Source organism: Kordiimonas sp. SCSIO 12603, assembly GCF_024398035.1.
GTDB lineage: Bacteria > Pseudomonadota > Alphaproteobacteria > Sphingomonadales > Kordiimonadaceae > Kordiimonas.
Genome location: NZ_CP073748.1, coordinates 811,888 through 869,558 on the forward strand (window position 1 = coordinate 811,888; position 57,671 = coordinate 869,558).

The 57,671-nt window shown below is 44.8% G+C and carries 51 protein-coding genes (2 of these 51 only partly in view); 28 read left to right on the forward strand and 23 right to left on the reverse strand.

Translation table 11 applies throughout. From position 1 onward, the window contains the following. The 9 genes from KFE96_RS03730 to KFE96_RS03770 form a co-directional block, all read left to right on the forward strand. Nucleotides 1–38 carry the final stretch of a head GIN domain-containing protein gene (locus tag KFE96_RS03730; RefSeq protein WP_255834665.1) on the forward strand. It extends 643 nt beyond the left edge of the window, so only the last 38 of its 681 coding nucleotides appear in the window; its start codon lies beyond the left edge, outside the window; it ends in the stop codon at nt 36–38. 24 nt (nt 39–62) lie between these two features. Then, on the forward strand, nt 63–758 hold the full coding sequence (locus KFE96_RS03735) for a head GIN domain-containing protein (RefSeq protein WP_255834666.1): 696 nt from the start codon (nt 63–65) through the stop codon (nt 756–758). Nucleotides 759–1,072: 314 nt separating this feature from the next. Then, nucleotides 1,073–1,762, forward strand: a complete 690-nt coding sequence (locus KFE96_RS03740) for a glutathione S-transferase N-terminal domain-containing protein (protein ID WP_255834667.1) — start codon at nt 1,073–1,075, stop codon at nt 1,760–1,762. A gap of 90 nt (nt 1,763–1,852) precedes the next feature. Then, nucleotides 1,853–2,788 carry an ABC transporter ATP-binding protein gene (locus tag KFE96_RS03745; protein WP_370650560.1) on the forward strand — a complete coding sequence of 312 codons (936 nt, stop codon included), beginning with the start codon at nt 1,853–1,855 and terminating at the stop codon, nt 2,786–2,788. Between the two features lie 2 nt (nt 2,789–2,790). Further along, nucleotides 2,791–3,525, forward strand: coding sequence for an ABC transporter permease subunit (locus KFE96_RS03750; RefSeq protein ID WP_255834669.1), 735 nt, complete (start codon nt 2,791–2,793; stop codon nt 3,523–3,525). A 1-nt stretch (nt 3,526) separates the two neighbouring features. Then, a complete protein-coding gene (locus tag KFE96_RS03755; protein WP_255834670.1) occupies nt 3,527–5,350 on the forward strand; it encodes a Gldg family protein in 1,824 nt (607 codons plus the stop codon). A gap of 22 nt (nt 5,351–5,372) precedes the next feature. Beyond that, on the forward strand, nt 5,373–6,392 hold the full coding sequence (locus tag KFE96_RS03760) for a DUF4340 domain-containing protein (protein WP_255834671.1): 1,020 nt from the start codon (nt 5,373–5,375) through the stop codon (nt 6,390–6,392). A gap of 121 nt (nt 6,393–6,513) precedes the next feature. Continuing rightward, a complete protein-coding gene (htpG, locus tag KFE96_RS03765) occupies nt 6,514–8,406 on the forward strand; it encodes a molecular chaperone HtpG (protein ID WP_255834672.1) in 1,893 nt (630 codons plus the stop codon). Nucleotides 8,407–8,538: 132 nt separating this feature from the next. Then, nucleotides 8,539–8,961, forward strand: coding sequence for a BLUF domain-containing protein (locus tag KFE96_RS03770; RefSeq protein WP_255834673.1), 423 nt, complete (start codon nt 8,539–8,541; stop codon nt 8,959–8,961). Nucleotides 8,962–8,964: 3 nt separating this feature from the next. Here KFE96_RS03770 and KFE96_RS03775 read toward each other — a convergent pair whose 3' ends face one another. Genes KFE96_RS03775 through KFE96_RS03785 form a run of 3 tightly spaced genes read right to left on the reverse strand, consistent with a single transcriptional unit; the run spans nt 8,965 to nt 11,999 of the window. Next, nucleotides 8,965–10,251: an HlyC/CorC family transporter gene (locus KFE96_RS03775; RefSeq protein WP_255834675.1), complete on the reverse strand. Its 1,287-nt coding sequence runs from the start codon at nt 10,249–10,251 to the stop codon at nt 8,965–8,967. Nucleotides 10,252–10,280: 29 nt separating this feature from the next. Beyond that, nucleotides 10,281–11,420 carry a 3-dehydroquinate synthase gene (gene aroB / locus KFE96_RS03780; RefSeq protein ID WP_255834677.1) on the reverse strand — a complete coding sequence of 380 codons (1,140 nt, stop codon included), beginning with the start codon at nt 11,418–11,420 and terminating at the stop codon, nt 10,281–10,283. Next, nucleotides 11,421–11,999 carry a shikimate kinase gene (locus KFE96_RS03785; RefSeq protein ID WP_255834678.1) on the reverse strand — a complete coding sequence of 193 codons (579 nt, stop codon included), beginning with the start codon at nt 11,997–11,999 and terminating at the stop codon, nt 11,421–11,423. Between the two features lie 149 nt (nt 12,000–12,148). Between KFE96_RS03785 and KFE96_RS03790 the strand changes: the two genes are divergently transcribed. The 7 genes from KFE96_RS03790 (at nt 12,149) to KFE96_RS03820 (ending at nt 20,850) form a co-directional block, all read left to right on the forward strand. Further along, nucleotides 12,149–13,357 carry a CaiB/BaiF CoA-transferase family protein gene (locus tag KFE96_RS03790; protein ID WP_255834679.1) on the forward strand — a complete coding sequence of 403 codons (1,209 nt, stop codon included), beginning with the start codon at nt 12,149–12,151 and terminating at the stop codon, nt 13,355–13,357. A 161-nt stretch (nt 13,358–13,518) separates the two neighbouring features. After that, a complete protein-coding gene (locus tag KFE96_RS03795) occupies nt 13,519–13,659 on the forward strand; it encodes a hypothetical protein (protein ID WP_247021760.1) in 141 nt (46 codons plus the stop codon). Then, the gene (locus tag KFE96_RS03800; RefSeq protein WP_255834680.1) at nt 13,640–15,658 is read left to right on the forward strand and encodes a hypothetical protein; all 2,019 of its coding nucleotides are present in this window, start codon (nt 13,640–13,642) and stop codon (nt 15,656–15,658) included. Before KFE96_RS03795 ends, KFE96_RS03800 begins: the two co-directional genes overlap by 20 nt. Before the next feature lie 5 nt (nt 15,659–15,663). Then, the gene (locus KFE96_RS03805; protein WP_255834681.1) at nt 15,664–16,563 is read left to right on the forward strand and encodes a site-specific tyrosine recombinase XerD; all 900 of its coding nucleotides are present in this window, start codon (nt 15,664–15,666) and stop codon (nt 16,561–16,563) included. A gap of 177 nt (nt 16,564–16,740) precedes the next feature. Beyond that, the gene (locus KFE96_RS03810; protein WP_370650561.1) at nt 16,741–17,697 is read left to right on the forward strand and encodes an acetyl-CoA carboxylase carboxyltransferase subunit alpha; all 957 of its coding nucleotides are present in this window, start codon (nt 16,741–16,743) and stop codon (nt 17,695–17,697) included. A gap of 354 nt (nt 17,698–18,051) precedes the next feature. Beyond that, nucleotides 18,052–19,884 (forward strand): ribonucleoside-diphosphate reductase subunit alpha, encoded by a 1,833-nt coding sequence (locus tag KFE96_RS03815; RefSeq protein ID WP_255834683.1) that lies wholly within the window; start codon nt 18,052–18,054, stop codon nt 19,882–19,884. Between the two features lie 354 nt (nt 19,885–20,238). Further along, a complete protein-coding gene (locus KFE96_RS03820) occupies nt 20,239–20,850 on the forward strand; it encodes a LuxR family transcriptional regulator (protein WP_255835589.1) in 612 nt (203 codons plus the stop codon). On the opposite strand, the gene KFE96_RS03825 is transcribed toward KFE96_RS03820, so the two are convergent. Next, the gene (locus tag KFE96_RS03825; RefSeq protein ID WP_255834684.1) at nt 20,847–22,316 is read right to left on the reverse strand and encodes a triacylglycerol lipase; all 1,470 of its coding nucleotides are present in this window, start codon (nt 22,314–22,316) and stop codon (nt 20,847–20,849) included. The two genes, KFE96_RS03820 and KFE96_RS03825, sit on opposite strands and share 4 nt — an antisense overlap. Nucleotides 22,317–22,641: 325 nt before the next feature. Between KFE96_RS03825 and KFE96_RS03830 the strand changes: the two genes are divergently transcribed. Then, nucleotides 22,642–23,628, forward strand: coding sequence for a ribonucleotide-diphosphate reductase subunit beta (locus KFE96_RS03830; RefSeq protein ID WP_255834685.1), 987 nt, complete (start codon nt 22,642–22,644; stop codon nt 23,626–23,628). A 171-nt stretch (nt 23,629–23,799) separates the two neighbouring features. On the opposite strand, the gene KFE96_RS03835 is transcribed toward KFE96_RS03830, so the two are convergent. From KFE96_RS03835 to KFE96_RS03855, 5 genes are all read right to left on the reverse strand, one after another. Beyond that, entirely contained in the window at nt 23,800–25,110 is a 1,311-nt protein-coding gene (locus tag KFE96_RS03835; protein ID WP_255834686.1) for a sensor histidine kinase KdpD, read from the reverse strand. Further along, nucleotides 25,100–25,789, reverse strand: a complete 690-nt coding sequence (locus KFE96_RS03840; RefSeq protein WP_255834687.1) for a response regulator transcription factor — start codon at nt 25,787–25,789, stop codon at nt 25,100–25,102. The genes KFE96_RS03835 and KFE96_RS03840 overlap by 11 nt, the downstream gene beginning before the upstream one ends. A 45-nt stretch (nt 25,790–25,834) precedes the next feature. Continuing rightward, a complete protein-coding gene (locus KFE96_RS03845) occupies nt 25,835–27,010 on the reverse strand; it encodes a DJ-1/PfpI family protein (RefSeq protein WP_255834688.1) in 1,176 nt (391 codons plus the stop codon). An 83-nt stretch (nt 27,011–27,093) separates the two neighbouring features. Continuing rightward, nucleotides 27,094–28,161: a permease gene (locus tag KFE96_RS03850; RefSeq protein ID WP_255834689.1), complete on the reverse strand. Its 1,068-nt coding sequence runs from the start codon at nt 28,159–28,161 to the stop codon at nt 27,094–27,096. After that, nucleotides 28,151–28,573 (reverse strand): heavy metal-responsive transcriptional regulator, encoded by a 423-nt coding sequence (locus KFE96_RS03855; RefSeq protein ID WP_255834690.1) that lies wholly within the window; start codon nt 28,571–28,573, stop codon nt 28,151–28,153. Before KFE96_RS03855 ends, KFE96_RS03850 begins: the two co-directional genes overlap by 11 nt. A 1,211-nt stretch (nt 28,574–29,784) precedes the next feature. Between KFE96_RS03855 and KFE96_RS03860 the strand changes: the two genes are divergently transcribed. After that, nucleotides 29,785–30,651, forward strand: coding sequence for a sterol desaturase family protein (locus KFE96_RS03860; protein ID WP_255834691.1), 867 nt, complete (start codon nt 29,785–29,787; stop codon nt 30,649–30,651). Here KFE96_RS03860 and KFE96_RS03865 read toward each other — a convergent pair. The 7 genes from KFE96_RS03865 to KFE96_RS03895 form a co-directional block, all read right to left on the reverse strand. Next, nucleotides 30,614–31,387, reverse strand: coding sequence for an AraC family transcriptional regulator (locus tag KFE96_RS03865; protein ID WP_255834692.1), 774 nt, complete (start codon nt 31,385–31,387; stop codon nt 30,614–30,616). The two genes, KFE96_RS03860 and KFE96_RS03865, sit on opposite strands and share 38 nt — an antisense overlap. Then, nucleotides 31,347–31,766, reverse strand: coding sequence for a MerR family transcriptional regulator (locus tag KFE96_RS03870; protein WP_247021585.1), 420 nt, complete (start codon nt 31,764–31,766; stop codon nt 31,347–31,349). The genes KFE96_RS03865 and KFE96_RS03870 overlap by 41 nt, the downstream gene beginning before the upstream one ends. Before the next feature lie 136 nt (nt 31,767–31,902). After that, a complete protein-coding gene (locus tag KFE96_RS03875; RefSeq protein ID WP_255834693.1) occupies nt 31,903–32,637 on the reverse strand; it encodes a PepSY domain-containing protein in 735 nt (244 codons plus the stop codon). A gap of 47 nt (nt 32,638–32,684) precedes the next feature. Continuing rightward, nucleotides 32,685–33,740: a DUF2231 domain-containing protein gene (locus KFE96_RS03880; protein ID WP_255834694.1), complete on the reverse strand. Its 1,056-nt coding sequence runs from the start codon at nt 33,738–33,740 to the stop codon at nt 32,685–32,687. A gap of 98 nt (nt 33,741–33,838) precedes the next feature. Beyond that, entirely contained in the window at nt 33,839–35,944 is a 2,106-nt protein-coding gene (locus KFE96_RS03885) for a TonB-dependent receptor (RefSeq protein ID WP_255834695.1), read from the reverse strand. A 612-nt stretch (nt 35,945–36,556) separates the two neighbouring features. After that, the gene (locus KFE96_RS03890; RefSeq protein WP_255834696.1) at nt 36,557–36,964 is read right to left on the reverse strand and encodes a heavy metal-responsive transcriptional regulator; all 408 of its coding nucleotides are present in this window, start codon (nt 36,962–36,964) and stop codon (nt 36,557–36,559) included. A gap of 10 nt (nt 36,965–36,974) precedes the next feature. Further along, complete coding sequence (locus tag KFE96_RS03895; RefSeq protein WP_255834697.1) at nt 36,975–39,311, reverse strand: heavy metal translocating P-type ATPase; 2,337 nt, start codon at nt 39,309–39,311, stop codon at nt 36,975–36,977. 699 nt (nt 39,312–40,010) lie between these two features. Between KFE96_RS03895 and KFE96_RS03900 the strand changes: the two genes are divergently transcribed. From KFE96_RS03900 to KFE96_RS03930, 7 genes are all read left to right on the forward strand, one after another. Then, nucleotides 40,011–41,306 (forward strand): TolC family protein, encoded by a 1,296-nt coding sequence (locus KFE96_RS03900; RefSeq protein WP_255834698.1) that lies wholly within the window; start codon nt 40,011–40,013, stop codon nt 41,304–41,306. Beyond that, nucleotides 41,296–42,774: an efflux RND transporter periplasmic adaptor subunit gene (locus tag KFE96_RS03905; protein WP_255834699.1), complete on the forward strand. Its 1,479-nt coding sequence runs from the start codon at nt 41,296–41,298 to the stop codon at nt 42,772–42,774. The genes KFE96_RS03900 and KFE96_RS03905 overlap by 11 nt, the downstream gene beginning before the upstream one ends. A gap of 15 nt (nt 42,775–42,789) precedes the next feature. Then, on the forward strand, nt 42,790–45,936 hold the full coding sequence (locus KFE96_RS03910) for an efflux RND transporter permease subunit (RefSeq protein WP_255834700.1): 3,147 nt from the start codon (nt 42,790–42,792) through the stop codon (nt 45,934–45,936). 9 nt (nt 45,937–45,945) lie between these two features. Further along, nucleotides 45,946–46,800, forward strand: a complete 855-nt coding sequence (locus tag KFE96_RS03915; RefSeq protein WP_255834701.1) for a nuclear transport factor 2 family protein — start codon at nt 45,946–45,948, stop codon at nt 46,798–46,800. Between the two features lie 27 nt (nt 46,801–46,827). Next, nucleotides 46,828–47,160: a copper-binding protein gene (locus KFE96_RS03920; RefSeq protein ID WP_255834702.1), complete on the forward strand. Its 333-nt coding sequence runs from the start codon at nt 46,828–46,830 to the stop codon at nt 47,158–47,160. A gap of 162 nt (nt 47,161–47,322) precedes the next feature. After that, entirely contained in the window at nt 47,323–47,724 is a 402-nt protein-coding gene (locus tag KFE96_RS03925; protein ID WP_255834703.1) for a formyltransferase family protein, read from the forward strand. Between the two features lie 66 nt (nt 47,725–47,790). Then, a complete protein-coding gene (locus KFE96_RS03930) occupies nt 47,791–48,057 on the forward strand; it encodes a hypothetical protein (RefSeq protein ID WP_255834704.1) in 267 nt (88 codons plus the stop codon). 50 nt (nt 48,058–48,107) lie between these two features. Here the strand turns inward: KFE96_RS03930 and KFE96_RS03935 are convergent, their stop codons facing one another. From KFE96_RS03935 to KFE96_RS03950, 4 genes are all read right to left on the reverse strand, one after another. Continuing rightward, nucleotides 48,108–48,455: a cytochrome c5 family protein gene (locus KFE96_RS03935; protein ID WP_255834705.1), complete on the reverse strand. Its 348-nt coding sequence runs from the start codon at nt 48,453–48,455 to the stop codon at nt 48,108–48,110. Nucleotides 48,456–48,465: 10 nt separating this feature from the next. Continuing rightward, complete coding sequence (locus tag KFE96_RS03940; RefSeq protein ID WP_255834706.1) at nt 48,466–48,768, reverse strand: hypothetical protein; 303 nt, start codon at nt 48,766–48,768, stop codon at nt 48,466–48,468. A gap of 136 nt (nt 48,769–48,904) precedes the next feature. Further along, nucleotides 48,905–50,110 carry a hypothetical protein gene (locus KFE96_RS03945; RefSeq protein ID WP_255834707.1) on the reverse strand — a complete coding sequence of 402 codons (1,206 nt, stop codon included), beginning with the start codon at nt 50,108–50,110 and terminating at the stop codon, nt 48,905–48,907. Nucleotides 50,111–50,228: 118 nt separating this feature from the next. Further along, nucleotides 50,229–50,630 carry a hypothetical protein gene (locus tag KFE96_RS03950; protein ID WP_255834708.1) on the reverse strand — a complete coding sequence of 134 codons (402 nt, stop codon included), beginning with the start codon at nt 50,628–50,630 and terminating at the stop codon, nt 50,229–50,231. Nucleotides 50,631–50,778: 148 nt separating this feature from the next. Here KFE96_RS03950 and KFE96_RS03955 point away from each other — a divergent pair, with 148 nt between their 5' ends. Beyond that, on the forward strand, nt 50,779–51,231 hold the full coding sequence (locus tag KFE96_RS03955) for a MerR family transcriptional regulator (protein ID WP_255834709.1): 453 nt from the start codon (nt 50,779–50,781) through the stop codon (nt 51,229–51,231). Nucleotides 51,232–51,298: 67 nt separating this feature from the next. Here the strand turns inward: KFE96_RS03955 and KFE96_RS03960 are convergent, their stop codons facing one another. Further along, nucleotides 51,299–51,766, reverse strand: coding sequence for a cytochrome c (locus KFE96_RS03960; RefSeq protein ID WP_255834710.1), 468 nt, complete (start codon nt 51,764–51,766; stop codon nt 51,299–51,301). A 515-nt stretch (nt 51,767–52,281) separates the two neighbouring features. On the opposite strand from KFE96_RS03960, the gene KFE96_RS03965 reads away from it, so the two are divergent. Further along, nucleotides 52,282–52,944: a DUF6058 family natural product biosynthesis protein gene (locus KFE96_RS03965; protein ID WP_255834711.1), complete on the forward strand. Its 663-nt coding sequence runs from the start codon at nt 52,282–52,284 to the stop codon at nt 52,942–52,944. A 66-nt stretch (nt 52,945–53,010) separates the two neighbouring features. Here the strand turns inward: KFE96_RS03965 and KFE96_RS03970 are convergent, their stop codons facing one another. Both KFE96_RS03970 and secA read right to left on the reverse strand, forming a co-directional pair. Then, nucleotides 53,011–53,871, reverse strand: coding sequence for a hypothetical protein (locus KFE96_RS03970; RefSeq protein WP_255834712.1), 861 nt, complete (start codon nt 53,869–53,871; stop codon nt 53,011–53,013). A gap of 157 nt (nt 53,872–54,028) precedes the next feature. Next, nucleotides 54,029–56,872, reverse strand: coding sequence for a preprotein translocase subunit SecA (gene secA / locus KFE96_RS03975; protein WP_255834713.1), 2,844 nt, complete (start codon nt 56,870–56,872; stop codon nt 54,029–54,031). Nucleotides 56,873–57,136: 264 nt separating this feature from the next. Between secA and argJ the strand changes: the two genes are divergently transcribed. Beyond that, nucleotides 57,137–57,671: the beginning of a bifunctional glutamate N-acetyltransferase/amino-acid acetyltransferase ArgJ gene (gene argJ / locus KFE96_RS03980; protein WP_255834714.1), read on the forward strand. The gene runs 707 nt beyond the window's last position; the window shows 535 of its 1,242 coding nt (coding positions 1–535); it begins with the start codon at nt 57,137–57,139; its stop codon lies off the right edge, out of view.

Consider the following 57,671-nt stretch of genomic DNA (forward strand, 5'->3'; position numbering starts at 1 on the left):
AGCATGTTGGCGGTATCGGTTCAATCAGCATTAAATAACCAGCGACATTGAGGGGAAATACAATGAAATTCATCAAATCAGCAGCAGTAGTTGCAGCACTATCAGCCGTTTCTTTGACAGCAATGGCAAGAGACGTAGCAGAACAATCACGAAATGTAGGTTCTTTCACTGAGGTAACTCTTAAAGGGTCTATGGATGCAGAGATTACGGTTGGTAAAGAGCGCTCAGTACGTGTGATTGCCGATGGTGATATTATTGACCGAGTTATCACTGAAGTACGAGGTGACACACTTTACCTTGAAATGGAAAAGGGTTCCTACCGTAATATCAAAAAACTGGAAGTGATCATTACTGTACCAAAGCTTGAAGCTGCGGGTATCTATGGTTCAGGTGATATGAGCATTGAAAACGCAAAAGCTGATAGCTTTGAACTTGATCTTAAAGGGTCTGGTGATGCTGTGCTTTCTGGTGCTGAATTCGGAGATTTCACAATCGATCTAGCTGGTTCTGGCGACATTAATGTTGAAGGTTCATGTAGTGATCTGAAACTTGATCTCCGTGGTTCTGGCGATGTATCAGCCCGCCGTATGGAGTGTGAAAGCGCTGATGTTGATCTGCGTGGTTCTGGTGATATTAGCTTTTATGCATCGAAGCAGGCTGGTGTATCTGTACGTGGTTCCGGCGATGTTGATGTTTACGGTCAGCCAAGTAATGTACGTTCAAACGTACGCGGTTCTGGCGACGTAAATATTCGCTAAACGATATATAAATATTAAAGAAAAAGCCTCTGCCAGTTCGGTAGGGGCTTTTTTATTGCACTGTTATAAACTAACGAAATAGAGCTATCTTTAAATGGCCTTAATTGGGCCTCGCTCAGGCCTTATTGGGGCTTCTATATATAGCTGTTGGCCTCGACTGGCCCAGCTAGCGGTTTCATGAACCTATGCCCCCTTATGACCGTACAAAACACAGCTGGGCCAGCTTTTCTCACCTATTCACTAAAGCGTTAATTCTTCTTGGTTTTGTATAGCTCTATTGTGTTGGCTTATTTGTGGTAAGCTGGAGAGAATCCATGAAATTATATGAATTATGTGGTGAGAACAGGCAGGTGTGTTTTGGGCCATATGTATGGCGCACTAAATATTTTCTCGCACATAAAGGCCTTTCTTATGAAACTGTGCCGTTGCGTTTTGTTGAAAAATCACAAATCGACGGTGAGGGTGCTCAGCGTTTTCCAACACTTGAAGATGGCGGCAAGCTAGTTGGTGATAGCTTTGAAATTGCACAGTATCTGGATGAAGCATATCCAGAAAATAAGATTTTTGGTTCAGAAGCAGAACTTGCTCAGGCCCATTCGCTTCAGGCATCCATCAACAGCATTGTGCTGTTCGGGATTTTTACTTGCGTTGCAGTAGATGTATGGAAACAGCTTGATGAGGCTTCTCAGACCTATTTCCGGGAAACAAGAGAAAAGGCAGTTGGACAAAGCCTGGAGGATTTCGTATCGGGCCGTGAAACACGCGTTGAGGATTTCCGTAAGCAGCTTGATTTCCTACGGGCTCCTCTGACGTCTTTCCCATACCTTAGTGGTAATCAGCCGGGTTGGCTTGATTATACGCTGATGGGTACTTTCATGTGGGCGCATACGGTTTCAGATTTCCAGCTTCTTGAAGAAAGTGATCCACTATATCAGTGGCGAGAGCGGATGCTTGATCTATGGGATGATAAATTCCGCAATGTGCCAAGGGCTGTGGCGCAATAACTTGCATGTTGGTGGGAATAGCTCTATCAAGAATCTCAATATTGATAATTAGTTTCATAGTGAAGAGCTGAGGATTTGCTGATGGATGTTTTGTTGGAAGCAAAACAACTGACAAAGCAATTTGGTGGGCTGGTTGCCGTCGACGGAATAGACCTTTCTGTAAAGAAGGGTGAAGTGCTGGGTTTTCTGGGGCCTAATGGTGCTGGTAAAACCACCACTATGAAAATGCTCACAGGCTTTCTCGCGCCAACAAGCGGGGAAGCCTCTGTATGTGGGGAAACCGTTACTACAGGTAACGTAAAAGCTCGGGCTAAAATTGGCTACCTACCTGAAGGCGCGCCTCTATACGGTGATATGACACCTCGTGGTTTCCTGAGTTTTATGGCTGAAGCCAGACATATCCCAAAAGCTGAAATAGCGGATGTAGTGGAAAGTGCGGCTGGTGCAGTACATCTTCACAGTGTTATGGAGCAGCGTATTGAAACCCTTTCCAAGGGTTATAAACGCAGGGTAGGGCTTGCTGGCGCAATTCTTCATGCGCCAGATGTCCTTATTCTTGATGAACCAACAGATGGTCTTGATCCAAACCAGAAGCACGAAGTGCGCCGATTGATCGAAGCAATGTCTGTTGACCGTTCGATTATTATCTCCACGCATATTCTGGAGGAAGTCGAAGCTATTTGCCACCGGGCTGTAGTGATTAATAAGGGCCGCATTGTTGCGGATGGCACACCGACTGATCTCAAGAACCAGTCAGAATATAAAAACGCTGTTGTTATGCTGGTGCCAAAGGAACAGGCAGAAAGGGCTGCCGCTGCTCTTAAGGGACTAAGATTCATTGAACGAATTGAGGCTGCAAAGCAGGGTGATAACGTTCGTATGACTATTCTTGGCAAAGGGCGCGGAGATATAGCGGAATCTATTTCTGATATCGCAGCCGTCAGCAACTGGCAGATTACTGAATTTTCTGTTGATCCGGGCCGGCTTGATGATGTGTTCCGCAGACTAACAGAGGGGGAAGTATAACCATGCATATTTCCACCATCATAAAACGTGAGTTTGCCAGCTATTTTGCAACACCAGTTGCCTATGTGTTTTTGGTTATCTTCCTTGTTTTACAGGGTATGTTTACTTTTTACATGGGTGCTTTTTATGAGCGTGAGCAGGCAGATTTAGTTTCATTTTTCACCTATCAACCTTGGCTGTTTCTGTTTTTGATACCTGCCATTGGCATGCGATTATGGGCGGAAGAGAGGAAAAGCGGCACTTTTGAACTGCTACTCACACTGCCAGTGCCTTTGAGCGCTATTGTGATTGGTAAGTATCTGGCGGCCTTTTTGTTTGCAGCTTTTGCTCTTTTGCTGACGTTCCCTATCTGGGTGACAGTGAATTGGTTGGGCGATCCAGATAACGGCGTAATTATTACCGGTTATCTCGGGTCTTTGCTTGTAGCTGGAAGTTTCCTTGCGATTGGCGCAGCAATGTCGGCTACAACAAAAAACCAAGTGGTAGCTTTCATCTTATCTGTATGTGCTTGTTTCTTTTTTATGGTTTCAGGCTTACCTATGGTGCTCGATGCATTCAGTAGCTGGGCACCTGAACCAATTGTACTTGCGATTTCCAATCTAAGTCTTCTTACTCATTTTGATAACCTGCAAAAGGGTGTGATTGTAGCCAGTGATTTGGTTTATTTTGGAGCGCTGATTTTTGGATGGCTCTGGGTGAACCGTGTAGTGATCGAAAGTAAGAGAGAGGCGGGTTAACATGTCCAAGTTGTTGAGCCGTACATCTATTCAGTTCCTGTTAGCAGTTCTGATGTTTCTGTCTGTGACTGTGCTTGCGGACCGCTACTTACGAGCGTTCCGTGTCGATCTTACGGAGGGTGGTCTATATACCTTAACAGAAGGTACAGAAACCCTGTTGGCGGAAACTCAGGATTCCGTGTCTATGGAGTTTTATTTCTCCCGCACCCTGGCTACACCGTATCCTCAACTTTTGAATTACGGGAAACGCGTCGAAGATATGCTCAGGGCTTTTTCCGTGGCGAGCAGTGGTCAGATCACTCTTTCTATTATTGACCCAAAACCCTTTTCTGAAGAAGAAGATGATGCAGTTGCCGCTGGACTTAAGGGCATTCCAATGGGGGATGGTTCAGTCTTTTACCTTGGGTTGAAGGTGGCAAATGATCTGGATGGTGAAGCCATTATTCCTTTCTTTACGGAAGAGCGGGAAAACTTCCTTGAATATGATTTGGTGAAATTGCTTGCCTCCCTTGGAAATGAAGATAAGAAAACGCTCGCGCTTCTCACCAGCTTACCGATGCAGTTTGGTGCAGGAGGCGCACAAGCAGCGCTTTCTGGGCAAGGGCAACCCTATGTTATCTATCAGCAGCTTCAGGAATTTTTCGATGTTTCGATGTTAGCTGCAGATTTCACAGCACTTCCAGATAGTACCGATGTGTTGTTGGTGGTGCATCCACCAGTTCTTACTGATGATCAGTTGTTTGCAATTGATCAGTTTGTACTGTCTGGTGGTCGTGCTCTTGTGTTCCTTGATCCACATTCGGAAGCGATGGACCCGCGTGCCGTAACGCCACAAGTATCAAATCTTGGCCCACTCCTTAAAGCGTGGGGTGCTGAGATGCCAGAAGGTATGGTGGTTGGCGATGCGTCCTTAGCTCAACGTGTTCAGGTAGGAGGGTATGGACCGGATTCTATTAAAGACTATCTCTTCTGGCTCGGCATAAAGAAAGATTTCTTGTCGGCGGACGATATTGTTGCAGGTTCTGTAGATAACCTGAATCTTGCAAGCAGCGGTGTGTTACTGCCAGTTGAAGGGGCTTCTACACGGTTTGACCCTCTTGTTAGTACAAGCGCTGTGGCGATGCTCTATGATGCGCAGCGTGCAACAGGGCAGCCGGACCCAGACGCTTTGCTGGGTGATTTTGTGGCAGACGGTAACAGTTATGCTCTGGTAGCCCGTTTGACAGGCGCTGCAAAAACAGCATTTCCCGAAAAAGCGGAAGCTGGCATTTCAGATGGCACGATTAATATCGTGGTTGGTGCCGATGTTGATCTGTTTGAAGATCGTTTCTGGGTGCAACTTCAGGAGTTGTTGGGGCAGAGGATTGTGGTGCCGCTTGCAGGTAATGGCAGTTTTATCCTTAACCTTGCTGATCATATTTCAGGCAGTGATTCTTTGCTCGAGCTGCGTGGACGAGGTGTGATGAAGCGTCCGTTTGGTGTTGTCGATAGGCTCCGGAAAAATGCAGAGGCAAAATACCTGGCGGAAGAGCGTATACTTCAGGAACGCCTGCAGGTAGCAGAGCAACGTATTGCGGAACTTGAGGCACAACAGCCTGAAGGCTCTACAGTTTTCTCGAGTGAGCAGGAAGCGGAAATCGACTCCTTCAGGGATCAACTTCTTGAAACACGTAAGGAATTGCGGACAGTGAACCGTAATCTGCACGAAGAGATTGACGGCCTTGGAAAGTTGCTTGCCTTCATAAATATTGCTTTCGTGCCGATTATTATTGTCCTTTTCGTGCTTCTAAGGCTATTCATACGCCGCCGTAGGGCTGTTGTATAGAATTCAAAACGGACAAGGGCCAATGTCTGAAAGACTGACGAATATTTTAGGGTATCTCACGCTCTTCGCAATTTTGGGTGCGATTTGGGTGTTGTTTGGAGAAGACCCTTCAAAAGAGCAGGGCGCTCGCAACGAACCAACTTTCTCAAATGTTGATCAACAAATTAATGATGTTGAGGAAATTAACATCCTTTCTGAGAAAGGGCAGGTTTCATTAGCCCGCACTAATGATGGTTGGGTTGTTAAAAGCAGAGATGCATATCAGGCTGATGATGAAAAAGTTCGTGCTTTTTTGAGGGGGATTGCAAAATCTGAGCGCAGAGAGCCAAAGACCTCGAACCAAAGCCGCTTTGACGTTCTTGGTTTAGGTACAAAGGCAAAGACTATTTCTCTTAAGGCAGCAGGCGGTGCAACAGTTCTTGAGTTTGCAATGGGGAAGCGTAAGGCAAATGCAACAAGTGGCCGTTCGTTAACCTACATCTATCAAGATACAGATACGCGTAGTTGGTTGGTCTCTGAGCTGGCAGAAGCTCAGGTCGACTCTGCCTGGTGGCTTGATCATTCTCTTTTCCGATTTGATGATGCACGAGTGAGCGACGTAACGGTAAATGGTGTGTGGTTAACGCGTAAGTTTGGCGATCAGGACTTTAAGCTTCAGGGTGTAAAAGCTAATGAGCAAGCACTGCCGAATTGGCAGTTACATTCACCAGCTCGTGCTATCGCGGATTTCACTTTTACTGATGCTAAAAAGCTTGGAAACCCGCTTGCTGAACCGTTTGCGAAAGCTGTGCTGAATACATATGACGGTATGGTAGTAACTGTGGATATTTACCAGATGGATGAAGGTCGTTGGGCCAAAATATCAGCAGCATATGATGATACCCTGCGCTTAGATCAGGAAGGGCTGAAAGCGGCTGCGGAAGTACAAGCCGAAATTGCCTCTATTATGGCTGCAACACGCGAATGGGTGTTTAAGCTATCTGAGATTGACGCTGGTACTTTATCTTCCGTTCGGGCTGATTTTGTCAGTAATAAGCAATAAGCAGCATTATTTCATTCTAATGTGGGGGCTTGACGGCCCCTTATTTTTTCTTAAATGAAGAGCAGAAATTTGCGTCATACAAAGGCGTCACAAGTTAAATAATAAAGGTTCAAAATAAGCAATGTCTGAAACGGTGAATAAGAAAACCGAAAAAATGGGTTTTGAGGCAGAGGTTTCCCGCCTTCTGCATATGATGGTTCACTCTGTTTATTCTGATAGAGAAATCTTCCTCCGTGAGCTGGTATCAAATGCGTCTGACGCGTGCGACAAACTGCGTTACGGCGTCCTTACAGATGCTTCTTTGAAAACAGATGGGAATGATTTTGGTATCGCCATCGTTGCGGATGCTGAAGCAAAAACCATTACTGTTTCAGATAATGGTATTGGTATGAACCGTGATGATTTGATTGCGAACCTCGGTACCATCGCGCGTTCAGGCACAGCTAATTTTGTTGACCAGTTAACAGGTGACAGCAAAAAAGATGTGCAGCTTATTGGTCAGTTTGGTGTTGGCTTCTACAGCGTATTTATGGTGGCAGGTGATGTTTCGGTAACGACGCGGAAAGCCGGTGAAGACACTGCTTGGCGCTGGATCAGCAAGGGTGAAGGTTCTTACGAAATTGAAGAAGCTTCCAAGGAACATCAGGGAACAGAGATTGTTCTGCACATCAAAGATGATGCCGCAGAATTCCTTGAGCAGCACCGCCTGAGCAATATTGTCACTACATACAGTGATCATATTGAGGTGCCGATCACGCTTGCCATCAAAGGCAAAGAAGAAGCTGACGCAGAAGCGAAGATTGTTAACGAAGGTTCCGCGATTTGGGCGCGCCCGAAATCAGATATCACTGACGAGCAGTATACAGAGTTTTACCGTCACGTAGGCCACGCCTTTGATGAGCCTGCACACCGTCTTCACTATAAAGTGGAAGGTATGCAGGAATATACTGTGCTTCTCTATGTACCGACACAGAAGCCGATGGACTTGTTTGATCCAGCGCGTAAAAATCGTGTGAAGCTTTATGTGAAGAAAGTGTTCATCTCTGACGATTCTGCCGACATCCTGCCAGGATGGCTCCGTTTTATGCGCGGTGTTGTGGATAGCCAGGATTTGCCGCTTAATGTGAGCCGCGAGATGCTGCAGAACAACCCTGTTGTCAGCCGTATGTCGAAAGCCATTACCAAGAAGGTTCTTGGTGAATTTGAGAAAATGGCTGAGAAAGATGCCGCGAAATTTGAAAACATCTGGGCTGAATTTGGTGGTGTGATCAAAGAAGGCATCTATGAAGATTTCGAACGCCGTGATCAAATTCTAAAGCTGTCACGTTTTAAATCTACTTCGGCTGAAGGCTGGACAACACTTGCGGATTATGTATCCCGCATGAAAGACAAGCAGGATAAGATTTATTATATCACCGGCACGGATGAAGCAGCGTTGAAGCGCAGCCCGCAGCTTGAAGGTTTCAAGGCACGCGGTATTGAAGTGCTGCTCCTCGCTGATGCTGTGGATGATTTCTGGCTGCAGATGGTCCCTGACTTTGAAGGCAAAGGCTTTGCTTCTATCACGCGCGGAACGAGCGATCTCGATGATATCGCAGGTGTGGAAAAGAAAGCTGAAGAGCAAGCGCCAGAGGGTGAGCTTACAACACTTATCACTCTGATGAAGGAAGTTCTCGGCGACAAGGTATCTGATGTTCGGGCGTCTAACCGCCTTACTGATACGTCTTCCTGCCTAGTGGCAAGTGATACAGGTATGGATATGGCGATGGAGCGTATGCTTAAAGCCCATAACCAGCTTGATGCAGTAACAGCAAAAGTGCTTGAGATTAATCCAAGCCACGGCCTGATCAGAAAGCTTGCGAAGAAAGCAGGTGAAAAAGGCGCGATGGATACACTCGCTGATCCTGTTTGGCTTGTGCTTGATCAGGCTAAAATCCTGGAAGGTGATGCGCTTGATGATGCCGCGGCCTTCGCTCGCCGATTGTCTGCGGCAATGGAAGCAGGTCTCGCGTAATAGGCCTATTCAATTAGAGATTTTGAAGCCTCGGTTTTCCGAGGCTTTTCTTTTGTTTTAATTAATACTAATTTAGTAATAAATGTAGTAAAATTCATCAAATACAAACGCTTAGTAATTGTGAGGCAACTCATGGGTGAAGCTTGTAAAGGGTTACATAAATTACTGTATGTGAGTGAACGCGATTTGTCGGTTCCATGTGATCTGGAACGCATTCTGAAAAATGCTCGGCAGGTTAATAGAGAAAACGGCATAACAGGTGCTCTCTGGTATGACGGCAAGCAGTTTGTTCAGTGGTTGGAAGGCCCTAAAATAGCTGTTGAGAACATCTATGCCCACATTTTCGAAGCACGACAGCATAAAAATGTACGAACAGTTTACTTTGAGCCAACTTTGAAGCGTATCTACGCCGAGTGGTATATGGGGTATTATGGCGATTTCCGGGAAGACCCAGAAATTATGAATGTGCTCTCCAGAGATACCGGGGCAACTCTTTCAACGGATCTGATGGTAAATCCAGCTTTGTGGCAAACTGAAGAAAGGCTGCCTGATTAGTAACTACCGGGTTTTCTTGATGCGTACGCCGGTTATCTGGTTTCGAGACCGAGCGGTAATTTCAAATTGAAATCCATCAAACTTATACTGCTTTCCTACAATCGGAATTGCTTCTGCATAGTGGATCACAAGCCCAGCGATCGTTGTGGCGTCTTCGTCGGACAGATCCCAATCAAACATACGGTTCAGGTCACGGATGGAAACCGTACCTTCACTTTGAACGGTACCGTCCGCCAACGTGCGAACACCAGCTACTTCGAAATCATGCTCATCAGCAATATCGCCAACAATTTCCTCAAGGATATCTTCAAGGGTCACCAGCCCTTGAATGTCGCCGTATTCGTCAACAACCAGTGCAAAATGTGCCTTACGTTCAAGGAAGGCATTCAACTGTTCCTTAAGCGTGGTGGTTTCCGGCACAAACCAAGGCTTGGTCATGATGCGTTTGGCATTGAAACGGTGCATTTGCCCGTTTGAGCGGCGAATAGCGCGCAATACATCTTTAGCATGCAGGACACCAACGATATTTTCAACACTGCCTTCATAAACCGGCAGGCGGGTGTATGGGCTGCGAACAACAGCGGAGATAATATCCTGTGATTTTTCGGCCAGATCGATGGTTTGCATACTGGAGCGGTGCACCATCACGTCTTCAATCGTGACATCTTCCAGATCTAGGATGGAGCCAAGCATGTGTTTGTCTTCTTTTACCAAACCACCTTCCTGACCGTGAAGATCGATAGCACCGCGTAGCTCGTCCTGTGCGGAAAGTGCGTGGCCCATCTCGGAAATATCAGCACCAAAAAGCTTTAATGTAAGGCGCACGATTTGGCGTACCATAGCAACAATAGGGGAGAATACGGTTACGATAATATTGATAAACCAGGCCACGCTCAGAGCCATCTTATCGGGGTTCGCGATTGCGTATGACTTTGGAAGAACTTCGGCGAAGATAAGAACGAGAAGTGTCATCACCAGTGTGGCATACACAACCCCTTCTTCGCCTGCGATTTTGATAAGAAGGCTGGTCGCTAAGGCGGAAGCTAGAATGTTCACCAGGTTGTTGCCAAGCAGGATCGCGCCAATCAGTTTTTCCTTATCATCGATAAGTTTGGCAACTCGAGTTGCGCGTTTGTCCCCGCCGCGCATAAGCTGGTGAATACGAGCTTTAGAGGCAGCGGTTAGTGCGGTTTCTGAACCTGAGAAAAAACCCGAAAGCAACAGAAGCACAAAAATAATGCCTGCAGTTATCCAGAAGACTGTATCAAACACCGTTGCCGCATCTTCCATGAAGCATGCTCCTGCTTTTCTTAAATAGATTATTTGCCGTTGATGGAGTTTTGCAGAACCGCTTCTACAAGATCAAGGTCTATCCCGCGACGCATCTCAGCTTTACCAATGCCGCCGACGATAAAGCCAATATCACCTGCTTCAGCTTTTTTATCCTTGGTCATGTGCGCCATCAGGGTTTTAGCATTAAGCTCAACACCAATTTCGGAAGCAAAGGCTTTCATCCCAACGGATTTAAGATGTTTTATGAGCCGGTTTTTCTCGCTTGTTTCAGCGAGGCCAAGTTTGGCGGATAGATCAAGCGCCATCACCATGCCAATACCAACACCTTCACCGTGAAGGAGGGTGCCATCATATCCGCATTCCGCTTCAAGGGCATGGCCGAAGGTATGGCCTAAATTGAGAAGGGCGCGTTTGCCGCTTTCCCGTTCGTCTTCTACAACAATACGCGCTTTGGCCTTGCAGCTTTCTTCAATAGCGTAAATCTGTGCAGCCAGTTGTTGGTTGCTGTTTTCACCGCTTATTAGCGCATGGCCATTTTCTTCAAGCCACTCAAAGAAAGCAGGGTCATCAATAAGGCCGTATTTCACCACTTCTGCATAACCAGCCTGTACTTCACGTTTTGGGAGCGTGTTTAGTACATATGGATCAATCACCACGGCTTTTGGCTGGTGGAATGCGCCCACTAAATTTTTGCCGTACGGAGTGTTGATGCCGGTTTTTCCGCCTACGCTGCTATCAACCTGTGAAAGTAGTGTTGTTGGTACCTGAATGAAATTAATGCCGCGTAGAACTGAAGCTGCAGTGAAGCCTGCTAGGTCGCCGATAACACCGCCACCAAGCGCCAGAATAATATCTTTGCGTTCGATCCCTGCGCCAAGCATGTCATTGAGTAGTTTTTCAAAAACACTGAAATTCTTGGTGCCTTCACCGGGTGTAAGAGTGAACCATTTCTGGCTGATATCTTCCCGATCCAGCGCTGCCGTTACTTGTTCTTTATAAAACCCCGCAACTGTTTCTTCGGTTACAACAAATACACGTTTGTTTTTCAGATGAGGAGCAACATAGCTGCCCAGTTCAGAGAGAGCGCCACCTTTGATGACAATATCATATGACCGATCACCGAGAGGCAGATGAATGATCGCTTGCTGGTCGGTATCGTGTGTCATTTAGCGGGCTTCCCTGTCTTTGAGCGCTTGCAGGATATTATCAACGACTGTTTCATGTGGCCCGGCGCCGGACATCACTTTCAAATCAGCTTTGCCGTAAAGCGGGGAACGCTCGTTGGCGAGCTTGGTCAAAATCTCTTTTGGATCACCTTGTTTGAGAAGCGGGCGTGTATCTCTGCGGCCAGTTCGTTCCACTAGCGTATCGATATCTGCGTCCAGCCAGATGCTCAGGCCTTTATCCTTGATCATGCGGCGAGTTTCCTGATTGATAAACGCACCGCCGCCAGTGGCAATAACCTGTGGGTTGCCATCAAGAAGGCGGGAAATTACACGGCGTTCACCAGCGCGGAAATCCTCTTCTCCATATTCTTCAAAAATCTCGGAAATCGTCATGTCGGCAGCTTTTTCAATTTCATGGTCTGAATCCACAAAATCCATACCAAGTTTTTTTGCTAAGCGTCTGCCAACAGTGGTTTTACCAACACCCATCAGGCCCACAAGCACGATCGTGCGGTCCACTCCAAGGGCACTTGGGTTGATAACACTTGTTTGTCTGAAATTTTTGCGTCGTCTAGGCATACTTGCCTTTTATAAGCCCGCCTCGGTTTGACCAAGTGTTTTTTTTGAAACCATTTTTAAAAATTGATGAGTATTCCGGTGGTTATTTGCTTTTTGAGAAATTGAATCTAATTCAAGTAACAAATGAAAAGTGATGTGAGGGGGAGATAATGGTCAAAGAGTTTTCGCTGCAAAAACCGCTTGCTGGTGTGAAGGTGATAGAATTGTCCACAATGATCACAGCCTCACTTGCCACTATGATGCTTGCCGATCAGGGCGCAGAAGTCATTAAGGTTGAAGCCATTACAGGTGATCCACTCCGGCTCCTCGGGACCAGTAGCAATGGTATATCTGCCATGTTTACTAACTGTAACCGGGGTAAAAAATCTGTTGCGGTTGATCTGAAGGATAATGCTGCTCAAGCAGCTGTCCGCGCACTTATTCAAGATGCAGATGTTGTGATCCATAATTTTCGGCCCGGTGTGATGGACCGCTTGGGGCTTGGTAGTGAACAACTTCGCACTGATAATCCGGCACTCATCTTTGTTGAGATTAATGGTTTTGGAAAAGATGGCCCTCTCGCGAATGCACCAGCTTATGATAGTGTTATTCAGGCACTTAGCGGTTTAACGGCCGTACAATCAGATGGTGGCCGTCCTGGGTTTATGAAAACACTGCTTTGCGACAAGGTAACGGCCTATACTGCATGGCAGGCGATCACTGCAGCTTTATATGTTCGAGAACGTTCAGAAGATCAGCAAGGCCAGCATATAGATATCTCCATGCTTCACGCCATGTTAGCTTTCATGTGGCCTGACTGTATGGCAAATGAAACCTTCCTTGATGATGGTATTCCTAAGTCTCCTAATATTGCAGACGTGTTCTGGGTAACAACCGTTCAGGACGGCCATATATCTATTATGGCTGCTACAGATGATCAGTGGGCGGGGGTGTTCCGTATCCTTGGGAAACCTGAACTGATAGATGATCCACGCTATGCAGACCTCTATGGTCGGGTGAAGCATATTGGTGAACTAAGGGAAATAATGAACGCAGGTTTTGCTAAATTTACACTGAAAGAGCTGTTGGCACGGCTAAAAGATGAAGATGTGCCTGGGACAGAATGTCTGGATAGGGAAAAGGCTATAACCCACCCACAAGTAACCGCGCTTGAACTTGTAGAAGAGCATGCTTGTAGTGTTATGGGGAATCTTCGAGCTGTTGCGCCGCCAATTTCTTTTGAAGGTAAGCGAGGGGTGTCTGGATTACCTGCGCCAAAATTGGGCCTTCATACGAGAGAGTGTCTGATGACTGCAGGGTTATCTGAAGATCAAATCAAAGCCTTTGAAGCAGAGAAATGCATCTTTGTAGCTAGTTGAGGATTTTAAAATTCCTTAATTCAGCCATAGTGATGTTTTAACCTCTAAACTATCGGAGGTGTGATCGTTCTTTTTAAAGCCTTAGCCTAGACTCGCGGTCATGCATCCTTTAAGAGGTTGAATAAGCTATTTTATAAGGTTCGGCATTTAAGGTTTTATTGATGTCCAGATTGACACAAATTTTGTTGGTGGCAGGAGCTGTACTGTTGGTTGGTGGTGCCGTGTTTTTAATGACATGGGATATCCCAGCACCGTCTGAAAAGGTGACGAAAACATTAAATAATGATCGCTTCCCTTCTTAATAAAACTTCTCGTATCGCAATCGCGTTTAGTGTTGTCGGTATGATGGCAGCAAGCAGCGTGCTTGCGCAAGATGAAGCAGAAGAGAAAAAGCCACAGGAAACACCTGCGGTGGAAACCGCTGAGCCTAAAACTCAGAACAGGTTTTTTCTTGGTGGCCGTCCAGCACTGAAACGGCAGGTAGGTCCCTCTATCGGGAAACCAAAATCAATACTGCCTCAGCCATTCGTACCCAAAGGTAGTGTTAAAGTGCCGCCGGCTCCTGCTTTATCACCTGATATAGCGGAAGGCGAAAAGCTTGCTCTAGTAAATGCTGAGCAACAGGAAACCCAGCAGGGTGAATTGCCACAGGTACAGGATCTTCAAGACGCATCATTACCTGCTGATGACTTTTCTGAAGCATCGCTGGCGCTTTTTGATCCGTCTGGTATGGATGCTTCCGGCGGGGTTGGTAACGGTTTTTCTGCCGATTTCTGGCAAGGTTATGACCGCGCATCTTATAAAGAGCGATTAAAAGATTTTGAAAACGCTGCAGGTTCTCCTGCGCTTGTGTCTATTGCTAACAAGCTTGTTCTTTCCGCAGTGCCAGTTGACCCGGTTGAGGATGAAGCTGCGATTGTTGAATTTATTTCAGCACGGCTGGATCTTTTGCAGAAGCTTGGAAACGCCGAAGGATATAGCGCGCTTCTAGCAGCATTACCTGCCGGCCGTGATTGGACGGCGCTTGCAAGATATTTTACCAATGCTTACCTGGTAAAAGGCAATGTGGCAGATGCATGCGTGCTGGCAAGCCAGCAGCGTGAAACTGATAACGACGCTTACTGGCTTCGGATGACCGCTTTTTGTAAAGCGATTGAAGGCAACCGTACTGCGGTGGACTTTGAGCTAGGAATTCTTGAGGAAGTATCTCAGGTTCAGCCAACCTTTTATCAATTGATTGATAAAATTCTGGTGGAAGCTGAATTGCAGTCATCAGGTGGAGTGTCTACAAAAGTCGACTTAACTGCACCGCTGCAGGTTGATCTTCTTGAGGCTAGTATGGCCCGCCTTGCCGGTGTTGGTGTGCCTGAATTAGCACTAGAGAATGTAAATCCACTTGCGGTTGCTGCCATTCTTTCCAATCCTAATGTTGCAGGAGCTGTGAAAGCTGACCTGATGGGGCTTGCTGTTCGCGAAGGCTGGGCGACAGGAGATGTGTATGCGCAGTTTGCGCGTGCTTATCAGCTAACACCTGATGAAGTTGAAGCAGCAAACCAGCTAGCAGTGGATGATCCTCGGTTTTCTATTGATGCGGTTCTTGGTAATCAGGCCGGAAATATAAAGAACCCTGAGGAACGGGCGAATGCACTGAAGCTCGCGTGGGAACGTTCTGTTCGCCAAAAATATGCATCGGTAGCGGGTGGTGGCCTTGTAGCTCTTTCTGCGGATACTGCGCCAAACGCGGGCAATATTGAGATGGTGGGTATTTTGGCACGTGCGGCTCTTGTATCGGGTGATCTAGATGCTGCAAACGGTTGGTATCGTGCCGTAAGAGCGCAGTCGGCAGGTGCAAATGAGGCTGCAGATATGCTGCTTGTTGAGTTGGCACCTTTGGTGGCGTTGCTGACAAGCGATGATTTCAATGCAGGCTTTCTGGAAGGTTGGTGGCAAGCACTAGAAGCTGACGAGAAGCGTTTTGAAAAAGCAAATTTGATGTTCACGCTTGTTGAAGCCCTTGGGCATACTGTCCCTGAGAATATGTGGACTAGCCTTGAAGAAGGGCCAGCCGTTTATGGCGGGCAAACCCCTTCTCCTGCGCTGTGGCGTAAATTTCTGATTACGGCAAATGGCGGTGATAAACCGAAGACGCTTGCGCTTGCTTACCGCTTACTCTCTGAAGGTGGTCCAGCTGGCGTACCTGCTGCGCTTGCTGGTTCTTTGATTGGTAACCTAGTAGCGCTTGGCTTGAATGACGAAGCAAGGCTTATCGCGACAGAAATGCTGATTTCTCAAGGTATCTAAGCCATATGAGTGATCGGGAAATTCTGGCGCAATTTCTGGAAATGTTAGCGGCAGAAAAGGGTAGAGCGCAGAATAGCCTGAAAGCCTATGAGCGTGATCTGAGCCATTTTCTTGAAAACTCCAATACTGGTTTTATGAATGCGTCTGCAGAAAATATCAGAGAGTATCTGGCATTCCTGCATGCAGAAGGCATGAAAGCTGGAACTGTTGCACGCAGGCTTTCGGCCCTTCGGCAGCTATATCTCTTTATGTACCGTGATGGGCTTCGCGCTGATAACCCGGCAACGAATATTGAGAGCCCCAGGCTTGATCAACCTCTCCCTAAAGTGCTGTCAGAAACTGATGTAGATAGATTGTTGGATACAGCCGAGCAAAAGGCTCAATCTGGCAAAATGGAAGATCAAAGGCTTCATGCGTTGATGGAAACACTTTATGCGACAGGCCTGAGGGTGAGCGAGCTTGTCACGCTGCCTAGACGTGCGGTGGGACCAGATACCACCATGATTATGGTGCGTGGTAAAGGAGGGCGGGAGCGGATGGTCCCGCTTGGTAACAAGGCTCGGCTTGCACTGCTTTCATATCTGAAATCGTTGAATGAGGCTAAAAAAGAAGAAAGTGGATACCTGTTTCCGTCACGCGGGAAAGAAGGGCATCTTACTCGCCGCAGGCTCGGGCAGCTTATCAAAGATTTGGCAGTGGTGGCAGGTATTATGCCGTCAAGTGTGAGCCCACATAAACTTCGCCACGCATTCGCGACGCACTTGCTTGCACATGGTGCGGATCTACGCGCTGTACAGCAAATGTTGGGTCATGCAGATATTTCAACGACGCAAATATACACTCATGTGCTTGAAGAAAGGTTGAAAAATCTGGTTTTAACCAAACATCCATTAAGTGATGGATAAATGGTTTTCTATTATGTCGCTACGGAATAGTGGCATCGCCTTGAAATGCATTGACGTTTACGTAAACATTTGAAGGCTTGACATGGAGCGCTGCATCAAGGATTTTGCGCGCAAATTGAAAACGTGCTTTACTGTTCTAAACAACAGGGGCGCAAAATGAGTAAGGATACGGGCGATATGATGACGTTTCTCGAGTTTGAAAAACCGATCGCTGAACTTGAAGGTAAAATCCGCGAGCTAAGAAGCTTCGCTGGTGGTGCTGGTCAGGTTGATATTTCTTCAGAGGTTGGGCAGCTTGAAACAAAGCTGAGTAAACTTCTTAAAGAAACATACGCGGGTTTGTCGCCAAGCCAGAAAATTCAAGTGGCACGCCACCCTGAACGTCCGCATTTTCAGGATATTGTCGGGCATCTTTTTGAAGATTTCACACCGCTTGCTGGTGACCGTGCTTTTGGTGAGGATGAGGCGCTTCTTGGTGGCCTTGCGCGTTTCCGCGGTCAGGCATGTGTTGTGATGGGCCATGAAAAAGGGTCTGATACCGAAAGTCGTATTCGCCATAACTTTGGTATGGCACGCCCTGAAGGCTACCGTAAAGCTATTCGCCTTATGGATATGGCTGAGCGTTTTAATCTGCCTGTACTAACACTGGTTGATACATCCGGCGCATACCCGGGTGTGGGTGCTGAGGAACGCGGCCAGGCAGAAGCGATTGCTCGCTCGACAGATAAGTGCCTACAGGTTGGTACGCCGCTTGTGACATGTATCGTTGGTGAAGGCGGTTCTGGTGGTGCTGTGGCAATTGCAGCGGCCAACAAAGTATTGATGATGGAGCATGCGGTATACAGTGTGATCTCTCCAGAAGGCTGTGCGTCTATTCTGTGGCGTACAAACGAAAAAGCTGCTGATGCAGCTAACGCTCTCAAGATAACGGCTCAGGACCTCTTAAAACTCGGCGTAATTGATGGTGTAGTGGCAGAGCCCCTTGGTGGTGCGCACCGCGACCCGGCGCGTGCAATGAACATGCTGGGTGACACCCTTGAAGATGCTCTCAGGGACATGGCGGGTGTATCTGGTGACCGTTTACGCGAACTTCGCAGAGAGAAATTCCTCGCGATGGGGAACGCGGGCTTATAAAGCTGACGAATCGGCGGAATCAAACAGGTTTCGAGAAGGCCGGGCACTAGATTTAGTGCCCGGCCTTTTTTCGTGTTACCAAAAAATTACAAGATATTGTGGGCCTTCAGAAGTTTTTACACTTTATCTTGACGGCGAGAATCTCCCACCGTATTCTGTGTGCGTTACGAGGTTGGAGCGACTCGAAGGGGCTAATTTGGAGTCTTCCAAACCAGTAGTTTAGTGAAAATTATATAATAAAGTCAGTCTGTTCGACTTTTGTTCTTGCATCAGTTACAATGAAACCATTGTTTCTGTGAACGGTTGAGGATTGTCTTATATCGGGCGAATGTGTCCTAGGGAGATACGGGCAAAATGTTTGAGGTTACCCATTTCGAACACGGTGGTGCGGTTACTGTTGATCGCAGTCGAGATGACCTTCTTACAGAATTTGGTAAGGAGACGCTGAAGGACAGATATCTGATGCCGGGGGAAAGTTATCAGGATTTGTTCGCGCGTGTTGCTTCTTTCTATGGCGACGATGCTGCTCATTCGCAGCGCCTGTATGATTATATCTCCAAATTGTGGTTCATGCCTGCAACCCCTGTTCTATCGAACGGCGGTACAACACGTGGCCTTCCTATCAGTTGTTTCCTTAATGAAGCACAGGATAAGCTTGGCTCGATCGTTGATCTGTGGACAGAAAACGTGTGGCTTGCTTCCCGTGGTGGCGGTATCGGTTCCTATTGGGGTAACCTACGCTCTATTGGCGAAACTGTAGGCGGTGTTGGTAAAACAAGCGGTATTGTACCTTTCGTACGCGTGATGGATAGCCTGACACTGGCGATTTCTCAAGGTTCACTGCGCCGTGGTTCTGCTGCGATTTATCTGCCTGTAAGCCACCCTGAAATTGAAGAGTTTACTGAGCTTCGCCGCCCAACAGGTGGTGACCCGAACCGTAAGACACCAAACCTGCACCATGGTGTGTTGTTAACTGATGCATTTATGCGTGCGGTTGAAGCTGACGAAGAATGGGCGCTGACAAGCCCGAAAGACGGCCACGTTGTACGTACAGTGAACGCACGAGCGCTTTGGATCCGTATCCTTACAGCACGTGTGGAAACGGGCGAGCCGTATATTATTTATTCCGATACAGTGAATAACCAGATGCCTGAGCACCATAAGCTCGCTGGTCTTACAGTAAAAACATCAAACCTGTGTGCCGAAATCACGCTACCAACTGGTGTTGATCATCTTGGTAACGAGCGTACAGCGGTTTGTTGTCTATCAAGCCTGAATCTTGAGCACTATAAAGAATGGAAAGAGGACAAGAACTTCGTTCCAGACGTGATGCGGTTCCTTGATAACGTTCTGCAGGACTTTATTGACCGTGCACCAAGTGAAATGGCGAAAGCACGCTATAGCGCTATGCGTGAACGTTCTGTTGGTCTTGGTGTGATGGGTTTCCATAGCTTCCTTCAGAATAATATGATCCCATTTGAAAGCTCTATGGCGAAGTCTTGGAACTTTAATATCTTTAAGCATATTCAGGCTGAAGCTAACCGTGCTTCTGAGATGCTCGCGTTTGAGCGCGGCCCGTGCCCTGATGCAGCTGATTATGGTATTATGGAGCGTTTCTCCAACAAAACAGCAATTGCGCCAACGGCTTCCATTTCCACAATTTGTGGCGGCGCGAGCCCAGGCATTGAGCCGATTGCGGCCAATAGTTATAACCAGAAAACACTTTCTGGAAACTTCATCGTGCATAACCAGGCCCTGACTACTCTTCTGGAAGAAAAAGGTCAGAACACCGAAGAGGTTTGGACAAGTATCACAGTGAATGAAGGTTCTGTTCAGCACCTTACATTCCTGACCGATGATGAAAAGGCTGTGTTTAAGACAGCCTTTGAGCTTGATCAGCGCTGGGTCGTAGAACTTGCGGCTGACCGGGCAGAGTATATCTCTCAGGCTCAGTCTGTGAATATCTTCTTACCGGCTGATGTTCATAAGCGTGATTTGCACCAGATTCATTTCCAGGCATGGAAGAAAGGTTTGAAGAGCCTTTATTACTGTCGTTCTAAATCAATTCAACGAGCTGAGGTTGTTGCCACCGGTTCAACTGAAAAGAAGCTTACTGAAGAGCAGTTACAATTAGCTGCAGCAGCGAATTCTTCGACAGATTATGAAGAATGTCTCGCCTGTCAGTAAAGCCTTAAAACATATTTAAAAACAAAGCCTTCCGATTTTCGGAAGGCTTTTTTTATGTGCGTGTCACCTTCTTCCTACCTATTAGAAATGTGAAACCCATATTTTGTCATATTGGTACAAAATGACTCTTTTTATTGAGTCTCATTTATAATTAATGTTATGGTGGTAAATAATCTGATTATATACACTAATTAGTTTATATTTTGATAAACTATAGTTTGTTTTTCTGTTGAACTATTTTGGTCACAAAAGGCCACAAAAAAGTGAATCAGACTTTAAATGCTGTATGGGGAATATAGCGGCATATTGGGGGCGTCAATATCCCGGAGGGAGGAAGGGAGCGTTGCCTTGAAGGTGTTGATTATAGATAAGGCTGATATTTACCGTATAGGCTTAGTTAGCCTTTTGCGTGATATGAATTGTTTCTCTGATGTCATTGAGCTCGAAGATGAAATTGAGCTTATTGATTTGGTTAATCAACTCGATGAAATTTCTCTTGTAATTTTGAATCCAGAGTTTTCTGAATATCCTGCAATTAGTAGCGTGAGTTATGTTTGCCGTTTGATGCCTAAAGCAAAGGTTATGTTGATCTCTGATGAGGAAGATTTGACCTGTGATGGTGTGGAGGTGATTGACCGCAAACAACCAGCCTTTGCCTTAAAATCACTTATCAATGGCGAATTAAAAAAACGGCGTAGTACACTAGAAAAAATAGATGTATTCGGCGTGGATCAATCTATCCGGGATGCGCGCCATAGTATTTTCTCAGGTTTATCTCAGCGGCGTTTGCAGGTGTTGAAGTTAATTGCGGATGGTCATAGTAACAGAGAAATATCGGCAATGCTCGGCCTGAAGGAGGGGACGGTGAGAGCCCATGCTCATGCGGTGCTTAAACGCCTAGGGGTAGAGAGCCGCACACAGGCAGCTCTCATGTACCGTAATGTAAGCGGTATTGCAGCCCCTTAAGGCTTTAATGGATACCCGAGTGGCGTACCTGAAGGTCTTGGTTCTACAAGTAACCAATATAGCATGTTGTTGATGAACACCTTTGATTGGGTCAATCCGATATGGTCGTATGGCAGGATCATCACATTGTCAAAGGCAATAGGTGATCTGAGCTTTGGGGTCCAAATACTTAAGTTTCCATCTTCTCGCTCATCCATTAAGGCAGAATAACGCACAACGGTGCCGTCGCCGGGCATCTCAGAAAGCGTTATGAATTTTCGTTTTTCAGCATCAAACGCAACGGTGCGCATGGTTGGATCAACATCACCCAGTACCAGATCAAAAAGAAGACGTTCTGGAGGTGCAGCTGGAATATCGATAGCTTCGGTGAAGCGTCTTGCTTCTTCCAAGTGTGTTTTGAGTGTGTGGTGAGCGATCTTACGCCGTTCTTCTGCGCTTTCAATTTCAGGGAATAACCGGGCAAAAGTTTTATCCATTTTAGGATCCAGCAGGCCCCACTGGTATCTCTCCCATGTTTTAATATCATAAAGCGAGCCTAGAGGCCTGTTTTCCATATCAACCACTGCATTGTGCCTGTCACGGGGCAGTAGTTGGTAAAGAGAGGCGAATGAACCTAAAACACCCTGATTGTAGAACGGTAGAAAAGGCCAGCCGAAGTTTTTACCATTTACAAGCTCGGTAAGAGCGTGAACCGAACCTGCGTTCGGTGTGCCAATAAGAATAACCCGTTCTACACCTAATGAACCCGACCAATCCAGAATGGGGGCGGAGCCATCTTCAGGCAAGCCTTGTTCACCGTACCTCAGCATAAAGCGGGTGAGGAGGCCCCCCATAGAATGGGCAACGATATCAACCTTTACATCGGCATCTTCAATCCCGTAACGAGTCTCATAAATACGGGCGGTATGTTCCCTTACAGACTGGATAAACCGAAAGAGGCGTTTGGAATTTTCCGCATTCGAAAGGCGCCAGTCATAATCAAACTGAAAGGCTGTATAGTGGGTATCATCGTAAATTTCATCGTTGGCATCCCCAATTTGCTTTTCACGGTATCCACCAATACTAAGGGCTTCGATAATCTGAGCATATGCTTTGATTTTTAGAGGAATGCCTAAAAGCTGTAGTTTGATTTCCTCAAGTGCGCCGTTTGGTTCCACATGGCTCCAGTTGGTTAATGAGCCGTCTGGATAAATATACGGCGCGGTAATACGTTTCAGACCTTCGTCTTTTTGCGGATCCGCGGCGCCTGAAACAAAAGCTCCCCAAACGACTTGATCATCCCGAATATCTTTTAACTTGGAACCAAGAATACCTGGAATAACAATAACCGGATTCCGATATGGAGTTTGTTGGGCTGCTTTTTGATTGTAAGTAAGTTCCAGTGCTGGCTCTTTGATTGAAGAGGAACATGCTGACAGCACAGCTAATAAAGCGATAAGTGCAAATGGCTGTATAAACTTAAACATGGATTTTTCCTGTGAATTGGCCCCACTGGTTACTATCCCCCAGAGTTTTAAAACTAGCGCTGAAAGTCAATTAATAATTCTCCTGCTGAATGAACTGTTTCTATGCGAAAAACGTATAGTTCTATGAAACTGAGTCGCTTTTATAGGGCGTTGAATGCTCTGTTTTTTGCCCTTTGATATAGAAAAATGATGCCACCGTAAAAATGGCGTCAAGAGCAAATATTGTGTTTCTTCGTTTCACATACACTAATTGAGGGGTTATAGTGACCCTTAAATCGGTTTGTTTGCGCCTTGGGGCTAAGGCGCTATTAGGGGAATTAGCTAAATGGCTGACGGTGGTACTTTTGAAAGAACAGGGCTTCTCGAAGAACGGCATGTTTATAAACCGTTCCGGTATCCTTGGGCGTATGAAGCATGGTTGAAGCAGCAACAGGTTCACTGGTTGCCTGAAGAAGTGCCGCTTGCTGAGGATGTGCGTGATTGGGCACAAAAGCTGTCAGAGCCAGAGAAGAACCTGCTCACGCAGATTTTCCGCTTTTTCACCCAAAGCGATATCGAAGTGAACAACTGTTACATGAAGCACTATACAAAGGTGTTTATGCCGACAGAGGTTCAGATGATGCTGTCTGCTTTCTCAAATATGGAAACAATCCATATTGCTGCATACAGCCACCTTCTTGATACCATTGGCATGCCAGAAAGTGAATATTCTGCATTCCTTAAATATAAGGAAATGAAGGATAAATATGATTACATGCAGCAGTTTAACAGTGATGATCTTCGCTCAACTGCCATAACGCTTGCTGTGTTTGGTGCCTTCACAGAAGGCCTGCAACTGTTCGCAAGTTTTGCAATGCTGCTTAACTTCCCACGTTTCAATAAAATGAAGGGTATGGGCCAGATCGTAACCTGGTCAGTACGGGATGAAAGCCTGCACTGCGAGAGTATTATCAAGCTCTTTAAAACCTTGATGGAAGAACAGCCGCATCTTTGGGATGATCAGATGCGTAATGATTTGCGTACGGCCTGTAAAACCATTGTAGAGCACGAGGATGCTTTCATTGACCTGTCATTTGGACTTGGTCCGGTTGAAGGTCTAGAGGCACAAGAAGTGAAAGATTATATTCGCTATATTGCTGACCGCCGCCTACAGCAGCTTGGATTAGAGGCTGAATATCATATTGAAGCGAACCCGTTGCCGTGGCTGGATAGTATGCTGAATGCGGTTGAGCACACAAACTTCTTTGAAAACCGCGCGACTGAATATTCTAAAGCAGCAACCCAAGGCACATGGGAAGACGCTTTCGAATGATAGGCAATAATGTTCACTAATCAAAAGAGCTACATAAGATTTTACTTGTGTAGCTCTTTTTATGTTAGTGTTATGTGAAGTCAGGAGTGATTTCTCCTATATAAAACACTCCTATCCAGATTATTTTCCAATTCATTTTTTGATATGAAATACAATATGCTGGGTAAAATTTCAGTTTAACTTAGGCAATACCAACCGTGCTTCAAAACCTTTGGAGTGGTTTTCTAATTCCAATTTCCCTTGATGTGCAGTCGCAATTGCTTTTGCCAGAGATAACCCTAATCCGAACCCTTCTTCTGAACGCGCATCATCCGATCGAATAAAGCGGTCAGAGGCTTTGTTGAGCATGTTTTCTGCTATGCCCGGACCGTCATCCTGAACAGTTAACCAAAGAGTGGTTCCCGAGGTGTGGGCGGATAGCCGAATGGCACTACCGTTTGGTGAGAACTTAATTGCGTTTTCAAAGAGATTTGCAAGAGCCTGAAATATCAAATCTCTGTCTAATTGAGCTTGATCTATCTCTGTAGAACAGGAGATTTGTTGTTGTTTTTGCTCTGCTAGCGGGACGTATAAGTCAATAACGTCATCAAGAAGGCTGGAAAGGTTGGTGTTTTGCAGAGCTATTTTTGCAGTGCCTGCTTCCAGGTGGCTGATACGGAGCAAGGCGTCAAAGGATGTGATAATCTGATCAACCTGTCCTATCGCTGAGTTTCGAATGTTATTTTCCGCGGGTAGTTGGTCCAACTGGACTTTAAGCCGAGTGAGAGGTGTGCGTAAATCATGAGCAATGTTGTTGGACATATGGCGCATATCCTCAACATGCGCCTGAATTTTTGAAAGCATAAGATTGAGATTACGTGTGAGCCTGTCGAATTCAGATTTGCCATTTGATTGAGGGATACGCTCTGCCAAATCCTGACGCGTTATAATGCTGCTTGCGGTTTGGTTTATGGTTTTCATTTTCCAGTGGATGCGCCATGCAATCAGGCTTGTCATTCCAAACCCTATTAAGACAATGATTGCACCCCACAATCTGATGCGGTCTGATAGCGCATAGAGGTTTTGTCTTACCATTACAGGGTTTTCTACTGAGATGAGTGTGGGTTCAGCAGAGACCATTTTGTAATATTCCACTGTAAGCGTGTATTCAGTATCGAGAGCTGTTTGTTCAAGATAGGTGGCTGCATTTGATACCAATGCTTCGTTGGGAAGGTCGCCTTTTTCTGGAACACCATTTTTATCTAAACGGTATCGAAGCCCGGTGGTTTGTGCATAAGTGTTCAATTCTTTCAGTAAAGGGCTGAGGCCTTGCTCTTGATAGATAGCTTCGAAAGGGCATAGTTCGCAGGCATAAATGTCTGCCGTGGTTTCTTCGATTTGGCGATCAAACCACCTATCTAGATACAGGCTCAACGTAGCAATAGCCATGAAAGCTGCGATACCGTATATGGCAACCATACGACCAATATAACTATTCAACATTGTTTGATACCTTGTACCCTATGCCCCGAACCGTATGTAGGAGGGGGTGGCCAAAGCCGTGATCGATCTTTTTTCTCAGATTGCTCATATGAACATCGATAACATTGGTGTTGGTGGTAAAGTTATAGCCCCACACATTTTCTAGCAGCATAGTTCGTGTCTGAACTCGATCAGGGTTTTTTAGCAATTGTTCGAGAAGTGTGAATTCTCTGGTTTTTAAATCGATTTTCCTGCCAGCTCGCGTTACCTCTCTAGTGAGGAGATTCATTTCTAAATCACCGATGGTTAGCCTTGAGTTTTCCAGGTTTGAAGAAAGTGGTTCAGAGCGGCGCATGAGCACCTCAAGCCGAGCCGTTAGCTCACTAAAAGCAAAAGGTTTTACAAGATAATCATCACCACCGCTTTTAAGGCCTTTCACGCGTTCATCAACATCCGCAAGGGCGGACAGGATTAAGATAGGAACTTTGTTATCCACGGCGCGGAGCGCTTTGATAATAGAGAGGCCATCCAGTTCGGGAAGCATTCTATCGACAATTAGAATATCGTATTTTTGATCCATTGCTAGAGTGAGGCCATCGCGCCCGTTACTGACGTGATCAATGCTATGCCCTAATTCTCGGAGCCCTTTAATCAGATATTCTGCAACGCTTGGGTCGTCTTCAATGAGCAAAAGATGCATCTTATCTACCTGTTGTTCCCGAACTGAAAGTCTTCTTGTGCAAGGCTAGTCTTCTATAGTTTCTTTATATTGACCAGTGTCTTCTGGCTGCCAGTCATATTCCATATTTCTGGCCGCCATTTTTGCAACCTTCAATCCTTTTAATCTGGCTACCAGATGAAGGGCCCCGTCGATGCCTGAGGAAACACCGGCAGTGGTTAAAATTTTCCCATTGTCAACGAAACGTGGACCTCTAATAGCTTCAAACCCTTGTTCTGCAGCCATGGCTGTGAGCCATTCCATCCAGGCTCCGTGGGTGGTGGTTTGCAAACCATCCAACATAGAAGAACCACCTAGAATGAGTACGCCATTGCAAACAGACATGGTGATAGCGCTTTTGGCTGAGGTTTCTTTGATCCAATCTATGGTCTCTTGTTGGTGGAGGATAGAGGCAACGGACCCACCTGGAATTATAAGAATATCTGCATCGGGCATATTAGCGAAACTATATTCTGGGATAATTCTATGACCCATGCCTTCATAAGCTTTATTTAAAGGGGCAACCGTATATGCATTGAAGACGTGAGCGTTCGCAAAAACTTCCATGGGGCCTGCCCAATCAAGAACATCAACGCCATCGAACACCAATATGGCAACATTCATTGTGTCAGTTGTCATCCTATGATGGTCATCGATTTTGGCCTCAGCGGGGATATCCTTCTTTTTGAAGCGCATTAGTTGCTTGCGTCCTAACCAATCGAGTGTGCCTTCTATTTCTCCCGCGGTAATCAGTGTTCCTTGGAACTGAATACCCGCGTCAGCAAGAAGGAAACGGATGTTCTTGACGTCTGCTGCAAAGTGGATATCAGTGCTTTGCTTATTTTCCATCGCTCTCGTATCCATGCCCATATAAGTAAAGGTTGCTTCCAGGCCTTGCCGTTTCTCAGTAACTTCGAAACTGATGGGATGTGTATGAGAAACCATTGGCATCTCTCCGTGCCAGTATCCCACGAGAGGAGATGGCGCCTTCTTGAGAACCATCTGGTCCTTTGTATGATTTGATTTATATCGCTGTGTTACTCGGGTTTCACGTCGGCTGACATGGTCTGATGTTTTGTTTTCGGATTTAACATACACTTCTTGCGCGTGTGCTTTAGCGGATTGTTGTATTTCGGCGAAGAGGCCGAGACAGGCTGTTGTTAACACCAATCCAATCGTGGTGTGCTTTAAGGAGAATGCCATCACTATCGTTTCCTTTATTTGATGAGTGACGGCACGCTACTGTTTGCTCATTAAAAGAATCTTCGACTTAGATTAAAAGTTTTTCATGTTGCTCCTAGATTGATCAACCAACTGATGGTCAGTACTTGTGGCAAAGTGATAACAGGAAGGAAAAGGGCAAATTTCCAAGATTTTGCTGTGTCTTTTAAAATCATGATTTCTGTATAATCTGTGGACACACCGGTCATTAAAAAAGCGAAACTGTTTCCAGGTGCATTTGCTCGAGTGAGGAGGTCAGCTGCGATTGGTGTACTACCCTCTGAACATACTTCTATAATGGTTGCTACCAGTACAGTCAGACCAAGCCCGGCAAGAGTAGGTCCAAAGTATGTTTGAAAGCTTGCTGTATCAACAAACGCGCGAATTAAGGCAGCTAGTACCACACCGAATAAAATCCAACGAATAACCATTCGACTATCTTTTATACCCGTGATGAGCAAATCCTTGAAGTATGTGGAATCAAACCTTGTCGCCTTGATACCTGCAATAGCTGCGGGCCAAAATTTGAACTCTTCAGGTAAATCTAGAGTGTTGGGGTTTTGGGGAAGCTTTCCTTCCTTAACCAACCAATCGAACAATAGCCCAGATATAATTGCGATCACCAATGAAAGGCCAATAAACGCTAAAGCCCAATTGAGACCAATTAGCGCAATGAGCACTATCGTCAAAGAAAAGCTATTCCAGGGACTTGCAACAAGAAAAGCAATAACTTGTCCTGCTGTGGCGCCTCGCTCATATAATTTGGCAGCAACCATTAAGATACCATGACTACATAGATCAAGTAGAACCCCTCCTAAAGTAGCTCTGACAATCCCGCCAAATCCACCATGGCGTCCAAAGATAGAAATAACAAACTCTCTTGGTATCTTAGCAAGGACTGCTACCATGAAAATCCCAATGGTAATGCCCCACCAAATGGTATTGATAAGTTCATAGACCGTAGTACTTAGTGTTTTAAGCCAAGCGATTTGCGTCTGAATATCAGGTTGCACCAAATACGTTAAATACAGTGCAGCTACCATAGTTAATGATCCCCGCAGGAGCCAGTCAGGTTTACCTTGTTTACCATGGCATTTGGAGTTGGCTTGTTGGGAATGGCAACTATCCGTCATGAGTGATCTCCTCACCATAGAGATGACTTATAATACTGCACTCGCTGAGTGGCTGTTCATCCGCGGGACAGTATTTGGCTAGCCGTTCTAAGCTAGCTTGCATAAGCTGTAAGCGCTGAATTTTTTCCTCAATTTCTTGCAACTTTGTTTGAGCGTGGTCGTTTACCTGCGCACAGTCTGCTTCAGGATTGTCTGTTAAAGCCAACAATTCGCTAATTTCAGATAACGAAAACCCAAGGGTTTGAGCTTCTCGGATAAAACGTACCTTGTTTACGGTATCATCATCATAAACCCGATATCCAGATGAAAGCCTGTCTGGAGCAGGAAGAAAACCACTACGCTCGTAATAACGAATTGTTTCAACACCAACTCCTGTGTGTGCGGCCAATTTACCGATAGTAAAATGCTTCATGTTCGTCTCCTACACCCTGATTTTCTATGCGGGTGTCAAATTGATTCGTCGAACCCTACACCTTGAACTCTACTACAAGGTCAAGGGTTAATTCGCTGAGCTGGAACGCTGGAAGAATATTGGTTAATTTAATGATTGACCTTGGAGCATGGTCCAAGGCTATCCCTTTACTGATTGACTGCGGACCTTCTTTGAAGGGCTGTATTTCCCCTATGCATGTTCAATTGAGGCCCTGACACTATTTCCTCAATTGATACGGTTACGTTCCTCATGTGGCCAATCCTCGCATCGTATGTATAGGGTTACTTCCGGGAGGCGGTTATGCCTCCCGGCTTTTTATGCAAATAATGAAACATTTTTTCTTGACCCTGTAGGTAGGTCAAAAGTTATCAAGAGTTGTATGAAGGCGTTAAAGAACATCCTATCAATATTTTTTATAATCTCACTGTGTATAGGGGGAAGCGACGGGGTAGCGCTTGCGAGCATAGAATCAAACTTATCATGCCCCAAAATGCATCATGAAGCAGCTATGGCAATAGTACCTCATTCACTTGAGGGCAGTGAATGTACCAAGGCTGAGCAAGGCTTATGTAATGTATATTGCGGAACTGGCCTTCAGTATCAGGCGTGTGATGTTGAAGAGCCTTTCAGGCAGTATGTCTCGGGGAAAATAGTGTTCGACAGGATATCCAAGACATATATTGGATTTGTAGAGGACCAGCTAATTCCCCCTCCCGAATTGGTATAGAAAGCCGGAATTTGTGAGAGTTTGTGGTTCAATCCTACTCCCAAGAACTACACCCTTCCCAAGAAAGCGAGCAAAGTATCATTCCCTTTCAACTTTGCTCCTGCATAAATTCCAGCTTTCCACGTTGGCCCAACGGTAGCAGTGCGGGTCAACCTGCCCTGAGAGGGGAGATACCGTACCAACCGCAAAAGCTCTCTTCTCAGGGCTTAGTTTGATGGGCGTGTAGCTTGTAAATCAGCGGATATACAGACCCTGAGTTCTGTACAGATGTTGTCATGAGGCCACCATTTCTCTTGATGACTTGGCATTGAGCCATTTGTGCAGAGTTCGTAACTTCCGGCAGGTCACCACTCGGCCTGCCGGCTTTTTACTAAGATGTTTCATGCATTAAACTTGGCCATTTATTCAAGCACGCACTCTTCTCTATAGATACGGTTATCTCCTTTTTAACAGGAGACGTATTATGAAGATATTGCGGGTGTGCTTGGCCATTTCTTATGTCCCATTCACATTGATAGGTTTCAATTACATTGCCATTCAGATTGTCGTATCTGGGTATGATTACTATTTTTTAGTAATGTTGTTGGCCTTGGCGATCATGCTTTCATTTTTTGTGGAATACCTGATTCCTTACCAGAAAAACTGGAATACTGCACATAATGACAGTGTGAGAGACCTCCTTCATGCTTGTGTAAATGAGGCCGCCAACAGTATGTCGGTAATACTCTTGCCTATAATTGCGGCTTTTGTTCCCCATCTAAATTTTTGGCCAGATGAATGGCCAATATGGGGACAATTGTTACTAGCAGTTTTTATATCAGATTTAGGAATCACACTTGTCCATTATGCAAGCCATAAAAACATGTTCCTATGGCGATTTCATGCTGTCCATCATTCGGTCAAACGTATGTATGGTTTCAACGGTTTAATGAAACATCCTATACATCAAGCTTTTGAAACCATTGGAGGTACTTTCCCGTTAGTAGCTCTCGGAATACCAGTTGAGATCGCTGCTTTGCTAGCATTTGCAATAGCCGTTCAACTGTTGTTACAGCATAGTAATGTAGATATGAAAATTGGCCCTTTGAGATATTTTCTTGCTCTTGCTCCCTTACATCGATTTCACCATATCAAGCGACCAATTGAGGGCGATGTAAATTTCGGCCTGTTCACGACTATATGGGATCGAATGCTTGGTACGGCTGTTTATGATGCTGATCGCATCTTTACATCCGAAGATTTAGGGATAGAGAAAGAGCCTGATTATCCCATTAAATATGTAGCTCAGATGCTTAAGCCCTTTTCTCGAGCGAATGATCGGGTGCAATAGTTATATTGATATTCAGAACTCCTTGAGAAGGGGAAACACCAAATGTTTGTTTCATAGTTCGAGAGAAATGTGCAGAATCTGAAAAGCCAGCTTCATGGGCGGCCTGTGTCAATGAATTACCTTTTCCAGTTAAATGAACTGCTTTGCAAAGACGACGCCAAAGAACATATCGCCTCAAAGGAAGCCCTGTAGCATTGCGGAATTTATTACTAAAAGAACTTTTAGACATGCCTGCTTGTAGCGCGGTGTTTTCTAACGTGATGTTACTGATCAATTGCTCTTCAATAAGAGTAAGAGCACGCTCAATTTTTCCATTAGAGACAATACGGGATGCCTTGCTTAGGTAAGTACACCATTTCTTGACATTGCACTTCTGCAATAGTTGAGGTGGAACAAGGGTGGGTTCAGCGTACACAATATCTACGTCATGGTGCGTAGGCCTCAACTGATGGAATGTATTAGAAGGGATTACAGTGAAATCATTTGTGGTTTTTTCAGAACCGTCAACATTCATTGCAAGTGGAACGTCAGCAGAAAATATGGCTTGTAAAGGATAATGCCTATGAGGGTGGGTGTCGCCAACCGGGCCTCTATAGTGTGCCCAGCCTAACCCCAGATTTAGTTTACCTACCCATTTTTTTTCAGTGCGATGATAAGGCATAAGAATGGGATGAAGCCTACTTGGGTTTGATATCTCACGAATGGTTTTCTGTATTGCCGTAAAGGTGATTAACAATGCTACACTCGCTGAGGGGGCGGTTATCAGCTGGGCAATATTTAGCCAAAGTTTTCAAACTTGCCTGCATTTTTTCAAGTTGAGAGATTTTGGCTTGTACTTCCTTTAACTTAGACTCTGCCTTCCTGTTAATCGTTGCACAATCTGTATGAGGGTTGTCGGTTAATTGAAAAAGCTCGGATATTTCTTTCAATGTAAAACCAAGCTTTTTTGCTTCCATAATAAATCGCATTTTTCCAACAGTATCGTGATCGTATACTCGATATCCTGATGGGAGCCTTTCTGCTTTGGGAAGAAAGCCTTTACGTTCGTAATAACGGATCGTAGCGACATCCACACCTGCCTGTTCCGCTAGTTTGCCGATAGTAAAAACTGCCATCAAAACCCTTTCTATGCGCCTGGCACTTTTAGGAAAACTAGGCAACATCATACGTTAAATGTAGCGATTTGAGAAGGTAGTTGAACCCCGTCATGATTGTGAGAGGAGGTTCAATGTTCTTCTGTAAGTATGGTAGTTAAATCCTCTTTTTTTTCCCAAGGAGGAAATTAAAATCTCTTCGGTAGAAGCGAAAAAAGAGTAACCCTATACCACTGATCGAAAAGAGAACTGCAAACAACGATGTAATAATAACGAGCCAATTGTTTGTGTCATGCCGTTCGTTGTAATCCATAATGTGGAGCATCCAGAAGAAGTCGTAAAACCTCCATATAGATGAGCGTCGTGCGACAACTTTGCCCTCTACAGTGGAGACATAAATTGCAGAGTTCTCTTTATCATCAAACGTAACCTGCCACACAGGTAAAGGGCCGCGATAGTCCACACTCTTTTCACTTATCTCCACAACACCTTTGATTTTGGCATTGAGAGCGAAATCAGCCAGAGCTACCTGTTGAGCTAGATCTGCTCCAATAGGAGAAATCAGGTTACCAGTTTCAGCATCTCTCAACTGCCTTTGGCCATTGTTGAGTTCAAGGTAGATAACTGGGTTCCCTAAAAAGTTACGGAATTCAATTTGTTTTGCAGAGTTCCCTGCTTTTTTCAGCAAGGCCGATATGGATATGAAATTTTGTTTGTTGGAAAAAATAAATTCCGTCTGAGGTGCAACTTTGTGTTGGCCCCTTACGGTATCAATTGGAATCCAAGTCATTACGAGACCACCAACGGTCCAAAAGACAAGTTGTACTCCCAATATTAATCCAATCCATTTATGAGTTTTGGCAAACAAAGTATGCCACTGCCTTTTTTTCATGACATTTTCCCAATAAACCCTGCTGAAAATTCAGCAGGGTGATTTAATTACTTATCGGCCCATTGAATCAAAGTGATGTACCAATTCCCCTGAACTTTCTGGAGCACCAGAAATTCTCGTGAGGTACGATCTATCTCTTTTCCTTTGTAAGATCCCGTAAGTCGGGAAAAGGTTGTTACCCAGGCTATATTTTCCATTATGCCTGTTTCGCGGGAGAGAATTTCGTGTTTGAGGTTTGGAAGAAATGCCATGTCAGACTTCATATGGCCATTCATATAACTAGCTTTACTTAGCTGAGCATGTTCGCCCTCTATAATAACTACATCATCAGCCAGTACTCTGGAAACGGTACTCACATCACCTGCTTGTAGGGCATTAAAGAACAGGCTTGCGATTTCTGCAGGCCCAGCCTTTCCAGGCAAAGAAGTAGTAGCTGGTTGGTTCCCATGATCATGTTCAGCACCTGAGGCCTCAGGTCCGTGATCGTGAGTTGGCTTACTGTTTTCATGGTCTGTACCGCAATCAGATCCCTTTTCTTCATGATTTCCATGATCGTGTTTTTTGGGGGCGGCACTGGTATTTCCGTGGTCATGTTGCGGCTGACTTGAAACTGTATCTCCATGATCGTGGCTTGCACCGTCTGCATGAGCATGGCCTTCTCCAGAAGTATCAGGTAGACGCATAACACCGACGCCATGTCGATACACAAGTTCCGCACCCAGGTATCCAGTTACGCCGACTAGACCGCTAACAACCACACTTAGTACAATAGTAAGGTTGGAAATAGTTTTTGCCTTATATACCCAGAAGGCCAATAGAAGGATGCTTGCAGCTGTAACTAATGCCCATAAACGGTGCACTTTCATAACCTTGTGGGCGATATCATCGTGAGCAACTGAGCTATAAGCATCAAAACCCGCCCAAAGTGTAAATGCTGTGATAATTGCACCTAACCATAGTGTCCATTTACCTGCTGCTTCTGCATAAGATTGCCAATCAGGCTTAAGCTTTGAAGCAAGCATAAAAAATGTAGACGACAGTATGAGGCCCACAGTGAAATGCACTAAAAAGGGGTGCCAGTTTGGAATGATTAAATTGTCCATTTTATTCCCATTTGTATTAGCCACTCCTTTAATGTGGGCGGCGGTTATAGATTACAATCACTCGCGGCAGGCCGAAGCCTGCCGGTTTACTAACTTGTTTAAAAGGTTCTTTTGAGTTGAATGCCGTATTGGCGTGGTTCGCCAAAGACCGATACAGGAAGAGAGGCATCTGCTTCTCCCAAAACATTCCTGCCTGAGGTAATGTAAGTTACATACCTATTGTTGGTTAGGTTTTGGCCATAAAGCGAAACCTCCCAATTGCCGTCCTCTGATAGATATGAAATGCGAGCATTCAGAAGTGCATATGTATCAGCACGGAATTGAGGCTGGTTGTTGCGCTTAAAGTCTACATTGTCGCGCCAAGCATAGTCAGTCCTGAAAGTCAGTTCACCAAAATCAGGCACTGAATATCGATACTGTGCTCCAAATGAATACGCCCACTTCGGAGAGTTCGCGAGCCTATTACCGGAGAAATCTACACCATCTTCAAAGAAGTTTGTGTATGTCGCATCAAGATAAGCAACTGTAGCATTCAGGTCAAAACCATCAGACACCCGTGCAACGAATTCACCTTCAAGGCCGTTAATTGTCGCTTTACCAGCGTTGGAAGTTGTCGCGACACCTCCAACATATTCAACAACCTGCAAATTGGTGTAATCGTACCTGAACGCGCCGATATTGGCTCGTAGACGGCGATCAAACAATGTGGACTTAAGACCTGCTTCATAGCTCCATAGATATTCTGGGTCGAAGGAACCAGCATCACCCAACTGGAAGCCACCAGATTTGAAGCCGCGTGTTGCTGAAGCATATAGCAACACATCATCGCTAATATCATAGTCAAGAGCGAAACGAGGCGTCCAGGCTTTCCAGCTATCTTCTGGTGACCCACCATCGACTTCGGTACCGTTAACGATGGTCGCGAAATCATAGCTTTTCTTCTCATAGCTATAGCGAAGACCAAAAGTCGCTCTGAAACGGTCTGTAATAGAGTAAGTTCCTTGACCGAAAAGCGCATAAGCGTTGGTTACATTTCTTTCAGGAATTTCAATGGTGGGGTCTTGGAAGATCAGATCAATTCCGCCTGTACCATCTTCGTTCAGGAAAAAGGCACCAACAATCCATTCGAGCTTTTCTGGTTCATTGTTGGAAAACTGGATTTCCTGCGTGAAGGAACGTGATTGTTCTCTGAAATTGATATCAAACAGCGAAAGGTCTGTAGCATCCGCATCGATAACTTGGGCGATATCGCTTTCTCTATATGAAGTGATAGATTTGAAAGTAATATCTTCACCGCTCCATGTAGCTGTTGAAGAAACACCCCAAACTTCAAGATTGCTAACAGGTGTAGTGTCGAAAGCTACTTCCCGGTCGCCTGTGGGAATTGTCGCCCCAGCATCAGCAAAGCTTTGTGGATAGAAGGTACGTACTGCTGGGAAACCAGTTTCCCGTTCGTTGGTAAAGTCACCTCTCAGAACCACTTCAAATTCATCAGAAACATCGATAGCAATAGTTGCGCGTGCGCCGAAATTATCCTGATCTTGATAGGTGTCATCAGAAAGAATATCGGTGTAAATACCATCCCGATCATTCTTAAGAACTGTTGCCCTTGCTCTGACTTTATCGCTTAGTGGTCCAGATAGCGTGCCGCTGAATGTACGCTTGTTGAAGTTTCCTAATGTTACGCCTAGTGCGCCTTCCCATTCATCAGTTGGAGCTTTGGAAATAATATTCAGCGTACCACCTGTTGAGTTTCGACCAAATAATACCCCTTGTGGACCACGGAGCAGTTCAACACGTTCAATGTCAAACATATCCTGATAACCGGTAGTTGGGCGAGGCTGGTAAACGCCGTCAATCTGAACAGTTGAACTCGGATCAGTCGCAACACCAAAAGCGGATGTACCAACACCGCGGATATTCACAATTGCCATGGAGTCATTTGTAACGGTGATGCCAGGAACAAAAAATGTAAAATCTTCAATGTTTCTGATGCCGATAGCAGCCATTACATCACCAGACAAAGCACTGATGCTTACAGGTGTATCCTGCAGGCTGGATTCGCGCTTCTGTGCTGTAACGATTACTTCTTCAAGCAAGCCGTCTTGATTGCTTTTCTCGGTTGCAAATGCCGTGCTTGAAAGGGTTAAAAGCGCACAACTTGATAGTAGTTTGATAGATTTTGAATGACTATATTTGATCATAGTTTCCTCCATATGGGCTAAGCCCAAATCTTCCTATTCCACGCAATAGACGCGGAATTCCTTATGAATGAATGAGTAAGGAAACGGGTTTTGGAGGGTGAACTAATGATGAGGGTATTGCGCTCACACAAGAGGTAGTATCCCAATCTACATAGTTGCGATTGGTATTCAGGTTGATTGACAATGCGATCAATTCCAACCCTGAATCACAAAGAACTCCTCCGGCATCGCAACAACTATCTGTATATGCATGAGGGTGAGTTTCTTCGGTATCAATGGATAAATTAAGATGCAAAGCGGCAAGGCTTCTAAATTCTAATTCATTTATTTCTACAATTGGATGCCTATTGGGAGCGTCGAACGAAGAAGGCGAATAATGTGATGTTGTTTCATCGTGAACAGAATATAGGTCTCCATTTTGCAATGTGATTGTTGGTGAAACAATCCATATTACAATTTGCAAAACATATATAAATGGAGAGGGTTTCATAATGTCAAACCGCTACCTTGAAGCCTTCTGATATAACTACAAATAGTACTGATGATTGAGGAGCCTAACGTTTGACCATGGTTCAGGGTCAAGCGTTTTATTGAGCTTGGTAAAAAGCCTGTTCAGGAATTTCCGTATAAATGATTGATGATGGAGCAATCCGAAATCGGTTGGGAATTCGCAGGACAATATTGAGCAATAGCATCAAGATCTTGTCGCATGTTCTGTAATATCGTTATTTTTTCTTCTATTTGCAGTATTTTCTCCTTGGCCAAATCGTTAATCTGCTCACAATTTGAAGTTGGGTCTGTTGACAGTGACAATAGATCGGAGATTTCCCCTAGTGTAAAACCTAGAGCTTGAGCTTTACGAAGGAAAAGCAACTGTTTAATGTTTTCTTCCGTATATACTCGGTAACCAGAGGGTAATCTGTCTGGTTTAGATAGAATACCGCTCCTTTCATAATAACGGATAGTTTCCACGCCAACGCCCGTTTTTTTCGCAACTTTCCCAATAGTAAGATAAGCCATGGCTACACCTCTATAGCTCTATATTTCGTAGTCTTAGCGAATTGCTAATGACCGAAATAGAACTCAAACTCATGGCTGCTGCGGCAAATATGGGGGAAATCAATATACCTAAGGAAGGATATAGAACTCCAGCTGCTACGGGAACTCCTGCGGCGTTGTATGCTAAAGCAAAAAATAGGTTCTGTTTGATATTACTCATTGTAGCTTTTGCCAATCTACTGGCACGGACGACACCAGTAAGATCTCCTTTAACCAGCGTGAAACCGGCGCTTTCTATGGCAACATCAGCGCCAGTTCCCATGGCTATTCCGACATCAGCTTGAGCCAAAGCAGGTGCGTCATTCACACCATCACCAGCCATAGCAACTATGTGTCCTTTGCCCTGCAATTCTCTGATAATTTTTGCTTTATCTTCAGGTAAAATATCTGCCTGAACGTTGTCTATTCCAAGCTTGTAAGCTACGGCCTTTGCAGTTTTGAAATTGTCACCTGTGGCCATGATAATCTGAAAGCCTTCGCTCTGCAGAAGACGTAAAGCTACTTCGGCGGATTTCTTAATAGGGTCCGCAACAGCTATCAAGCCGGCTAAGTTATTTTCAACGACGATGAACATGACCGTCTGCCCTAAATTTCTCCGACCATCTGCTAAGTTTGAAAGATGAACTGTTTCTAACCCCAGGTCGGCAGCCATTTTAGTATTGCCTAAGGCAACCTTCTTACCTTGAATTTTACCAATAACCCCCTTGCCTGTGATGGCTTCAAATTCTTCAATGTCCTGGAGGGCAATATGTTGATCGATTGCTCCTGTAACAATCGCCTCAGCAAGAGGATGTTCAGAACCTTTCTCCAGGCTTGCAGCAAGTGATAGAAGCTCCGTATCCGAAAAACCCTCTTCGGGAATAACATCAACTAATTTCGGCTTTCCTTCAGTTAGTGTTCCAGTTTTATCTACAATTAAAGTGTCCACTTTTGCGAAGCGTTCTAGAGCTTCGGCATTTTTGATCAGAATACCAACTTGAGCGCCTTTACCCGTGGCCGTCATAATTGACATTGGTGTCGCTAAACCCAGAGCACATGGACATGCGATGATAAGAACTGCCACAGCAGCAACAAGACCATAGGATAATGCCGGTGCGGGTCCCCACAAGGCCCATGATAAAAAGGACAAAACAGCGATCAAAATCACTATGGGAACAAACTGGCCCGCAACTGCGTCAGCTAGTTTTTGAATAGGCGCTCGAGATCTTTGTGCATTTGCCACCATCTCGATGATTTGACTCAACGTAGTATCTGTACCTACTCGCTTAGCTACAATAATCAGGCTACCTGTACCGTTGATTGTCGCTCCTGTAACATTATCTCCAATAGTTTTTTCAACGGGTACTGGCTCGCCAGAAATCATGGACTCGTCTACAGAAGAACGACCTTCTAAGACCGTGCCATCCACAGGTATTTTATCTCCTGGACGAATTCTGATTTTCATACCAGGCTCAACTTCTTCCAGAGGAACTTCTGTTTCAGAACCATCTTCAGCAATAATTCGAGCTGTTTTTGCAGCTAAATCCAGCAATGCTTTTATTGCCGACCCCGTTTTCTCTCGAGCTCCTAGTTCCATTAGCTGGCCAAGAAGCACTAAAACAATGATTACTGCTCCTGCTTCAAAATAGACACCAACATTACCATCGGCATCTCTGAATCCATCTGGGAACGTTTCAGGAAAAATAACTGCTGAAATACTAAATAAATACGCGGCTCCCACACCCATTGCGATGAGAGTGAACATATTAAGGCTTTTGAGTTGAATGGATTGGATCCCGCGCTGAAAAAAAGGTGCTCCGGACCATAGTATCACTGGAGTGCCTAAGACTAGCTCGGTCCAAAGTGTTAAACGTTCTCCCAAAAGATCTCTTATGAATCCTAATCCAACAAACGGTCCCATAGAGAGTATCAAAAGCGGAATAGTTAAAAGTGCGCCAATCCAGAACCTTTTTTTGAAATCAATGAACTCAGGGTTAGTATCCATGTTTGTTGCAGGTATACCTTTGGGTTCCAGTGCCATGCCGCATTTAGGGCATGTGCCGGGGCCAATCTGCAAGATTTCTGGGTGCATGGGACATGTATATTCAGTTCCGTCAGGAAAGGTATCTGGAAGCGCTTCTGGATTAGTGTATTGATTGGGGTGTGCAACAAACTTTTCTCTACATTTTTTTGAGCAAAAGTAATGTTGAATCCCGGCATGAATTTCGAAGAATTCGGCAGATGGTTTGTCTACTGCCATGCCGCAAACAGGATCTCTGACAATTTCGATGTCATGACATAGGTCTAGGTTATCTTGCTTTAAATTCATCGGCTCCAATCCTTCACCCTTCACAGTTCATTTAAGGATGGAGCGAGTCTAAAACTTCCAGTAACTGGAAGAGCAAGATGTATTGACTTTAGAGCTTAGCTTAGACTTACAAACAGTTTCAGATAGAATTACATCTATATTTTCTGCCTAAACGCGGGATTTCGAGGAAAGATATTTTATACCCTTGACCCTGAACCATGGTTCAAGGCTATAAATTTGAACCATGCGATTCTACGAGTTCATAAAAGGCATCATATCATTCATGATGCTGACAATCGTAATTACTTCCACTGCGCTAGCTAGTACAGTGGACCATTCGTGTTGTCCTGAGCTTGAAGAAATAATTTCTATGGATAGCGTCGCTGTGCATTTGGAGCATATCCAATACATGGAACCTATAAATGGTTCAGATGGCACTCGACATGATAATTACCTTCAAACGCCTTGTGAGATTTCTTGCTGCATCAATTTAAGTGCTCTTGGTATTATGCCGTATAATAAGATCGACTTATGCTCAGAGTTTAATCTGCGAGATTCCTCACTCCCCTCCACTGATTTTGCCCGTTCAGCAGCTAACAGTCTGAATACACCGCCTCCACGTTTCCTGTCCTAGTCAGTTTTCCGAGTTGGATAACCGATTGCTGAAACGCATCTCGTTTGCGTCAGTCGTATATACCCAATATACCCAAGGACATAGTAATGATAAAACCGTCGTCGGCTTCGTTAGCCGTCTTATTAGCGACCCTGCCAAGCGTCGTTACATCGGATGTTTTCGCATATGAAGAAGCGCAACATCAGATACAAAATGAAATCAATATTGTACTCACGATCGATGAGGCTGTTAGGCTGGCCCTGACTTCTGATGACCCTTACCTCCGGCAACCGGAAGAAATGGCTTCTTCATACGAACAGGCTGGTATCGCAGATAGCCAGTTAGCGGACCCTAAAGTGCGGCTAAACTTTGCAAACTGGCCTTTGGATAGTTTTAGCTATTCTCAGGAGCCTATGACCCAAATTCAAGTTGGGGTAAGTCAGTCCTTTCCAAAAGGGAATACTCTCAAATTTCGTCGTGAAAAACGCAATGCTCAGGCAAAAGGTGAAAGGCATAAGCAAGCACTTCGTGAACGTGAAGTAGTCCTGGATACTCGTATGATTTGGCTAGAACTGAGTTATCTCAGTGGAGCAAAATCAAAGATTCAGGAAAGCCGTACCGCAGTAAAAGAACTACTAACTGTAATACAATCGGTATTCTCTTCCGGCAGGCAAACTTCTCAAGATATCCTTAGAGCTGAACTGGAGATCAGCATTCTAGACGACCGTCTTGTCAACATTGAACGACAGACCGCTATGTTGCGCGCTAAGTTGGCCCGTAGAATTGGAAACAAAGCATTCAGTGCGCAAATCCCATCGTCCCCTCCTGGGTTGAGGCATCCAAGCAACCCGACTGCTGTCCTTGAAACATTAATTAGCCATCCTGCTGCAAAACTGCGAAGCGCGATGATTGAAGCGGCAGACAAGGATGTTTCGATCGCAGGGGAATCATACAAGCCAGGTTGGACCATCAATGCTGGATATGGGGCCCGAGGAGGCGATAGAACGGATTTTGCCTCTGTCGGAGTTACTATGGATCTCCCTTTATTCACTGAAAAAAGACAAGATAAAAGAGTTCAAGCCGCTAAAAAAGCCCGTCAAGCCAATCGTCTTTCAAAAGATACGGTGCTTTTGGAGTTGCGTAAGCAATTGCAGGTGGCCCGCGCAGACTGGGAACAATTGGACGAAAGGATAAAACTCTATCAGTCTGTGGTCCTTGTACGTGCCAAAGATACACGAGAAGCAAGCCTAAATTCCTATCAAAGTGGTGTGACAGACTTTCCTGAACTTGTTCGTTCGAGATTGGCAGAACTAGACACCGAACTCAAAATAATTCGCCTTAAGGCTGATCGATTTAAAGCTCAGGCACAACTCCTGTTTTTAGAAGGTGAAAATGATGCGTAAAATTCTTCTGACATCTACAATTGCACTTAGTGTAGGGCTAGGCCTTGGTTTTATTGGGCGCGATATGTTTGGCGACACTGAGCAGTCTGGTCCTTCGAATTCGAAGGAAAAGGAAATTTTATATTGGGTGGCACCCATGGATAAAAATTTCCGCAGTGACAATCCTGGTAAATCCCCAATGGGTATGGATCTCATACCTGTATATGAGGGTGAGGAAGCTGGGGCAGATGACCCAAATGCACTCAAGATTAGTGCTGCTGTAATCAACAACATCGGTGTTCGTACTGAAAAAATCGGCCTAGAAGATTTAGCCCGAGAAGTTGATACCGTTGGCTATATTACACCAAATGAAGATTTAAGTTCACATGTCCATGTACGTTCAGCGGGCTGGGTTGAAAAATTGTACCGCAAGGCCGTAGGCGAATGGGTACAAAAGGATGAACTAATTTTCGAGTTGTATTCTCCAGAATTAGTTAATGCTCAAACTGAGTTTGTTCAGGCGATTAAGCTAAAGCAAAGTGCGTTAAAGGTTGCGGCGAAAGAACGTTTGAGAGCACTGGGGATGGAAGAAGGTCAAATTTCCCAGTTGGAACAGACAGGTAAAGTCAAGCAGCTGATAGAAGTCAGAGCACCACAGGACGGCGTCATACTAGCTCTTAATATCGGAGAAGGTATGCATGTTACACCAGGTAAAACGGTGTTTTCGCTTTCAGACTTGTCCAGTGTTTGGGTGAAAGTCGATGTCTTTGAAGGACAATCAGATTGGATTAAGGAAGGCCAAGATGTCCAGATGATATTGCCATTCCTTCCTGGAGAAAACTGGCAGGGGGCAGTTGACTATGTTTACCCCTTGGTAGACCCCAAAAGCCGAACAGTTCAGGTGAGACTTGCATTTGAAAATTCTGCAGGTCGATTGAAACCTAACATGTATGGTGAAATCCGAATAGAAGCCGAACCACTTGAGAATGTCTTAACTATTCCTCGTGAAGCTTTGATCAGAACAGGTAAAAATGACAGAGTGATTATCGCTGTCGAAGACAATAAATTTCGTCCGGCTGAAGTTTTAGTTGGTCGAGAATCTGGCGATAGACTGGAGATTAAAGCTGGTCTGCAAAGTGGCGAAACTGTCGTTACCTCGGGTCAGTTCCTTATTGACTCCGAAGCGAGTATTAATAGCTCATTCCTCCGCCTTCTAGATGCTGGGACAGAATCTGAGGATAATTTAGCCCATGAGATGGAAATGGAAACCCATCACGGCATGGGTACAGTAAATTCTATTACCGGCAAACATACCGTTAACCTTACACATCAACCAATTACCTCTTTGGGGTGGCCAGAAATGACCATGGACTTCACGGTTTCCAATTCTGTGGATCTCTCCCAATTCAGCGTTGGTGACATGATGCACTTTGAACTTCGAAAGAATTCAGAAGGCATGTTTGAAATCACTAGCGCATCGAAAATGTAGGAAACGGAGACGGAAATGATTGCTAATATTATTAAATGGTCAATTTCCAACCGTTTTCTGGTTGTGATATTGACCCTATTGTTTACTGGGTGGGGGGCTTATTCGCTTTCCAAGACCCCTTTGGATGCAATACCTGATCTGTCGGATGTACAGGTAATTATTAAGACAACGTACCCTGGGCAAGCTCCGCAAGTTGTAGAAGATCAAGTAACTTATCCTTTAACCACGGCAATGCTCTCTGTACCTGGGGCGATGACGGTTCGGGGGTATTCGTTCTTCAATGACTCGTATGTATATATCATCTTTGAAGACGGTACAGATCTATACTGGGCAAGATCGCGGGTACTGGAGTATCTAAGCCAAGTAGCGCCAACTCTCCCAGCTGGAGCACGATCAGCACTGGGACCTGACGCAACAGGGGTTGGTTGGGTCTATCAATATGCTCTTATCGACAGGAGTGGCAAGCATGATCTAGCCCAGTTGCGTAGTATTCAGGATTGGTTTCTGAAGTATGAGCTACAAACGGTAGAGGGTGTCTCCGAAGTTGCTACGATTGGAGGCATGGTTAAGCAGTATCAGGTTGTGGTGAACCCTGCGAGACTACGTGCCTACGACATTCCCCTCAATAAGGTAAAAATGGCGATCAAGATGGGCAATCAGGAAACTGGTGGTCGTGTTATTGAGATGGCCGAAGCAGAATATATGGTTAGAGCTTCAGGCTACATTGATGAAATTGCTGATCTTGAAGCAATCCCTATCAGTTTGTCACCCAATGGTACCCCCGTCCTATTAAAAGATATTGCTGAAATTCGTATGGGGCCAGAGCTTCGCAGAGGTATTGGAGAACTCAATGGTGAAGGCGAAGCCGTCGGTGGTGTGATCATCATGCGTTGGGGTGAAAATGCGCTCTCAACAATTGATTTGGTGAAAGAAAAGTTAGAAACTTTAAAGAAGAGTCTACCAGAGGGTGTTGAAATCGTTGAAACCTATGACCGTTCTTCACTTATAAATCGCGCTGTTGAAACGCTGAATGAAAAGCTGATCGAAGAGTTTCTTGTTGTTGCTTTAGTATGTGCAGTTTTCCTTTTCCACTTAAGGTCATCTCTTGTTGTGGTGTTAAGCCTGCCAGTAGGTATTTTGGCCGCAATTATTGTTATGAATAGTCAAGGTGTTAATGCCAACATTATGTCTCTTGGCGGTATAGCTATTGCTATCGGGGCAATGGTAGATGCAACAATTGTTATGATTGAAAACTTCCATAAACATATGGAAGAAGAGGAGATAACATCTGAAAATAGATGGGAGGTTGTCTCAAAGGCTGCTGTAGAAGTAGGGCCGCCACTATTTTTCTCTCTACTGATTATTACGCTAAGTTTTGTGCCGATTTTTGCATTGGAAGCGCAGGAAGGAAGGTTATTCCATCCTCTAGCATTCACCAAAACATATGCAATGGCGGCAGCTTCAGCTCTCTCTATTACTATTGTTCCCGTTTTAATGGGGTATTTTATCCGGGGTAAAATCGTTCCAGAGCACAAAAACCCTATCAACCAAGGGTTAATGGCAATCTATAAGCCGTTCATTGGCGCTGTGCTGAAATACCCTAAAATGATGGTCGTGATTACGTTGTTGATCATGGCAAGTGCATATTATCCTCTCAGCAAGATTGGTGGCGAGTTTATGCCGGATCTAGATGAGGGCGATTTGCTGTATATGCCGAGTGCCTATCCCGCTATCTCTGCTGGTAAAGCGGCGCAGATTGTCCAACAAACCAATAAACTGATTAAGACTATTCCTGAAGTGGAGGTTGTCTACGGAAAAGCAGGCAGAGCTGAAAGTGCTACAGACCCTGCTCCTCTCACGATGATTGAGACGACAATTAAGCTTAAGCCGCGCAGCGAGTGGCGTAAAGGAATGACCACAGAGAAATTGAAGGCTGAGCTCAACCAATTGGTCAGTGTTCCTAGCTTAACCAACGTTTGGATCATGCCAATCAAAAACCGCATTGATATGCTAGCAACTGGAATTAAAACACCAGTTGGCATCAAGGTAGCCGGTCCTGATCTAGAAGTTATCAGTCAAATCGGTCAGGACATTGAAGCTGTTATGAAAGATGTACCTGGCACTGCTTCGGTTTATGCAGAGCGGGTAACTGGCGGGCGCTATATCAATACCGATATTGATAGAGTGAAAGCCGCACGATATGGGCTGAATATAGCAGATGTTCAAGATGTCATTCGCACAGCAATTGGCGGTATGTCAGTTACTGAAAGCGTTGAAGGTCTTGAGCGCTACCCCGTCAATTTGCGCTATCCTCGCGATTACAGAGATTCTCTTGATCGTTTAAGGTCTCTCCCTATTGTCACACCAATGGGGGGACATATTCCGCTTGGCCAAGTTGCAGATATTACCGTTAGTGGTGGCCCAGGTGTTATTCGTAGCGAGAATGCTCGTTTGAACGGTTGGATTTATGTAGATATTTCCGGCGTTGACATCGGCAGTTATGTAAAAAAAGCGAAAGAAGTTGTTGAAAATAACATTGAACTTCCCGCTGGTTATTCAATCGCATGGTCCGGCCAATATGAATATATGGAAAGGGCAAAAGAAAAGCTGAGTGTAGTGGTTCCTGTTACACTGATTATCATCTTACTTTTGTTGTTTATCAACTTCAAAAATCTGACATCTGTTCTCATCATTATGGGTACATTACCTCTATCGCTCGTAGGCGGTATCTGGCTCTTATATTGGCTTGATTACAATCTATCAGTTGCTGTTGGCGTAGGCTTTATCGCATTGGCCGGTGTTGCCGTTGAAATTGGTGTGCTGATGATCGTCTATCTCAATCAGGCCTGGGAGCGCGTTCAAAAAACAGTTGAAAAAGAAGGTCGAGAGCTAACCAGATCTGATCTGGCTAAGGCTGTTGTTGATGGTGCACTTCTCAGAGTTAGGCCAATCATGATGACGGTTGCTGTTATCATCGCAGGTTTGCTGCCAATTATGTTGGGTACAGGCACTGGCTCCGAGGTGATGCGGCGGATTGCGGCACCAATGGTTGGTGGCATGATTAGCGCTACAATACTAACGCTGCTGGTTATTCCTGCTGCCTATTTATTGTGGAAGTCTCGGGAAACTGTTGTCGAAACTCAAGCAATAAATCAGAAATAGGGGGCAGCAATGACTAATCTGTTGTTTTGGAAGTTACATGCTCTTTTAGCGCATATTGCGGCTATCCTTATCATTACATCTACTGTGTTTTTTATGGTTGATTACCTTAGGAAAAAACACAGCGAACAAATGGGTGGTGTCGCAAAATGGCTTCTCTGGGCAGGTGTTTTGGCTGGTATATCAGGAGCATGTTTTTGGCTTATAGGCCCAAGTGAACTGCAAGACGTGAGTAATACCCACGCACAAATTTCCTCGTATATTGGAACAGCAACATTTGCACTTGTTGCAGCTGTTGTCTTTGCATTCTTATTTCCTCACGGAAAAAAAGTGAGTGTGCAACAAGCAGCCAGTTCTTTCTTCGTTGGTGCTTTGGTCATCGTCGCCAGTATCGAAGGGTTTGGATTGTTCTATGGAGGAACACCGTTCTTTCCGTCTAACAATGAAACTTTAAAAGATACATCTTCAGGGATGAATAGCACGAGTAGCTCAGATTCAGTGAAAGAGTTTGTTGTTCAGTTTCAAACGGCACTACACAGTGATCGTTTTCTGGAAGTTTCAAATGCCTTTGATAGACAAGCCATCATCTTTGAAAATGGCGCAAAAGAACCTTCACTTGATGTTTATTTAAATGACCATCTTAAACCAGAAATGGCAATGCTTAAAGCAGCCAGACGCACTGTTCTTTCTCAGGAAATTACTGAGCATGGGGCGATCGCATCCGTTGCAACCCGTTCCTTGTTGAGCTTCTCAGTTAAAGGTGAACAGAAGCAATTTGATAGCACTGAGACGTTAGTGCTCTTCAGGTCTGATAGCAGTTGGAAAATCGTGCATGCCCATTGGTCATCACGGCCACACAGAAACTAACTCTAGGTTTTATGAAAGGATTTACTTATGAAGTTTTTAAAATTGATCCTTATGGCAACGGTTATTGGTGTCTATTCGCCGGTGGTTTATGCTGACGGTGGGCACTCGCATTCCAAGAAAAATCAACAAAAACAATCTGCTATGGTTCACGCTAAGGTCAATAAAATTAAGAGATCGGAGAGAAAAATTAATGTCTCTCACGGCCCAATTAAACAGTTGGGTTGGCCTGCTATGACGATGGATTTCAGGGTGGCAAAAGAAGTTAAACTTGATTTGATCAAAGAAGGTCAGGAGTTGATGATCTCAATTGAGCCTGGCCCAGATGGATTATACATCATTAAAAAAGTCATGATGCACTAAATCTAACACATAGTTTTTTGGTTAGGGCCTACTGGCCCTAACTTTACTGATATAGAAACAGCTTCAGTTTTGAGAATCGTATATTTTGGTACAGATTTATTATCGTCCTGTGTGAACGTGTTTATTCAATGCGGGCACACGATTGATGCGATATATACGGGAATGGAAAATGATTTTTCTGAACAAATTAAACGTTTGGCCCAGAAATTTAATATTCCCATACACTTTAAACATCCGTCTACAGAAGAGCTGATGGCCTATGTAAACGAAGGCGTGGAAATGTTTTTTGTTGCGGAATATCCGTTCAAGATTCCGTCTATTGATATGTTGAAGTATGGTGTAAACTTACATACCAGCCTTCTGCCTGAAGGAAGAGGGCCGACACCTCTTCCGTATCTTATAAAAGATATACCCCATGCGGCAGGTCTTACTCTTCATAAGCTCTCTAGTATGTTTGATAGCGGTGATATTATTCTGCAACAGCCTATCATTCTATCATCATCAGAAACGTTAAATAGTTTGTCGATTAAAATGTATTTAGCTGCATCGATTCTCGTCGAGTAATTGTTAGGTGATTTGTCAACTTACTATGAACGTGCCGTTCCGCAAATACCTCAGCAAGGGTTAGCTGTGCCAGATCTAACGGAACGATTGATAGAATGGACCAGCAGCGGAAGAAATATCGAGGCTAAAATAAAGGCATTTGGTCATTTTGGTGTGATCGTTTTTTTTGCTGGAAAATACTGGCGTGTCACACATGCTGAAGTTGTTGAATGTGAAAATGGTGAACCACCGGGTACACTTATTTATAAATCCAACGATTTAGTTGCTATCACAATTGTGGATGGCTTTATTGTTATTCCGGTATCTGCTTTTTTCTCAATAGAATTAAACTGAGAGTACCTTTAGAACAGGTAGGCAAGAGCCGTAGCTCTTGCCAGATGAGGTTACTTTTTGAGAAATGTTTTTCTCATATATCCTATAATGTCTTTTACATCCTTTTCAGTGAGCTCTGGATTGCCGCCAAGCGGAGGCATCGCTAAGTCAGCATCCGGACGCTCAAGCCCTTCTGTTATGTTTTGAAACAGAATAGCGTCAGTTTTTTTCAAAGGGCTTTTCTTGGAAGTGAAATCTGGAATGCCTGGCATCGTTGGCTTTCCTTTTTCACCATGACACGCAATACAAGTTTCCTCATATCGTTCTTGACCATTAGTAAGATCAAGAGGCTTCTCTATATTGATTGCCGTATTTGAGGCGAGCAATAACATGGAAGTGGTAATCATCGATAATGACATAATCTGCTCCCTACTTATTGCTGGCTCTGAGAAATGCTTCTATATCTCTAGCGACGTTGCCCGGGATATTTGCTCTAACCCGCATGTGTGTTACGTCTACATGCCATTCCTCGTCGGAGTTATCTTTTACGCTCCGCATATTGTGGCAACGAGCACACGTTTTTGCCCAGGCCTTTGCACCTCTTGCGATTTGCTGAGGGTCCGGCTTTTTGGGCTTGGCCTTTGTTTGTGCTGCCCCAGCACTGCCCAGGCCTACAAGTGTAACCAGAGCGACTGCTGTCAGATAAGATATTGTTTGCCCATATTTACGCATAATGTTTCTCCTTTATACACTTAAAAGCCATAAGACATGAGTAACTGTAGACGAGTGTCATCTTCACGATGCTCTGCAAGATAACTTCGGAATTCCAAGCCAGTTTTGACGACCACTGAAGGCGTTGCCCAATAGTTCAGTCCCAGATTGAATCTCTTCTCGCTAAGCTCATCTTCCATTTCATGATCGCCTTCTGCAGTGAAGCGACCATAACGAACCACTGGTTCCAGTTTGTCGATAAATGTTGAATTGGTGAGGCCAGAAAGTCGGTAAGCAGCTTGTGCGTACCATGCTTCCCATTTGAGATCATTGATTGGTTCCGAACACTAGCGTTGTTTGGTCCATCTCGTTCTAACTTAGCGTTGAGGTATTCACCGCGAATATCCCAGTTACCACGGGTATATGCAAAGTCGGCGCCCCAGAGGTTGTAGGGACGTGATGTTGAATTCGTTGGATCTTCACTTCCACCTTCTATCGATGCAGCAATTAAGCTTTCGCCATCGGCGTCTTCTTCAAGTACTTTGGCGGTAAGAAATGAAGCACCAATTTCAAATTCATCAACTGGGAAGAAGGCAAAGCGACCGCTAAGTCCCTTATTTGAGTTATCGTCTCGGCCAAATCCTTCAAGCTCTACCCCATCATGTCCGGTTCTTGGGCCATTGCCAATTGCGACGGAATAGGTGAAGAGTTTGTTACCTATAGGGACCCCGCCTCTAAGCATTAATCCAACCTCGCTAAGTGGTTGGATACCACCATGGCCGAAACCTGCAGGTGCATTGACAGCTCTGTTGATCCAGCTGGGGTGTAAACGTTCTTGAAATTGACCTACTGGACTAAGAAATTTACCTGCTACTAAAACAGCATTGTCATGTAGCAAGAAGTCCAATTGGCTATATTCGACATCAATTTCGGTTTCACCGGTATTGCTGGTGCTGATTTCCAACTCAGACTCAAATAAGATGAGATCCTTATATTGGAAGTGAAAGGCTGGATTGAATTTGCCGCTAGTGAAGGTATCTGAGTTTTCGCCGTTGCTTACTTCAATGCCAACGTCAGCGTAACCAGCGAGGTGCCAGCTACTTGGGCGAATTGTCTCTGATTTTTCTTCCAAGTAAGCAACTTTAGAATTAGCCTTTTTCGCTATCTTCTCGCCTTTTTCAGCCTTTTGTTCGGTTTTTTGAAGCTGTTGTTTTAGCTTCTCAATTTCCAATTCAAGTAACTTTAGCTTTTCCGCCAAAATTTCCGGATTTGCGTCTTGCGCAAAGGTGGGGGGGGTAAGTGCTACAGCGCTTACGGTGGTCATTAAAGACACAGCAACACCCCAGTAAGAAAGAGCCTTCATAGCTTTTCTCCACAAAATACAATGATAAATAGGTGTTTTGTTTGAAAGGCTGTCGGCCCCGGCCTTGTGAGTTCAGGTTTCTAGATATTCACAGATTAGGAGGACAGGGCACAGAGCCTTAGCTCTGTGTTTTTGGGGGCGGTGAGAGAGTTTCAGGGAATATCGAATAGAGCCAAGGCTCTACAATTTTATCCAACATTTTTTTGGTTACAGGAGTTGGAATTGCAATAGTTTCAGGAAATAGAAAAAAGGACACTATATGAACAGTATCAAAAAGGTGAATACCTGCGAAATGCTCCTGTTCTGTCGAAAAGTGTCCACATACTCTTTCAGGCAATATTGTTTTACTGTCCGCTGAAGATGAAAGATCTAATAAATTAAATATATTGTCAGGAGAGCTAGTACAGACGACCTCTTCTGAGGAGCTAAATATATGTTCTTGCTCAACATACATAGCTTTTGAAGCCACAGAAATTGCGACAATCAATAAAATAAGCAGTATATGTTTAAGCAGGTCCAAATCTTTTCACTCCATAGAGGTACTATACAATAGTATAGCTGGGATAGCTTGATTTATGTCAAATTTAAAAAGGCTGTTCAAATCTAGTAAGTTCGGTATAGTACCAGCAGGTTTCTAGGTATTCACATCTTGATATGAAGGATGTGGAATGACTACCGCTATACGTATTGGGGAAGTTGCCGATAGAGTTGGCTTACCCCAGAAAACTATCCGATATTATGAAGATATAGGATTAGTGACTCCTCTTCGAAGTGACAATGGATTTCGTTATTTCCGTGAAAAAGATATTCAGACTTTAATGCTGATCAAAAGTGCTAGAGATTTTGGTTTTAGCATAGCGCAATGCAAAGATTTGCTTGGAATGTTAGATGGAGCAGAGCGCAGTAATGTCTTATTCAAAGAATTCACTATTGCTCATCTTAAACAGCTGGAAGATAAAATTAGGCGATTAACAACTGCCTATGAAAGATTACATGAAGTAGCAAATTCATGTTCTGATGATGAGGAAACGCCTTGTACCATTCTGGAGTTGATGGTGAAGGTACCCACAGAAGGAAATTTGAATAACATTCAGTCTGTTAATGACTTAAATCTCATATAGAGAACTACCAATACATCGCAGACGTCAGGCCCAAATTTTATAATGTTTGGGCCTATTCCATAAATAACTAATTTTGATTATAGCGTTCATCAATTCTATCGTGGCGTTCACGCACTTCAATCGGCCATTGGCTTTTAATATATGATAACACCGCCAATATTTCCTCGTCAGACAGAACATTATTGTATGCTGGCATATCTGTTTTATAGGCAGGGTTTTGGATCAATGCTCCGGGCCCATACTTCGTCATAGCAAACAACATTGCAGTTGGATGATGCCAGGTATGACCTGACGCATTGTGAGGGGGAGCGGGGAGCTTTCCATTAGGTTTTCTTTGTCGCCAGTTAGGTTGTCCCTCAAGCTGAACTCCATGACACGCCGCACATTGTGATGTGTATATTTTTTTACCAGTAAGAACCGAGTTTCTGTTCTCAGGCCCTAATTTGTAATCTGGTTCAAGATCAGTCGCAGAAACGTCAAGGTAAGATAAACCAAAAAGTATTGTGGTAAGTATGACAACTTTATTTACAGACATTTTCCAATTTTCCTGCGCGACAATTAATACACTATTGCTGGTAAGTTAAAACTTCCTCCAACTGGAAGGGCAATAGATAAACTGCAATGCTAAACAGCATGATCTATCAGCAGATTGACGAACACATTATTGATGATGAAAAGGCAAAAAGATTTCTAGTTAGTTTGGTGCATTTCTCGATGTTATTGAAAAACGAATATGATCTAGTGGCTAGGTTACTAGTAGTTAGTATTGGCATGGAGGGTAACCTGTTGGTGGCTACTCTCTGTCAAGTCAAAGAGTAGCCACCAACAGGTCTTATAGTGAGCTGTTCAATTATGAATATGTTCATAACATATTAAAAATAAATGATTTTATTTTAGTGAACATGATCTAATGTTTCATAAAGGATGCCTTTGAATAAGTCATTAAAGTAGCAAAGAAATTTATTAAGCGTCTGTCATTTGATAGGCGCTTTTTTCTTGCTTTTTATCTATAAAATGATAAGAACATAAAGTGAACAAAGTGAGTTTGAAATGGATAGTGCACTTTATATAAAATCAAATTATTTAACCCTGGAAGATGTTGCGGTTCGTTCAGGGATTTCTGATGCGCGGTTGATTGAAATGATCGAAGCAGGGTGTTTGCCGCACGCTGCATACAGACTTGAACAAACCTATGAGGTTTCATCAATTTTCGGGCAACATAACCACAGAGAAAGTAAAGGGTATTACCCTTATTCTCATGTGGAAAAAGCAGCAGCTCTCCTTGAAAAAAACAAGTCCTGGGATGAACTGGCGATAGAAGAAAAAGAGCGTTTTAGAAGTATTTATAAAGTGACACTTGAGGAACACCGGGCTGCTGATTTTGGAATGGCTGAATATTTCAAAAAAGATGGTGAGGCTGGTGGAGAAGCTTTCGAAGTATTTATCGCCAGCGAATGGCAGCACTATCTTGATGGTACATACGGTTTGTGCACAAAAACGGCTTCCGCGCGCGAAATTGCTTTAAAGGAAGTCATGATTGCAAAGATTAAATATCTGCTGACCAGTGAGACGTTTTCAGAAATAGAGCTTACTGAACTTGAGAAAGCTGTTGATACACTAGACGCAGTATCTGCCGAGTTTGCACCTCATGAACGGGAGAGAAGCTCTCGCGGGCAGTATATCGATGCGGTTAGAGCAAAATACTTTCAGTAATGTTTGCCATATAAAAAATGCCGGCCACAAGTGTGCCGGCATTCAGTGCGAAGGAGCGAAATAGGGTTATTGATAAACCCGTCTGTTGCTTCTTCTGTTGTAGCTATAATCATCATCGTTATAGCTGTAGTTATGGTTCTGGTGGCTCAGGCGGTTCGCTAAGCCAACATAATAATCGTTGCTATGGCGGTGGATTTGCCGAGCAATTTCACGGCCTAAATCTCTTGCAGCTTCTTCTCTGATTTCTCTGGCCATATGGTTTTTATAATCAGGGCCAGATTTATAGAAAAGTTCCGCCACACCATTAGACGGATAATGGTTTGTTGGTTTTACACCACAGTTTGTTCTTGCTCTCAGGTCTCTACCATAGCTGAAGTTTTCGGCAGACCGGATACGAACATGGTCGCGGTATGTGGCTTGGCCATCGATACGAACACGGATGTTATAGTTTGCGTACGCTTCGCCTTTTTCTTTTACCTTTGTGTAGTAGGCTTTGTAGTGTGTTCCACACCGGCCACCTGTATAGCGGCGGCTCTTTTTGTATTTTTTATCTTTGCTATCCACATCAATAACACGGAAGCTTAAATCGTAATCCTGTAGGCGTGTGCGAATAACCATGTCAGCCTCTCTAGGGTGATCGACAAGGATCGCATAGTCGGGAAGACCGTAACGCACTTTGTTGATGGTCTGTCCAGAAAAGGCGATACGCTTTGCACCGCGCTTCCGGCTATCAAGGTTGATATATACCTTAACAGGATGAGAATGCCTGAAAGCTGGGTCATGTGGATTGATAGTTGGCGCTACTTCTGTATAACGCTCGTTGTAGTAATTACCGTTGCCGTCATTTGCATGCGCTGGGGCTAAAATGCCTGTTAGGGCTATGGCTGTTATAGCTGCTGTCTTTTGTATGTTTGTCTCTAGGAACATTGTCCAACTCCTTCGCTGTTGTGTGAATCAACTATGCACAAACGAGGGTTGCCTAATCCTGAGGCGGATGTTCATAAAGCGTTCATTTTATGTGGGACAGTTTTTACGCAATAAAAAAGCGGGCTTAAGCCCGCTTTTTCTCGAAAACTTCACGGTGTTATATTGCACCGTGGCAGTGTTTGAATTTCTTGCCAGAGCCGCATGGGCATGGATCGTTACGGCCAACGCCAGAGAAAACATCTGGCCCTGCAGCCGCTGCAGCACCTGCAGTGCCTGCCGCTGTTGGAGTTGCAAATGGTGCGCCTCCCATATCCCCGTGGCAGTGCTTGTATTTTTTACCTGAACCGCAAGGGCAAGGTGCATTCCTTGGTACAGTACCTTCCCATGTGGTGGCATCATTTGGATCAAAGCCAAAACCGGCCTGTTCCATCTCATTTTCACCAGTGATTGGATCGAGATGTTGTTCATGCATTTCAGTTGGTGCTTGTGGTGCGAAATCTGGTGCTTCTGTTTGCGGCGCCATTTCAACACGAGCGAGCAGTTGCACGGCACTTTCCCGTGTGTGGTAAAGAAGGCCTTCAAACAGGTTGAAAGCTTCTGTTTTATATTCATTCAGCGGATCACGCTGGCCGTAAGCACGTAGGCCAACACCTTGGCGAAGGTGTTCCAGATTCTGAAGGTGTTCTTTCCATTCCTGATCTACTACCTGCAGAAGGAGGCTCTTTTCAATGCTCGACCAGATTTCCTTGCCGTAACGCTCAACCTTGTCCGTGTTTTGTGCTGTAGCGGCTTCTTCAAGGCGTTCAATGAGTGTATCATCATCAACACCTTCCTCTTTCGCCCATTCAAGAACGGATACATTCTGTAAGCCAAGAATTGTCACAACATCTTCCTGTAGGCCTTCCATATCCCACTGTTCAGGATAAGATTTTGGCGGGATGCGTTTTTCTACAAGATGATGTACAACATCAGCACGCATATCTGTAAGTGTTTCAGCAACATCTTCAGAATCCATAATCTCGCGGCGCTGATCATAAATAACCGTACGCTGGTCATTCATCACATCGTCGAACTTCACGAGGTTCTTACGGATATCATAGTTGCGTGCCTCAACCTTTTGCTGGGCTTTCTCAATCGCTTTATTGATCCATGGGTGAATAATCGCTTCACCTTCTTCAATACCAAGGCGAACCAGCATGCTATCCATACGCTCAGGGCCAAAGATGCGCATCAGGTCGTCATGGAGGGATAGGAAGAATTTTGTGCGGCCAGGATCACCCTGACGGCCGGCACGGCCACGCAGCTGGTTATCAATACGGCGGCTTTCATGGCGCTCTGTCGCAATGATGTAAAGGCCACCAGCTTCAAGAACCTTTGTCTTTTCTTCAGCTACTTCCGCACGGATTTTTTCTTCAATCTTCGCGATCTGTGCTTCGTCTTCAATACCTTGTGTTTCATCCGCAATACGCATATCCGCATTACCGCCAAGCTGGATATCAGTACCACGGCCTGCCATGTTGGTTGCGATGGTTACAGCACCGTAGCGGCCTGCCTGCCCAACGATGGAAGCTTCACGTTCGTGATGGCGTGCGTTCAGTACTTCGTGCTTGATTTTCTTCTTCTTAAGGAAATCGGAAAGAACTTCTGATTTCTCAATAGAAACAGTACCAACAAGAACTGGCTGACCGCGTTTTTGAGCGTCTTCAATATCCTTGAGAATTGCATCAAACTTTTCTTTAGCTGTGCGGTAGAATTCATCATGCTCATCAACGCGAGCGATCGGAAGATTAGTTGGAATTTCTACTACGCCGAGGCCGTAAATATCACCAAATTCTTCTGCTTCTGTTGCCGCTGTACCTGTCATACCTGCGAGTTTCGGGTACATGCGGAAATAATTCTGGAATGTAATGGAAGCCAGTGTCTGGTTTTCTGGCTGGATTGCTACATTTTCTTTCGCTTCCAGCGCCTGATGCAGGCCACCAGAATAGCGGCGACCATCCATCATGCGGCCCGTAAATTCATCAATAATGATAACCTTGCCGCCGTTCACGATATAGTCTGTATCGCGCTCAAACATGGTGTGGGCTTTAAGAGCCTGGTCCATGTGGTGCACAACAGCTGTATTTTCATAGTCGTAAAGATTTTCAGACTTCAGCAGACCAGCATCAGCCAGCACTTTCTCAAGGCGCTCGGTACCTTCTTCTGTAAGGGAAACAGATTTAGACTTTTCGTCTTTTTCATAGTCCGCTTCTTCAAGGCCTTTCATGATCTCATTGATAGCCAGATAAAGCTCTGATTTATCTTCCGTTGGGCCAGAAATAATCAGCGGTGTACGAGCTTCATCTACAAGGATGGAGTCTACCTCATCGACAATCGCGAATGCGAAATCGCGTTGCACCATTTCAGAACGGTAGTACTTCGAGCTGTTATCACGCAGGTAATCAAACCCAAATTCATTGTTCGTACCGTAAGTAATATCAGCCGCATAGGCTTCACGGCGTTCATCATCAGATTTGTTTGGGATAATCACGCCAGTTGACAAGCCAAGGAAGCCGTATACCTGAGACATGGTGTCCGCATCACGTTCCGCAAGATAATCATTTACGGTAATAACGTGTACGCCGTTGCCTGGAAGGGCGTTCAGATAAGCGGCGAGCGTAGCAACAAGTGTTTTACCTTCACCTGTTTTCATCTCTGCAATGCTGCTGTCATTTAGCACCATACCGCCGATAAGCTGTACATCATAGTGGCGCTGACCAAGTGTACGCTTGGCTGCTTCACGAACTACGGCAAAGGCTTCGATGAGAAGATCGTCAAGTTTTGTACCGGCTTCTAAGCGGTCACGGAATTCTTGAGTTTTGGCTTTCAGCGCATCATCAGACAATTGTTCCATTTCTGGCTCAAGCGCATTGATGGCATCAACTTTTGGCTGCAGTTTAGCGAGATATCTATCATTCGCTGAACCAAAGAGTTTTTTCGCAATCTTGCCAAGTCCCAACATAAGTAAATTCCCGGTGCGTTCTTATTCTTTCATCCGCTTTTTTATTCAGTGCGAGCGATAAGAATAAGCGCATAAAAACAGTAATTATAAAGAGCAGATAAAACTGCCGAATTAGACGCACAGATAAGTATCACGCAAGGGTCTGTCAACTAATCACATGAATTACACCTCAAAAAATGCCATTTGGCTCTTCATTATAGAAAACAGGCTAACTATAGTGAGATGCAAACAGCGTTTACCCCTATGCTTGGAAAGTGATTCAATATGTCTTCTTTGCCTCTATCACCACTCGCTCCGAAACAGTTTCCTCAGTTGAAGAATGTCGCGGGCGTTGAACTTGGTGCTGTAGCTGCTGGATTGCGCTACAAAGGGCGGCCAGACTTGCTTTTGGTGCGCCTTAAAGAAGGTACTGCGGCGGCTGGTGTGTTTACCAAAACCAAGATGCCAGCTGCTCCGGTTGATTGGTCAAAAGAGGCGTTAAGAGATACAAAAGGCGCAGCAAGATTACTAGTGGTGAATGCAGGAAACGCAAATGCATTTACTGGGGAAAAAGGTGTTAATGCTACGCGTAAAACTGCCGAAATTGCTGCCGAAATTGAAGGCTGTGCTCCCGAAGAAGTGATGATTGCATCAACGGGTGTTATTGGTGAAACACTTGATGTGTCACCGTTCAAAAAGTTTCTCACCCGTATTCATGGTGGTTTGTCTGCAAGCCTTTGGAAAGATGCCGCAAACGCTATTATGACAACAGATACATTTCCGAAAGCGTGTAGCCGGATTACAGAAATAGAAGGTAAGC

Excerpts from the sequence above, each read along its gene's own strand:
- KFE96_RS03735 (WP_255834666.1), top strand. The coding sequence starts at position 63 with ATGAAATTCATCAAATCAGCAGCAGTAGTTGCAGCACTATCAGCCGTT.
- KFE96_RS03740 (WP_255834667.1), top strand. The coding sequence starts at position 1,073 with ATGAAATTATATGAATTATGTGGTGAGAACAGGCAGGTGTGTTTTGGG.
- KFE96_RS03750 (WP_255834669.1), top strand. The coding sequence starts at position 2,791 with ATGCATATTTCCACCATCATAAAACGTGAGTTTGCCAGCTATTTTGCA.
- KFE96_RS03755 (WP_255834670.1), top strand. The coding sequence starts at position 3,527 with ATGTCCAAGTTGTTGAGCCGTACATCTATTCAGTTCCTGTTAGCAGTT.
- KFE96_RS03760 (WP_255834671.1), top strand. The coding sequence starts at position 5,373 with ATGTCTGAAAGACTGACGAATATTTTAGGGTATCTCACGCTCTTCGCA.
- htpG (WP_255834672.1), top strand. The coding sequence starts at position 6,514 with ATGTCTGAAACGGTGAATAAGAAAACCGAAAAAATGGGTTTTGAGGCA.
- KFE96_RS03770 (WP_255834673.1), top strand. The coding sequence starts at position 8,539 with ATGGGTGAAGCTTGTAAAGGGTTACATAAATTACTGTATGTGAGTGAA.
- KFE96_RS03775 (WP_255834675.1), bottom strand. The coding sequence starts at position 10,251 with ATGGAAGATGCGGCAACGGTGTTTGATACAGTCTTCTGGATAACTGCA.
- aroB (WP_255834677.1), bottom strand. The coding sequence starts at position 11,420 with ATGACACACGATACCGACCAGCAAGCGATCATTCATCTGCCTCTCGGT.
- KFE96_RS03785 (WP_255834678.1), bottom strand. The coding sequence starts at position 11,999 with ATGCCTAGACGACGCAAAAATTTCAGACAAACAAGTGTTATCAACCCA.
- KFE96_RS03790 (WP_255834679.1), top strand. The coding sequence starts at position 12,149 with ATGGTCAAAGAGTTTTCGCTGCAAAAACCGCTTGCTGGTGTGAAGGTG.
- KFE96_RS03795 (WP_247021760.1), top strand. The coding sequence starts at position 13,519 with ATGTCCAGATTGACACAAATTTTGTTGGTGGCAGGAGCTGTACTGTTG.
- KFE96_RS03800 (WP_255834680.1), top strand. The coding sequence starts at position 13,640 with ATGATCGCTTCCCTTCTTAATAAAACTTCTCGTATCGCAATCGCGTTT.
- KFE96_RS03805 (WP_255834681.1), top strand. The coding sequence starts at position 15,664 with ATGAGTGATCGGGAAATTCTGGCGCAATTTCTGGAAATGTTAGCGGCA.
- KFE96_RS03810 (WP_370650561.1), top strand. The coding sequence starts at position 16,741 with ATGATGACGTTTCTCGAGTTTGAAAAACCGATCGCTGAACTTGAAGGT.
- KFE96_RS03815 (WP_255834683.1), top strand. The coding sequence starts at position 18,052 with ATGTTTGAGGTTACCCATTTCGAACACGGTGGTGCGGTTACTGTTGAT.
- KFE96_RS03825 (WP_255834684.1), bottom strand. The coding sequence starts at position 22,316 with ATGTTTAAGTTTATACAGCCATTTGCACTTATCGCTTTATTAGCTGTG.
- KFE96_RS03830 (WP_255834685.1), top strand. The coding sequence starts at position 22,642 with ATGGCTGACGGTGGTACTTTTGAAAGAACAGGGCTTCTCGAAGAACGG.
- KFE96_RS03835 (WP_255834686.1), bottom strand. The coding sequence starts at position 25,110 with ATGTTGAATAGTTATATTGGTCGTATGGTTGCCATATACGGTATCGCA.
- KFE96_RS03840 (WP_255834687.1), bottom strand. The coding sequence starts at position 25,789 with ATGCATCTTTTGCTCATTGAAGACGACCCAAGCGTTGCAGAATATCTG.
- KFE96_RS03845 (WP_255834688.1), bottom strand. The coding sequence starts at position 27,010 with ATGGCATTCTCCTTAAAGCACACCACGATTGGATTGGTGTTAACAACA.
- KFE96_RS03850 (WP_255834689.1), bottom strand. The coding sequence starts at position 28,161 with ATGACGGATAGTTGCCATTCCCAACAAGCCAACTCCAAATGCCATGGT.
- KFE96_RS03855 (WP_255834690.1), bottom strand. The coding sequence starts at position 28,573 with ATGAAGCATTTTACTATCGGTAAATTGGCCGCACACACAGGAGTTGGT.
- KFE96_RS03860 (WP_255834691.1), top strand. The coding sequence starts at position 29,785 with ATGAAGATATTGCGGGTGTGCTTGGCCATTTCTTATGTCCCATTCACA.
- KFE96_RS03870 (WP_247021585.1), bottom strand. The coding sequence starts at position 31,766 with ATGGCAGTTTTTACTATCGGCAAACTAGCGGAACAGGCAGGTGTGGAT.
- KFE96_RS03875 (WP_255834693.1), bottom strand. The coding sequence starts at position 32,637 with ATGAAAAAAAGGCAGTGGCATACTTTGTTTGCCAAAACTCATAAATGG.
- KFE96_RS03880 (WP_255834694.1), bottom strand. The coding sequence starts at position 33,740 with ATGGACAATTTAATCATTCCAAACTGGCACCCCTTTTTAGTGCATTTC.
- KFE96_RS03885 (WP_255834695.1), bottom strand. The coding sequence starts at position 35,944 with ATGATCAAATATAGTCATTCAAAATCTATCAAACTACTATCAAGTTGT.
- KFE96_RS03890 (WP_255834696.1), bottom strand. The coding sequence starts at position 36,964 with ATGGCTTATCTTACTATTGGGAAAGTTGCGAAAAAAACGGGCGTTGGC.
- KFE96_RS03895 (WP_255834697.1), bottom strand. The coding sequence starts at position 39,311 with ATGAATTTAAAGCAAGATAACCTAGACCTATGTCATGACATCGAAATT.
- KFE96_RS03900 (WP_255834698.1), top strand. The coding sequence starts at position 40,011 with ATGATAAAACCGTCGTCGGCTTCGTTAGCCGTCTTATTAGCGACCCTG.
- KFE96_RS03905 (WP_255834699.1), top strand. The coding sequence starts at position 41,296 with ATGATGCGTAAAATTCTTCTGACATCTACAATTGCACTTAGTGTAGGG.
- KFE96_RS03910 (WP_255834700.1), top strand. The coding sequence starts at position 42,790 with ATGATTGCTAATATTATTAAATGGTCAATTTCCAACCGTTTTCTGGTT.
- KFE96_RS03915 (WP_255834701.1), top strand. The coding sequence starts at position 45,946 with ATGACTAATCTGTTGTTTTGGAAGTTACATGCTCTTTTAGCGCATATT.
- KFE96_RS03920 (WP_255834702.1), top strand. The coding sequence starts at position 46,828 with ATGAAGTTTTTAAAATTGATCCTTATGGCAACGGTTATTGGTGTCTAT.
- KFE96_RS03925 (WP_255834703.1), top strand. The coding sequence starts at position 47,323 with ATGGAAAATGATTTTTCTGAACAAATTAAACGTTTGGCCCAGAAATTT.
- KFE96_RS03935 (WP_255834705.1), bottom strand. The coding sequence starts at position 48,455 with ATGTCATTATCGATGATTACCACTTCCATGTTATTGCTCGCCTCAAAT.
- KFE96_RS03940 (WP_255834706.1), bottom strand. The coding sequence starts at position 48,768 with ATGCGTAAATATGGGCAAACAATATCTTATCTGACAGCAGTCGCTCTG.
- KFE96_RS03945 (WP_255834707.1), bottom strand. The coding sequence starts at position 50,110 with ATGAAGGCTCTTTCTTACTGGGGTGTTGCTGTGTCTTTAATGACCACC.
- KFE96_RS03955 (WP_255834709.1), top strand. The coding sequence starts at position 50,779 with ATGACTACCGCTATACGTATTGGGGAAGTTGCCGATAGAGTTGGCTTA.
- KFE96_RS03960 (WP_255834710.1), bottom strand. The coding sequence starts at position 51,766 with ATGTCTGTAAATAAAGTTGTCATACTTACCACAATACTTTTTGGTTTA.
- KFE96_RS03965 (WP_255834711.1), top strand. The coding sequence starts at position 52,282 with ATGGATAGTGCACTTTATATAAAATCAAATTATTTAACCCTGGAAGAT.
- KFE96_RS03970 (WP_255834712.1), bottom strand. The coding sequence starts at position 53,871 with ATGTTCCTAGAGACAAACATACAAAAGACAGCAGCTATAACAGCCATA.
- secA (WP_255834713.1), bottom strand. The coding sequence starts at position 56,872 with ATGTTGGGACTTGGCAAGATTGCGAAAAAACTCTTTGGTTCAGCGAAT.